The organism is Burkholderia sp. BCC1998, from assembly GCF_905339875.1.
In the GTDB taxonomy this organism is placed as follows: domain Bacteria; phylum Pseudomonadota; class Gammaproteobacteria; order Burkholderiales; family Burkholderiaceae; genus Burkholderia.
The window spans coordinates 1-57671 of the sequence record NZ_CAJPHE010000030.1 but is presented as its reverse complement, the minus strand read 5'-3'; the positions used below and the strand labels follow the sequence as shown (position 1 = coordinate 57671).

The window sequence follows — 57671 nt, the reverse complement described above, 5'->3', positions numbered from 1 at the left end:
TTCGACTCGTAGCCACCAAACATCAGCCCCCCCTTGTCAGGGCGAACGTACACATTGGCATCTAGCACCCGAACCGTCGGCTGTTCATTGGTAACCCCTTCTAATGGAGCCGTCACCATCAACTGATGACGTACAGGTATCGCAGGCAAGTTTGCGCCGGCGAAGGATGCCACAAGACGCAGCCACCCCCCGGCCGCATCAACAACATTCGCGGTGCGAAACTCCCCTCGCGTTGTCACTACCCGCTCAATCCTGCCTCGCTGGACAACAATTTGCTCCACCCTGGTGTCGGGGAAAAGATCTCCGCCTAACCTGTGCGTAGCGCGTGCATAACCACTTGGCAGCTGACCCGGTTCCAGATAGAGATCCGTACGCATGTAGCCGGCAGCCAGAATATCGATGGGCTTCATGAACGGCATTAGCTCGCACGCCGCGGCAACGTCGACGAGGTCAACGTCCAATCCCAGATGCCGCCCGAGCTGTACGCCCGCGCGGATCATAGAGGCGTGCTCTGGCGTTCTTGCCACCGTCAGACTACCAGCCTGGTAATAGACGAGTGGCTCTCCGGTCTCCTGGGTGAAACGGGTCAACTTCTCCACTGATCGAACGGCCAGATGCGTCATCATCTCAGTGCGGCGCACCTGGCCGGTCAAACCGGCCGCTCGCGGTGACGTTTGCGAAGCGATAGCTGCCTTATCGACCAATGCGACGCTGCGTCCTGCTTGGGCAAGGTGAAACGCGACGCTGGCCCCAAGAGCTCCAGAGCCAATTACAACGACATCGTAATGATTGGCTGCCATTTATCGCCCCTGATTTAGACACCGGACGTACGTTGGATGACTGGCAACCATTGCAAGGCAGCCGACGGATCTCCCTTAATCTTGATTTTGCCCTGCATAAAGGCCACTGGGGGATTCAACTTTCCGGCGACAAGATCTTGAAAATCCTTTTGCCCGATGGTGATGGTCGTGTCAGCGTCGGCATCTTCATTGCTCACGCCCGTCCGAGACACAACCACCAAGCCAAGATTCTTGAGATCGATCTTGAGGCTCTTTTCCGGCGTCGGGCCGTTTGCAATCGCGTCCTTAAACTTTTCGGTCACTTCGTCAAGGTATGTCATTTCTAAAACTCCAAGTGGAAATTCAGGAAGTGCAGCACCGGTCACGACCGGTAACTGGGGTCAACGCGCTCGATCTTGCGCAGAAGTGCCGGCCAGATGAACCCGCCACCAAGCCCATCTGTCTGGATGCGCGCAGCCTCTGCAATACCTGACAGAATGCGCGAATCGATGTGTATCAGTTCACCGCCCGCTTGAGCCGAGATCTGAATCTGGCATGCAGTCTCGAACACGTACATCGCGAGGAAGGCGTCGGCTATCGTTCGTCCGACTGTCAGCAATCCATGGTTACGCAGCATCAGATATGAGCCACCTCCAAGATCGTCTTGCAGCCGTGGCTTTTCATCGTCTCGTACGGCGACGCCCTCGTATTCATGGTAGCCGAGTTCTCCTAATACAAACGATGACTGCTGCGAAATCGGCAGCAGCCCACCTTGCTGGGCACTCACCGCCACACCCGCACGGGTATGCGTATGCAACACACATGAGATCTCCTCGCGCGCAGCATGTACGGCGCTGTGAATGACGAATCCCGCACGATTGACCTGAAACGGGGAATCGCTCAGTTTGCTCCCCTCGTGATCGACCAGTATCAGTGACGATGCCGTGATCTCATCGAACAGAAGCCCATATGGATTGATGAGAAAGTGCTTTTCTGGACCAGGCAGCCGCGCGCTGATGTGAGTGAAGACCAGGTCAGACCAACCGTAGGCTGCGACGAGACGATAACAAGCAGCAAGATCACAGCGCATTTGCCATTCTTGCGCGCTCACCTTGCCTTCAAGAGAAGGACCATTCATTCAAGTTCCTCGAGAATTATCGGAGTAGCCCCTTCGAGCCGCGCAACGCGAAACCAGCTTTAGGGTAAGCAGAAGATTACGTTGGGACGGCGCCCAGTGTGGAAGCAAATACGGCCAGTCAGGGGTCCGTCGTGGTCAGCTCACTCTCCCTGCCACCGCTTCAGGTGCCCCATCAGAATTCGATGTCGAATTGGCCGTAATGAACCACTACGTTGGCCGACTCAGCATTGGTGCATCGAAATTTGGATTCTTACCTTCTCGGTCAAGCGCACGCTGCTAGATAGGCTTTGAGCACAAGACAGAGCAGTGAAACTGCGCCTAACTCGTCGGTTTGTGCAACGCCGATGTCAAGCGATTAAAGTACAAGGGAGATGAAATGCTGCGGGAAATCAGCCGACGGTCGAGGTGGTGGATGGTAGTGGGAGTGGCGTCGATGACGTATTGCGGAGCGTCATGGGCGCAAAGCAGCGTTACGCTTTATGGAGTCATCGATGTGGGGCTACGCTACGAAACCCGCGGTGTGTCATATGGGGCAGACGGGTCGGTGCAGTCCACTGGAACAAAGCTCTCGATGGCTAATGGGGGCGGTCTCGCAGAAAGCTACTGGGGAATCAAGGCGCAAGAAGACCTGGGCGCCGGAAATCAGGTCGTGTTCAACATCGAAAGTCACTTTGATCCAGGAAGCGGAGGGATTACGCCAAAGGATTCGACAAACTTCTTCGAGATATCGTATGTTGGACTGCTTTCACCCACGCTTGGCCAACTGACCCTCGGCCGTCAATATAATGTCGCATTCACAGGTGTTACGCTCGCCTATGGATCCAATATGTGGACCGGCGACCAGGATCCCTATGTGAATGTCTTCAAGCCAGAAAACATCCTCTTGGGCGGCTCACGCACGAGCAGCATGATCCAGTACGCTGCGCAGATCGGGGGATTGGTTCTCCTGGCTCAATATGCCCCGGGCGGTCAGGCTGGTCATGGCGCAGCTGGCAGTCAGACCGGTGCCTCGATCGGCTGGATACCTACCGATGGGAAAGTCAAATTCAGTGCGTCGTTCCTCCGCAGCCGAGACGATAATACCAATGCCAAGTTTGATATTTATACTGCTGGCGGATCGTTCACCATCGGAAAATTTACCGTCAATGCCGGCTATATTGAAAACGCCAGGGACAATGACTTCACGTCATTTGGAAATGGTCCGTTTAGCTCAACGGACCTGACTGGACTTGGAATCATCTCCTCAGATCAGATAGCAAATCCGTCAGCTCCTGGTGGCTTTAACAAGAGAAAGATGATCCTCGCTGGACTCACCTATCGCGTCAGCGCCGCCGTCACTGTTGCAGTCAATGGATGGTGGACCCGCCAGACAGGCTACACTACTTCCTTCGACGGTCACGCACAACAGTATCAGATCGTCGCTGGCTATGCGTTATCCAAGCGTGACATGTTGTACGCAGAGCTCGATCGATCGATCTATCATGGTGGACTGATCGGCGCCCAATTGGTAGGGCTGAACGGCCTAGCCCCGACAGCTGGTGCTTCGCAGACGGGGGCAATGTTCGGCTTAAGACACTATTTTTGACAGCGTATCCTTCAATTCGACAGGCCTATGCCACGACAAGGCCTGTCGTTTTCACTGAGAGACTGTGATTTTCTGGCCAGATACACTCCTTGAAACAGCGGAGACGCACGGTCATGGAGAGAACCACTCGTTACACGACGGCCAATTTGCAGGCATACTTGCTGCGATGTCTGGCCGGTATGAGTTCGGATCTAGGCATAGACCCTGAGCGTTTGTGCCTTGGTCTCGGCTTTCAAATCGCGGATTTGTCGGATCCGGAATGTCGATTGTCTTTCAGGCAAGCTAGCGAGATGATCCGCAGGACGATGCAACTGTCATCTCGCGACGGCATAGGTTTGGAGATCGCCAATAACGAGACGATTGGTTCAATCGGAATCGTCGGATACGCAATGCTCACGAGCCCGACATTCGCAGAAGCGGTCGCTCTCGGCGTCAGCATGCAAAATTATGCCGGATCGATGCTTGAACTCGACTACCACAACAGCGATCTCGCGATGTCTATAACCGCGACCAGCCGCTTTCACGAACCAGATATCGAAGCATTTCTCGTGGAAGAGGCTTTCGGCACATTTATGAAAATTGGCCGCACTCTCATCGGAGACGGGTTCAAGCCGTCCGTGATCAGCTTTTCTTATCCAAGGCCCAATTATTCTGCCGAATACGAGCGAACTTTTTCATGTCCTTTGAGGTTTGGACAAAAGGACAATGTATTCTCATGTGATGCCTCATGGGGCGAACGGCGCATTATTACCTACGACCCGCTGAGCCATCGGCAAGCGCTTGGCTTACTGGAAACTGTGAAAGTTCAGGAAAGCGAAGACACCGATCTTATCGAGTCAGTTGAGCGCATCATCCGACGAGATTTGCGTAATGCTCCAACACTTCAGACAGTTGCTGCACAGCTTTGTATGAGTGAGCGCACACTGAGGCGGAAACTAGCCCACTACGGATTGCCATATCAAAGTATCCTTGACAGCGTTCGCGAGCGCCGTGCATTGACACTTCTCCAAAACTCCCGTCTTTCAATCGAAGAAGTTTCGTACGAGGTGGGTTTCAGTGATTCGCACAACTTTAGACGAGCGTTTAAACGATGGACAGGCCATGGACCGCGCACATCCGCGTAATCCTCAATGAGCTTATCGGCGCCAACGCACCGGCGAGTTCGCGTCCGTTTGAATTACCGCACTGTGTTTCACCAGAATCGATGGCACTCAAGATCTAGATCATGCACTGCATTCGTGCATACTGACGCCATACTTTATCGGATACATACGATTTGATGAATTCCTGCCCCTCCTTTCTTCTCGGAAACCGGTACAAGGGAGCAAAAAATGCCTAATCGGCCGGCAGTCTGATGCGCATAACTGTCCCGCCACCATCGCGACGGATAGCGGATAGTGAACCGTTGTGAGCGGAGCAAATGGCGAGCGCAATAGATAATCCAAGGCCGCTTCCTCCCGAATCTCGTGCACGAGAAGTTTCCGCCCGCCAGAATCGATCGAACATTCGTTCGAGATCCCCAGGCTCAACACCTGGCCCGCGATCGGCAAAATCGATCGTAAGCCAACCGTTTCGGGAAATGGCATAAATGTCTAATGCACCACCCTCATACGCATAACGGACGGCGTTCTCGATCAAGATCGAGAAAACCTGCCCCAGTCGATTGCGATCCGCACAGACGGGGAGATTGCGTTCGATTTCACGGTACACCCTGATCGCACGCGAGTCGAGGCGGGCCGTCACCCACGAAAGGCGCTCTGTTATCAGATCCTCCACTAGAAAGCACGCGCGCTCAAGCCCTAGATGGCCAGCGCGTGCCAGAGATAGTAGATGTAGCCCGTCAACCAGTTGATTAAGCAATCCGAGTCGATGCATCACCATCTGCAGTTGTTCGGGCTCGGGAGGAAATACCCCGTCGATCACTCCTTGCAGGCGCCCCATCGCCGCGTTAAGCGGTGTTCGAAGCTCATGAGCAAGTACTGCGCTAGATGCCTGAATCTCCTGTTCGTAGCGCTGCAGTCGGTGAGTCATCTCATTGAAATCGAGTGCCAATCCCCTTAGCTCGTCAGGGGCGGACTGGACGACATCGGCTCGCGTCGAGAAATCTCCCTGCGCGACCTGCCTTGCGCTAGTCGCTACATACTGGAATTGGCGTGTCGCCGATCGAGAGATCCACCATCCGGAAACTGCGATCAATGGTGCGGCTGCTAACAAAAGTGCTCCCAGTGTTATCCAGTCGTCGTTTGCGATCTCCGGATAAACATAGTCCAAACCGTAATATCGGTAAATCAGATAAACCAATTTTTCAGGATCTGGGTTCGGGTCAGTTCTGAGATGAATGAACTCACGACGATCAGGCTCGGCCATACCACGCATGACGGACGCGTTCCAGATGAAGAATCTCAGCCACATGCAAAACGCCACTGCGATCGCCGCTCCAAGCGCGAGCGCGATCACGCGTATGCTTACCCAACGCCACAGAGGCGAGCGTGAAGAAAATTGCATCAAGTCACCTAACTGAAGCGATAACCGACAGCGCGAACTGTCACCAGCACACCGGATATTCCGCACTTTTCTAGCTTGCGGCGCAAATTGTGGATGTGTGTATCAATGACACGTTCAAGCGCGTTGCTACCTGGTTGGCACGCCTCCAGGAGTTCCGCACGCGTGAACGCCTTGAATGGCGTGCGCAGCAGACTCGCCAACAGATTGAACTCGGCGGGAGTCAAATCCAGGAGGATGCTGCCCAGCTGATTGTCGTCAACGCGCGCGACAAATGCTTCAAGATCGACGCACAGGCATTCGTATCGCAGTTGTTTCGGCGTAACAAAGCGAGATGTGGACCGCCGTAAGACTGCATGGACGCGGGCGACAACCTCCTTGGGGCTGCACGGCTTGACCACGTAGTCGTCTGCACCATAGCGTAGCGCTCCAATCTTGTCCGGCTCATCGCCGACGGCTGTTAGCATAATGACAGCCGTGTCACTTGTTCGCCTTATTTCTCCCAGCACGTCGATACCCGAAAGACCTGGCAGCATAACGTCCAGCAACACCAGATGGGGTTTCCACTGAGCATGCATTTCGACCGCCGTTTTGCCGTTCGCTGCAACGATAACCTGGAAACCGTCACGAATTAGATACGCTTCGAGCACACTCGCACTATCGACGTCGTCTTCAACGACAAGTACTCGTTTAGCTGGCATTTTCCTATCCTTAACAAATTATTGAAATTCTACTGATGGGATCTTGAGACTTGCCGGGCATGATGCGGTCCGTCACGTCCTTGGCAATCCTCTCTCTAGATGCATCGGTGCGGAAACATTCCGATGACCGCCACTCTGAGGCACGACTTCGAGTTGCACTGGAGTGCCGACAGTATTTTCCACTACCGATGTGGCACGCAACAGTGCATGTTGCCGCAAGACACGCCGGCTTTCGAATGATTCGCTCATGGACGTAACTATCGGTAGAGAACGACTGTCTGCACGAAACGGAATATCGGATGCATCAACTCTCAGAACGCGGCAAGCTGGTTGCAATCTTCATTCGGACTACCCTATGCACCGGAACCCGTCTATTCATGCCACTGGTCCAGGCCGATGAGCGGGACAGCGCCGCTGGGCAACAGCGAACCGTCGATGAACTCCTGCGAAATCGGACGGATTTTAGCGTCGGCATCGCCGTCGGTGTCGAGCAACGCTATACGGGTGCCACTACGGTGGATCTGAAGAACGGCAAACTCGGTGACGGTCAATTCGACCAGACCTACTTTGGCGTTTCTCCCATGCAGAGCGCAAGATCGGGGTTCAAGAGATATGCGCCCGGGCCCGGCATCGATGCCTATGCATTGACCGTGTCTTGGGAGCACATACTCAATCGACATCGGACGACAGATATTGCTTTCGGCGGTACACGGTACACGGACAATGTATCGATCACGCCGGTCGGTCAACGTTCGTTTGGTGTTTCTCTTTTCATCATGGCCAAGTAGACGTTCTGACCGACTATCGCCATGGTGTCAGCCAAGGGTGCCCGCATGAAAAGCGATCAACGGGCTACCTGTTGACGCCTTCCAACCCTTTCAAATCCCTGGAAAAAAGTGATCGTAAAGAGTTCCGGCTTTCACGCCGTCATCTGCCTCTGCACCAGCGTGCTGTTCGCAGCGTGTCACTCCGAAAATCAGCCGCCGTCACAAACGAGACCAGTTATAGCTGAGGCGGCACATCCTGATAGCGAGACACCCTCAATCTTACTGCCAGGCGACATCGAGGCACGATATAGAACCCCGCTTTCTTTTCGTATCGCGGGCAAGATAATTGAGCGTAAGGTCCAACTTGGAGAGACGGTCAGGAAAGGTCAGCTTGTCGCCGTGCTCGACAGTTCCGACCCGGCGAAGAATCTCGCGAGTGCCCGAGCACAGCTGGAAGCTGCCACGCATAGCTTGACGTACGCGTGGCAGCAGGTCGTACGCGATCGGCAGCAGCATACCCAAAATTTGATCTCGACAGCACAGCTCGAACAGACCCAAAACGCATATGCCTCAGCACTCGCACAGCAACAGCAGATGGATGAGCAGTTCAAACTGGCGAGGAACCAGTTGCAGTACACCAGACTTGTGGCTGATCACACGGGATACATCACGGCCGAACTGGCTGATACCGGCCAGAATGTGTCAGCTGGACAAACGGTGTATCAGTTAGCCTGGTCGGACAGTGTTGATGCCATAGTTGACGCGCCGGAAAGCGTTTTGAAAGTCATTGCGCCTGACCAGCCTGCAACTGTGAGGCTGCCGTCCCTGCCGGACCATATCTACACGGCCCGCGTACGCGAAGTCGCCCCGGCCGCCGACCCGCAAAGCAGAACGTATCGCGTCAAACTTTCACTTCTGCACCCCGACGCCCACGTGCATCTAGGGATGACTGCAGAGATCGCCTTCGAGAGGCCCTCTGACGCAGTGGGTGATACGGCGCTTTACACGTTGCCCGCGACTGCACTTTTCCATGAGGGTGACTCGCCAGCGGTTTGGGTCGTAACCAATCCGGGAAACGCGCTCCAGCTACGTCGCGTGAGCGTGGCACGCTATGACGAGCACACGATAACTGTCTCCAGTGGCCTTAGAAGTGGCGAGCTTGTGGTGATGCAGGGCGTCCATACGGTCAGCGCCGGCGAGAAGGTACGCGTAATCGCACCTCTACACAGTGAGAGCGTCACGCCATGAGTGATATTCACGAAGAAGGACGCTTCAACTTGTCAGCCTGGGCCTTGCGCCATCAGGCACTTGTCGTTTACATCATCGCGCTCGCAACGCTAGCTGGGATCCTCGCTTACACTCGCCTCGCTCAATCAGAGGATCCCCCCTTCACATTCCGCGTCATGGTGGTTCGCACGCTGTGGCCGGGAGCAACCGCACGTCAAGTGCAGGAACAGGTGACCGACCATATCGGACGCAAGCTGCAGGAAACACCAACACTCGATTTCCTACGCAGTTATTCGCGCCCAGGCGAATCGCTGTTGTTCTTCACAATGAGGGATTCCGCACCGACATCCGACGTACCACAAGCCTGGTACCAAGTCCGCAAAAAAGTCAGCGACATTGCAACGACCTTGCCGCAAGGAGTGCAAGGTCCTTTCTTCAACGACGAGTTCGGCGACGTATATACCAACGTTTACACCCTGGAAGGGGATGGTTTCTCCTCGTCCCAGCTGCGCGATTACGCCGATCAGTTACGCACAGCGCTGCTTCGCGTGCCCGGAGTGGGTAAGGTAAGTTACTTTGGTGATCCAGACCAGCACATTTATATCGAGATCAGCAATACACAGCTCACGCACCTCGGAATCTCGCCTGCGCAGTTGGCTCGAGCGATTGATGCGCAAAATAGTGTTGCGTCGTCCGGCACACTCACAACTGCCACCGACCGCGTGTTCATTCGTCCAAGCGGACAGTTCGACAGCGTCTCCGATATTGCCAACACCATGGTGCGCATCAATGGGCGAACATTGCGCATTGGCGATATAGCCATCGTGAAACGCGGCAACGACGAACCGGCCGTTAGCGAAATGCGCATGAACGGGCACGCAGTGCTTGGCATCGGCGTCACCATGCAGGCTGGGGGAGATGTCATCCGCCTGGGTCATTCGTTAGACGCGCAGACGGCGCGATTGCGATCTGAACTGCCAATTGGCCTGCGGTTGACGCAAGTATCAAGTATGCCGAATGCCGTGTCGAAGTCTGTTGCAGACTTCCTTGAGGCGGTGGGTGAAGCGGTGGCAATCGTGCTTGTTGTCAGCCTCGTGTCTCTCGGAGTGCGCACGGGCATGGTCGTAGCCGTCTCAATTCCGGTCGTACTTTCCGTTACCGCACTTGGCATGTACCTGTGCGACATCGGACTCGACAAAGTTTCCCTTGGCACGCTCATCCTCGCTCTTGGCCTACTTGTGGACGACGCAATCATAGCCGTGGAGATGATGGCAGTTAAGCTAGAGCAGGGTTACAGCCGCGCGCGCGCTGCAGCGTTCGCCTACACAAGCACTGCATTCCCGATGCTCACAGGCACACTGGTGACTGTCTCGGGCTTCCTCCCGATCGCGCTTGCGAAATCGAGCACAGGCGAATACACACGTTCGATATTTGAGGTGTCGACCATTGCGCTGATTGCGTCCTGGTTTGCTGCGGTTATCCTGATCCCCCTTCTGGGTTTTCACTGGCTGCCCGATAGCAAAGCCGATTCGCGTACTAGCGACAATCGACATACTACGAAGAACACTGATTTAGAAGACATTTACAACAGTCGTTTTTACCAGCGATTGCAGCAATGGATCGGTTGGTGTATCGAAAAGCGCTTCGCCGTGCTGACGGTAACGGGCGCGTTGTTCGCACTTGCAATCGCCGGCTTTGCGCTCGTGCCGCAGCAATTCTTTCCGAGTTCCGATCGACCCGAGCTTCTGATTGATTTGCGGTTGCCCGAGGGTGCATCGTTCAGCGCAACGCTACGCGAAGCCCAGCGGCTCGAGAAAATGCTTGCCGGGCGCAATGAAGTCGACCATTCGGTGGACTTTGTTGGAACAGGGGCACCGCGTTTTTATCTACCGCTTGACGAGCAACTTGAACAACCGAACTTCGCCCAGTTTGTCGTAACTGCGAAGTCCACCGAGGAACGCGAGGCGCTGGCAAGTTGGCTCGAGTCAAGCTTAAAAGAGCAATTCACCACCGTGCGCTGGCGCATCTCCCGCCTAGAAATGGGACCGCCAGTTGGGTACCCCGTACAGTTTCGGGTAAGCGGCGACGACGTTGCGATGGTGCGAGAAATCGCCCAGAAAGTCGCTACAACAATGCGCAAGGATTCTCGAACGGTCAATGTTCAGTTCGATTGGGATGAGCCGGCAGAACGCTCGGTACGATTTGAATTAGATCAGCAGAAGGCTCGCGAGCTCAACGTAACATCTCAGGATGTATCCAGCTTCCTTCTGATGACGCTATCCGGCTATTCCGCGACCCAGTATCGTGAGCGGGACAAACTGATCGCCGTTGACCTCCGGGCACCCGAAGCTGAGCGCGTCGACCCATCACGCCTGCTTACACTTGCGATTCCGACACCGAACGGCCCGGTACCGCTCGGCTCGCTCGGGCGCTTCTGCAACACGGTTGAATATGGCGTGATCTGGGAGCGCGACCGGCAACCGACGATCACCGTACAGTCTGATGTGCGCGCGGGAACGCAGGGTATTGACGTTACCCACACGATCGACCGCTCGCTCGAGGCGTTGCGAACACAGTTGCCGATTGGCTATCGAATCGAGATAGGCGGATCTGTCGAGGAAAGTGGAAAAGGCCAAGCATCGATCTATGCTCAGTTGCCGTTGACGATCGTGACGATCTTCACGCTGTTAATGATCCAGTTGCAGAGCTTCTCCCGTGTGCTGATGGTAGTGATGACGGCACCACTCGGCCTTATCGGTGTGGTGGGCGCGCTACTTCTCTTTGGTCAGCCATTCGGATTTGTTGCGATGCTTGGCGTGATCGCGATGTTCGGCATCATCATGCGCAATAGTGTCATTCTCGTCGACCAGATCGAGCAGGACGTTGCCTCAGGATGCAAGCCCCTCGATGCGATCGTCGGCGCAACGGTACGGCGCTTTAGGCCCATAGTGCTGACGGCTGCCGCAGCAGTGCTCGCGCTGATTCCACTGCTGCGATCGAACTTCTTCGGCCCGATGGGTACCGCCCTGATGGGTGGAATCACAAGCGCTACGGCATTGACTCTCTTTTATCTTCCGGCGCTTTATGCAACGTGGTTTCGGGTGAAAGCGGGCGAAGACGATACCGCTGCAGTATCCTCGACCAAGGGGAAGAAATGACAAAATGCGTTTCCGTCGACCGCGACACGTGGGTGGCAAACTTGGTCAGACACATTGTTGCACTGTGCTGCAGCACCACTCTCGCAGGTTGTTCACTGTTCGCTCCTAATGGCGATCCACCGGCAATGCGACTGCCCACCCACTATGGAGCAGCACCAATAGACGCGACATCAGTCGTAGCTAGTGGTGTGGCCCAACGCTTCCAGGCACGTAAAGTACCCACTTCCGATTGGTGGAAGCTGTACTGCTCGAGCTCTCTCAACTCTCTTGTTGACGAAGGAGTTCGGCAGAGCCCGACGCTTGGTGCAATTGAGAAAAATTTGATGGCTGCCCGCGAACAACTTCGCGCACAAATCGGCAGCACCATGCTGCCGGAGATCGATGCCGGCAGTCAGACTACACGTGCGAGATCGCTGCCCCCCATTCCTCAGTTAGAAGCGGAGAATTCTCCTTACAACACTTTCGCAGGTCAACTGCAGGCGAGTTACACGGTTGACGTGTTTGGTGCAGCACGCTTTGCTAACCTGGCATTAGCTAAGCGGGTCGATGCCAGCGCATGGCAGCTCGAGGCGGCCAGGCAGGCGCTAGCACTTAATATCGTGACAGCCGTAATCACTATTGGAGACCTCCATGAACGAATCGATACAACCGAACGCCTCGTAGCTCTATCCCGTCAGCAGGCTGTCGAGGCGGCGGAACGCCATCATCTTGGAGCCATATCGCACGATGCCGTACTTCGCGCACAGCAAAACCTCGCGACACTGGAGGCCAATGTTCCCGTCCTGCGTCAGCAACTTCAAACTACACGACACGCCCTCGCAGTGATACTGGGCCGCACACCAGATCAGGCGCCGGCCGATATTCCGCTGTCGGATCTACACCTTCCCGAAGACGTGCCGGTCTTGGTTCCATCCTCCCTACTGCTCTTTCGACCTGACATCCAGGCCGCAGATGCCACATTAAAGGCATCCGCTGAGAGCGTCGGCGCGGCGACTACGCAGATGTTTCCGCAAATCTCGCTATCCGCATCAATGGGTAAGGCAGGTTACAGTTGGCCAGCATTGCTGTCCGGCGTGGGTGCCGTCTGGAGTGTCGGCGCATCTCTTACCCAGCCACTTTTTCATGGCGGGGCGCTCTACGCACAGCGAGAGGCAGCTATGGCGCACTACGATGCAGCAGTCGAAAACTATAGGGCTACCGTGCTAACCGCGTTCCAGGACGTAGCTGACATCTTGACGTCGCTTGATGCAGATGCCTCACAGTTGCGAGCATGGAACAACGTCACGGCCGCCGCCCTCGTTTCGCGAAACGAGGCAATGGAACGGGCGCGACTCGGCGCTTTGCCGCTGTCAGCCGCGCGTTCCACCGACGAGGAGTATCAAAGTGCGCGGTTGAACGAGATCCGCTCATCCGCGGGGCGTCTCGCAGATACTGCCCGGCTGTTCCATGCGATGGGGGCGTTGGCTATGAATACCCGAACGGAGCATGAAGAACCAAACCACAAGGAAGTGGTTTTTGACGACAATGCCAAGTACCCTATGAGGAAGGACTTTGACGTTCGCCGCTAACGTACTAATTCCTATTCGAGCCTGCTGTGTCAGGAACATGGGTCGACATCTACTTTAGAGTCTAAGAACATGGGACATGAGCGCCTGACGCGTGAACAAAGCAACGAGCAGACATGCGAGCGTATGCTGGAAGCAGCGCACGAAATATTCCTGAAGAAGGGTTATGCCGCAGCAAGCATTCAAGAAATCGCGGAAACCGCCGGCTATTCCCGCGGGGCCTTCTACGCGAATTTTCGTGACAGAAGCGAATTGCTGATTGAGTTGCTGAGACGCGATCATGACCGAAGAAGTCGGGCGTACCAGTCAATGACCAATGCCAATGATGTCAGCAAGCAGCTTACAGCGATGGTATACGCATATCACTTTAATGCATCTCAGGCCAAACCTATGCAGCCTCTTTGGGTCGAGGCAAAACTGCTCGCCATCCGAGACGTCGACTTTCGTGTGCACTACAACGCATTACTTCGAGCTGAGTGGGAGCGCCTGACATCTTTACTCAGCAGGTTGGCCAACGAGGCGGCCATTTCGCTGTCGGTCCCTGCCGAAATGATCGCTTTGGGATTGATTAGCTTGTGCGACGGACTGTACCCGTACGCGATGCTCAATCCAACACTAACACGTTCCGGAATCATCGAGTCGATCCTGAGATTTGCTATGGAAAGCGTGGCACCTGGTGGTACGTAGTCAATGCCTCAGCCTTTTCCTGCTCCGTGACGTCACCGATAGTCGCTGAAGCAATCGCTCGTCAGCAAGCCTTATCAGCTATCTAAGAAGGTGCGGACGTGTTAGCCGGCACAGCTAGAATCTGCATCATGAGTCGATATCAACGCGGCTCGGAAGGAGGCAACGCCGACGAGCTATCTGGAACAGTTCGGATATCCGGCCCGATCATCTCCGGTAATAGCTGATTAGTGAAATATCTTTGCTCACCCATATTCGCTCACCTAGGTAATCTGATGGTCAATGGGTATTCCGAAGCTGCTTGGGCTCACGGTGTCCGCGACGAAAGCCTGCTCGCTAACGCCCGGGTAAAAACGCATTGCCAACTGTTTTTTGTATCCGCAATGTGGCCGCACCCCGTTCCCAACTGCCCGGCCACCATGCAGCAGAACCCATTGTCGGACACGCAGCCTATCGCCAATGCGTCGGCCTCGCTGCCGTTCAGCCGGCGCTTCGCCTGCAATGACGTCGACAGCCTCGCCGAATGCACGCACGGCTGGTCGATCTGCCTCGATCAGCTCTCACCCGGACCTTTCCACGGAACGCTGCACGAGATTCGCTTCGACGGCATGCAGCTGTTGCGCGAACGCGTGAATCGTTCGCTGCTCAAGCGTGGGCATCAGCGCGCCGGCGGCACGTCGTTCAGCATCCCGCTGGAAACCGCGGGCTCCGGATACTGCGGCGGCACGCCGCTGCGCGACAAGGCATTGCTCGTCTCCGGCAGTACATTGCTGCCCGAATTGCGCACACCTGACCATCAGGATGTCGTGTTGCTCACGGTACCGACCGACGCGTTACGCAAGTTGGCATGGATCGGCGATCACGGCGGCGACGACGCAATGCTGTCGAGTGACACCCGCATCGCACGCGTGCCGACTGCGCGCTATGAAGCGTTGAAATCCTTGCTGGTCACCGGTTTTGCCGCCGCCGATACGTGTGAGCGGCCCCTCGCGCATCGACAGGCGCGCAAGGCGCTGCGCGACGCCATTCTGGTCGAACTCGCGGACGCGCTGCAAGCGGCCGGCCCGTCCGTTCGCCTCACGCCGTCCGCGCGGCGTCGCGTCGTCGACCGCGTACGCGACCTCGTGGTCTCGCAGCCCGGCGTTCCACTGACCGTGCTCGACGTGTGCCACGCAGTAGGCGCCAGCCGGCGCAAGTTGCAGTATTGCTTCGAGGAAATCCTCGGCACGCATCCGGCCTGGTACTTGCGCGTGGTGCGGCTCAATGCCGTGCGCCGCGAACTGCGCGAGCAGTCTCCCGCCAGCGCGTCGGTCAGTGACGTCGCATGCCGCTGGGGCTTCTGGCACCTCAGCCGATTCGCGACGCACTACCGGGAACTGTTCGGAGAACTGCCATCCGACACCCTCAAACGTCCACCGCGATAATTACCAAAAGCGGATAACGCGCCGGATTTTGACGTTCCTAGACTCCGTACACCTTTCAACTGTACGGGGAACGGCACGATGAAAATCCTGAGATGTGCGCACGGCGCCCGGCGCCGCCGCACACGCACGACCACCGTTGCGATCGGCGCATTGGCGGCCACGCTCGCATGCAATACCGCCCGGGCGCTCGAAAACGACGGCCCCATCACGCCGTTCGGCGTGTTCGATTTCGGCGCGGGCATGACGCCGCCGCCCACGCCGAACGGCACGCTCGCCACACGCTTCGCGTACTACTCGACGCACACGATCCGCAATGGCGGCAACGCCGACTTCTCGCTGACGGTCGCGTCGTGGAGCCTCGCGTACATCCGGATGACGAACGCGAAGCTGTTCGGCGCGAACGTCGGCTTCGGCGCGATCGTGCCGTTCCTGAACCTGAACGGACACGTGAACGTGCCGACGCCCGCGGGAACGCTCGCGATGTCGGCCAATCCGACCAACATCGGCGATGCGGACTTCCAACCGCTGATCCTCGCGTGGACGCTGCCCAATCTGTTCGTCAACGTCGCGCTGCAGGTGCAGGCGCCAACGGGCGCCTATCGCGCCACGCGGCTCTTCAATCCCGGCGTCAACCACTGGACCTTCTCGCCGATCATCGGCGCGACATACATCACCGACAGCGGATTCGAAATCTCGACCAGCATCGAGATCGATCAGAACACGACCAACCGCGCGACGAACTATCGCAGCGGCACGGGGTTCCGCCAGGAATTCGCGGTCGGCCAGCACATTGGCCCGTTCACGGCGGGCCTGGGCGGTTACATCGAGCGCCAACTGAGCAACGACCACGGCCCCAATGTCGACGGCAATCGCGCACGCGTGAACGCGCTGGGCCCGGCGATCAGCTACGCCGAGCCGGGCAAGCCCGCGGTATGGCTGCACGCCTACAAGGAATTCGGTGCGCAAAATCGCGCGCAGGGTTACCAGATCGCGCTGCGTGCGGCGCTGTCGTTCTGATGTTCCGATCCGGGAGCTATCGATGAATCCGCTTTCTTCAACGCACGCCGCGCCGTATACACCGGCCGTCAGGCAAGCCGGTGCAAGCCAGGGTGCCGTGCTGCTGCTCGGCAGCAGCCTCACCGTCATGGGCGCGGTCATGATCGCGCCGATCCTGCCGAAACTCGCGGCCGAGTTCGTGCCGGCCGACCCGCGGCTGGCCGCGCTCGTGCCGCTCGTCGCGACGGGCCCCGCGCTCGCGATCGCACTGTGCGCGCCGCTCGCCGGCTGGCTTGCCGATCGCGTCGGACGCAAGATGCTGCTGTTGCTCGCGACGCTCGTGTACGGGCTGGTCGGCGCTGCGCCGGCATGGCTCGACAATCTCACCGCGATCCTCGTCTGCCGGCTCGCGCTCGGGGCCGCCGAAGCGTGCGTGATGACGTGCTGCACGACACTGATCGGCGACTACTGGCGGGGCGAACAACGGGTGCGTTACGTGAACCGGCAGGTCGTCACGATCGGCATCGTCGGTACGGTGTTTTTCGTGCTTGGCGGCGCAGCCGGCGAGCATTCATGGCGCTATCCGTTCTATCTCTATCTGCTGCCGATCCTGCTCGTGCCGGCGATCGCCGCCGTGTTGTGGGAGCCGCTGCGCGACGGTCAGCCCGCCGAACACGGCGACGGCGGCACACCGCTGTCCGGCGGCAAGCTCGTGCCGATGCTCGCGGTCGGCTATGCGCTGATTTGCGTCGGGATGGTCAGCTCATTCGTGGTCCCGGTACAGATGCCTCAGCTGATGGTCGACATCGGGCAGCACTCGTCGACGATGATCGGCGCGGTAGCCGGTATCGGCTTGCTGTCGACGCTGGCCGGCTCGATCGCGTGGCCATGGTTGCGCGACGCGCTCGGCCGGCGCTTCGTCAACGTCACGCTCCTTGCACTGCTGGCGGCGGGCCTGTCTCTGCTGGCGCGTGCCCATACGGTACCGGCCATCGTCGTGGCGGTCGTGATTCACGGCTTTGGCGGCGGCATGCTGGTTCCCAACGCAATCCTGCCGCTGATGCGCAGGCTGCCGCTCGCGATGCGCGGTCGCGGTCTGGGCGGTTTCACGGCTGCGCTCTATCTCGGCCAGTTCGTCAGCCCGCTGGTCGTGCTCGTGTGCGCACAGACGTTCGGCGGGCTGCGTGCCGCCGTCGTCGCCATCGCATGCGGTACGGCCGTCACGGCACTGCTGTGGTTGCTGCCCGCGCTTCGAAGCCGCCGCGACGACTGATCCTATTACCTCTCCTCGTCCTCGAACCATAGACCCATGAAAGACTTCCAGAACCTCATCGCCACGCACGACGGCATCGCACTCGCGGCGCTCGTTCGCGCGAAAGAAGTGACTTCGACGGAATTGCTGGATGCCGTGCTCGCCAGCCTCGACACGGTCGACCCTGCGCTGAATGCCGTCGCCGAGCGACTCGACGACACGGCAAGACAGGCGGCATCGTCCGTCACCGGGCGCGAGAGCGTACTCGCCGGCGTACCGACGTTGATCAAGGACCTGTTCATGCCGGTGCGCGGCGCGCGCATGGCGAACGGATCGTTTCTGTTCGGCGACTACCGGCCCGACTTCGATGGCGAACTGGTGGCACGCCTGCGACGCGCGGGCATACCGATCGCGGGAACCTCGTTGTCGCCGGAGCTGGGCACGTCGTATTGCACGTCGTCGGCGCGTTTCGGCGTCACGCGCAACCCGTGGAATCCGAACGTGAGCGCCGGCGGGTCAAGCGGAGCGGCGGCGGCGCTCGTCGCAGCCCGCGTGCTGCCGTTCGCGCACGGCAACGACGGCGGCGGCTCGCTGCGCGTGCCCGCGTCCTGCTGCGGCGTGTTCGGCCTGAAACCCACGCGCGGGCGAACGCCGAATGGCCCGATGATCGGTGAAGGATGGGCCGGCATGGGCATCAACCACGCGATCACGCGCTCGGTTCGCGACAGTGCCGCTCTCCTCGACCTGACCGCGGGTGCCGATACCGGCGCGCCCTATGCGGCGCCGTGCCAAACGGAAAGCTTTCTCGCGGCCACGCAGCGCGATCCGCAGCCGCTGAAAATCGCCGTGATCGAGCAAGCGCCGCCGTGGCCGCTTCATCCGTCATGCCGAGCCGCGCTCGAACATACCGTCGAGTTGCTGCGCTCGCTCGGACACCACGTCGAGCCGCTGGAATGCCCAGTCGATTCGGAAGCGTTCTATGACCGCGTATTCACGATCATCGGCTCGCAAACCCGCGCACTGATGGAGATGATCGGCAACGAGCGAGGCAATCCGGTACGCGACGACGAAGTCGAGGCGCGCACCCGCACCATCCTGCGCGAAAAGGGCAACGCGAGCGGCGCCGAATACGCGGGTGCCGTCGACTGGATCCATGCGTTAGGCCGGACATTCGGCCGATTGATGGAGCGCTACGACGTGCTGCTGACACCCACGCTCGCGATGCCGCCGCTCGCGCCAGCCGAACTGACCACGACCGACGATACGCAGTCCTTACGCGAACTCGTCGAACGGTCGCATCGCTTTTCTCCGTTTACCGCATGGTTCAACGCGACCGGCCAGCCGGCGATGTCGGTGCCGCTTTACTGGGACGAACAAGGCCTGCCGGTCGGCAGCCATTTTGCGGGTGCGTTCGGTGCGGAGTCGCTGCTGTTTTCGCTCGCTGCGCAGCTCGAGCACGCCGCTCCCTGGGGCGACCGCACCCCACCGATCCGGGGCGGCCGACCGACATCGTGAGCGCGCCGATACGTGTGCGTGTTACGCAAGGCGCCAAATGAGACGGCTTCCCTTAAGATGCGCTCAGTCGCACCGAGTGCCGGACGATGCATTGAAAACCGAAAGCGCGCTTTGAGCAATGATCACGCCGAGGCATCTACAACATCGCAGCGGTTCTAACGCAACGACGCAGGCGACGAACGGTTCGGCTATTCGTCGCCTCGTCCTGTAGCAAACCTGCGACTATGCCGCGGCCTGAACTCGCGATGATTTCGATTGGGGCAAAATCGGACGGCGAGTCATTGTCAATACTATGAAGGCTCCAACGACAAGCAGGGCACCGGCGATGACGAATGCATAGTCGTAGCTGCCAGTCGCATCGATGACATAGCCGGTGGCGATAGGAGCAATCATGCCGAAGATGTTTCCGCCCACAACTACGAATGCCATCGCCTTTGCAACATCCTTTGAGCTTGGGAGCAAGTCATTCAACAATGCGAAATTCAGCGATGTCGTCGAAGCGATACCAGTAAGCGTCACCGAGAATACGAGCAGCAGCGCAGCGAGGTTGGTCGTGAACGGTACGCACAGGATGGCAGAACCGGTAAGCATTGCGAGCGCAACTGCATTACGACGACGGCCAGTCCCCACACCGCTCTTCTTGAGGTAATGGTCACTGACACGTCCGACTGCGACGCAAAGAATGACCGCTGCCGCATAGGGAACAGCCGAAAATACGCCTGTCTTGGAGATACTCAGGTGACGGCTTGCCTGCAGATAGCTCGGCAGCCACGTCAAAAACAGATACTGGGTGTACACATTGCAACCCTGTGTAAGAGCAAGCCCCCACAACGTCGACGAACGCAGCAGCGACGACAAACCTGACGAAGCTTGATCGACGCTCGCAGCCTCCGAGGTATAGCACGCAGCAGGTTTCGAGTCGCGCTCACGCAAAATCTTCACGCGTTCCTCATTGGACAACCACTTGGTTTTCTCCGGCGAGTTGAAGAAAAGCATCCATGCAACAAGCCAGATGAAGCCGATGGCGCCGGCGACGACGAACGAGAAACGCCATCCGTACGCGGCAACGAGGGCTCCCAAGAAAACCGAGCAAATCGCCGGACCCGCATAGGAGCCACTGTTGAACATTGACGTAACCATGCCCCGCTCGGTGGCCGGAATCCATTGACGGATGACTTTTGCGCCGACCGGATTGCTCACCGATTCACCGCCACCCATTACGAGACGGGCGACCAGGAGGCTCGCGAAATTTCCTGCGGCACCGGTCAAAGCTGTCGCGGCAGACCAGATGAAGATCCCCACCCCTGCCATGCGCTTCGCGCCAAAGCGGTCGATAAGGATGCCCATCGGGATGAGGAAAAGCGCATAGCTCCAGATGAAAGAAGAGAACAAGTAACCCATACCTACTGCCGACAGCTTGAACTCTGCGGCAATTGGCTTGGCCGCAATCGACAGCGCGATGCGGTCCATGTAGTTGATCATCGCAAGTGCAAACAAAAAAACTGCAATCCAGCCTCGTCGATACGACATGGTTGTCTCCGAAATCAGCGGGCGATCTTGACGCCCGTGGTATTTCTACAAAGTCGGTTGATAACTAATGGGCATCTATGAACTGCACCCATCGGTGCTTTGGCGGCCGTCGATCGCCGGCCTCAAAGCTTTTTGTTTACTAGAAAAACACTTTGGCAAGAATCTACCCACGCGCGCCACACGCGCACTCCTGGGGTCATCCAAGTCCGGCTCGACAATCCTTTCCGTCACCGGCGCGTCGAGACGCACAGCCGCGAACCGCAAGAGGGACCGGCCCAGCCTCGCCTCGCCGAACGTCGTTGCTTCCTGAGTAGACAGTCATCTGGAACTGACGCGAGCCATATTGCTTTTTATAATCATAGAACGCACATAGCCCCGTGTGCAACATGGCCCTGCATCCCTCGGTGAAAATACCTACGAGAACGTAATATGAGCCGGCAGTAACTTTGCCCCCGTGAAGGGCTTATAGGGACTGGAGCAAAAAACGGCGAGCGTGACTGCGACGCATCGGCCTTACCCCTTGGGCTAACGGATGACGGAGACAGGAATTCGGCGTCCACTTACGCCGGGCGTTTCGATGGATTACAGTCGCGAGATGCTGGACCGGGTCCATTTTGGGCATCGGCATTCGGCGACGGGATTCCGGCGGTCGCTGAACAGTCTCGGATGGACATCAAGCCGCGCGTTCAGAACCGGATCGTCGATCTATTTGTATCCGAAGAGAAACTCGCGAAGCGCCATACAGCACTACCGTCAAACAGAGTCGACCCGCCTAAGCGCGCTATCCAACCCTTACGCACACGAGACTTCGCAAGCCTGCGAAGGATTTGATTTCCATTCACATTCTGAGCGAACGACGCAATATAAGTTAGCCCAGCCGAGCGACGACCGTGGCCGACCTCGCCTTCGTAGCTTATCGCTGACTAAACACGATGCAGACAGGACTTCCGGTTTCGATGACCTGTCCTGTCGGCTTCAAGCCATCCGCCATCACATCGAACTCGATGATGGTATCGGTCCGCTCGTTGGCCACGAAGAGGTGTTGGTTCTCGGGATCCAATCCGATGAAGCGCGGGAACTCGCCGCAGCAGGAGGTCCAGCCAACATGCCTCGGCATTCCGGTTTCGTCCAGTGAAATTGACGCGACGGTGTTGCTGCCGCGATTAGAGACGAAGAGTTGCTTTGCATCGGCCGTAACCACGATGCCGGCAGCACTCGAATCACCATCAAACTCGAGCGGCAGCACTGAGATCGTGTCCAGGGGCGTAAGCTTTCCGGACTCTACATCGAACTTCCACACGGTCATCGTGGAATTCAGTTCGTTCGCCACGTACACAAGAGGCAAGGAGGGGTGATATGCGGCGTGGCGTGGTCCGGAGCCCGCGTCCCAATGTTGGCTTACAACTTCGCATGCTCCGTTTGACAACCACCGCACTGCGGACACGCAATCAATGCCTTTGTCCGGCACGATATGCCAATCTGAATCAGCAAAGGATGTTTGGTATCGCGAGATGTGGTGGGGGTGCGAGCCCTTCTGTTCCTTAGAGTGCGGGCCCGGAATGCCAGTGAACGCGATGATGTCATTCGACGTCCCGAGAGTCCCATCCGCATTCACCGGAATCCTGGAAACATTCCCGGTCGCGTAGTTCGCGATGTTAAGCCAGTGTTCGTCTGCGGAGAACGCCAGGTGCACGGGATTTCTGCCGTTGCACGAGACCGTGCTCACGTGGGTCAATCGGCCCGATTCAGGAGCAATTTTGAAACTGCTCACTTGCTCCCCATCTCCGTGCACCGTATACAGAAAGGTCTGAGATCGATTCAGCGCGAGAAACGAGGGGTTATCGAGCGCCGGGAAGACTTCAACGAGCGTCCACTCCGCACTACGGGGGCAGATTTGGTAAAGCGCGATGCCTTTACCGCGGGCATTACGCTCGCGGGTCGTCCGGCATCCAACATATGCGAATTTCTGGGACATGTGTCCTCAACCTCACACGGACTAAAAAAGCAAAATTCGTCTGCCCAGAGCAGCCGGGCACCGCGCCAGTGAGCAAATTTGCCCATCAGTTTCATGCATTCTATGACCATAAAATGCACACAGTAAAGACGTGACCCGTGAAAAATCTGCGTGCATCACCCTGAGGACATGGAATCTGAAAGGGAGACAGCCGTGGATGTGGCAAAATTGGTAGAGGATCCTCTGGGGCACGGAACTGCACTCGATGCCCCCGCAGAGGCACTTTCAGCTGCCGTAGCTTGCCCCCTCTTGAACGATGCCACTCACTCCACTGCAAACCCGTGTGACGCGGGAAATCATTTCCCTCGCCCGGCGGGACGACATGTCCGAGGGCGAACGCCTGGCCGAGTCGGTGCTTGCCGAGCGCATTGGTACGTCCCGCACCCCTGTCAATGTCGCTCTGAGGTACCTCGCGGACATGGGTGTTCTCATTCATGACCACAACCGCGGGTACTTTCTGGCGAAGCCGGCGCGTGAATTAAACGATATCGCCAAACAATTCTTCGAAGAGCCCGACGAACCGCTCTATCTGCAGATTGCAGAAGACCGGCTTGCGCGCCGTCTGCCCGACGTCGTATCTGAAGCGGACTTGATGCGCCAGTATGGCGTGGCCCGTAGCGTCCTTCGCAAAGTCCTGTCGCATATGCAGGAAGAAGGGTGGCTGGAGCGCCAAGTCGGGCATGGCTGGCAGTTTCTTCCCATGATTGATTCGGTTGAGGCCTACGAAGAAAGCTATTTTTTCCGTGCTGCCATCGAACCGGTCGGCGTGCTTGCGCCTTCCTTCAAGTGCAACACCGTTGAGTTGGCTCAGCTACGACGCCGCCAACAGAACATCGTTGATGGCGGCTACCTCACGATGACCTCGATCGAGCTTTTCGAAGCAAATAGTGAATTCCACGAAACGATTGCAAAGTGGTCCGGCAATCGATTCATCATGCAATCGGTGCGGCGTACGGACCGCCTCCGACGACTGGTCGAGTATCGACAGGCCAGAGCTCGGAAGCCACGACAGCAGCAAGCCATTGAGCACCTTGCAATTCTCGACGCTATCGGCGCGCAGGATTTGTTGAAGGCGGCCAGCCTTCTGCGCGAACATATCGAGGGAGCACGCCGTGCAAAAGCCAGATCTGCCGCGATATTCATGACTGATACACAGCAGGCTTGAAAATAACACTTCAGACCCTTTATTTTGGGAATTCTTACGATCAATAAGAAATGTCGCAGCGTCGTTCCTCCGGCGCTGAATTGCAGCTGATCGGGTGTCTCCGCCCTAATCGCTGATGCCTTGACTCACGGCCCCCGTCGACCGTTGCTTACCGGCTTACAGAACCATCTATAGCCCCCCGTCACGACACCGATATGTGACGGCAGTCCTCTAACGCGATCGCGTTCTCCCCTGTATTAGCACTAGACGGTTCAGCGCCTCACCCCCACTTTTAGCACCGATTGCACGACACGTGCGATCGCGCACACCGGCGGGCCACAGGTTGCAGTTGCCGTGCCCCCTGCTTGGCGCGGCCGCAACGCTAACCATAACGCGGCGTCCGATCGAACCGTTGGGCGGCAAGATGTTTTAGTCTCTAAGGGAAAACGCCAACCCTTATTGCATTATTTGCTCATAAAACGCTATACTGATTTCCATGATGTAGCCGAGAAGGCCATCACTTGTTGCTCACAGCGTCGGGCGCAGAGCGCGCGCTGTCCCCACTGATGGCTGGACCGCCATCAGGCAAACTTTGGAGGCTTCCTCATGATTCCGCGTACCCCTTCTGGCGCAGCACTTCTCCAGTCCGAAAACCTCCCGACTTACGAGCGAGGCGGCGGCGCACGGACGACTCCACTGGTGAATCGCGAAGTCGGCACCTCGAGCTTCATCACCGGCTACACGTCATTCGGCCCGGGAGCAGAAATTCCTTTTCATAGTCACAATGTGCAGGAGAGCGTCGTACTAATGGAAGGCAACGCGATTCTGGACATCGATGGCCTCGAGTACGAGCTGAAGCAGCATGACGTGACCTTCATCCCGCCGAATGTTAATCACCGCTTCCGCAACCTGTCGAAGAAGGAAGGGATGAAGATCCTGTGGATTTACGCAAATCCCGAAGCCACTCGTACGCTGACAGAAACGGGGGCAACCGCTCCTGTCTCGGCTGAACACATCGAGCGTTAAGCACTGGCGCGCGTGGCGATGGTGCGCGCGACTCAAGCACTCGAGGCCTTTTTCATTACCAAGTCGTGTCACGGTCGCTCAGTTTCCTTCGTAGCTCGATTATCAATATGCAGTCCTAAGTATGTATTTGTTTGACCAGGAGATTTCATGCCATACATCGTTCAGGCGGAAGGGTTGAGCCGATTCGGCGAAGCCGTTCTCGAATCTTTGGGCGTCCCCGCCTCCGATGCACACCTACTGGCCGATAGCCTGGTCGTAGCAGAATTGTGGGGCCATTCTTCGCACGGAATGCTTCGGTTACCATGGTACGTCGATCGCCTGCGTACCGGCGTGATGTCCGCGCAGACGAAGCCAGAACTGATCGTAGATAATGGGGCGATTGCCGTAATGGACGGTCACCATGGCATCGGTCAGGTCCTGACGGCAAAAGCAGTTGACCTCGGCGTCGCTCGAGCGAGAGAGTTCGGCGTGAGCGCAATTGGTGTGCGTAACTCGAACCACTTCGGCACCGCAGCGTATTTCACACGCAAAGCAGCGGAGCAAGGCTGTGTCGCCATTCTTGCGACGAATGCAAGCCCCGCAATGGCGCCTTGGGGCGGCCGCGAAAAAGCCGTGGGTACGAACCCATGGTCAATCGCAGCTCCCTGCGGTGATCGCGGCATCGCTGTTCTGGACATCGCGAATACTGCTGTTGCACGAGGCAAGATCTATTTGGCAGCTGAACGCAATCAGCCTATCCCGGAGGGTTGGGCGGCAGACGAAAACGGCGTGCCGACGAGCGATTCGGCCAAGGCAATTCACGGAATCATCTTACCGATGGCCGGCCACAAGGGCTACATCATTTCGTTCATGATGGATGTGCTCGCGGGTGTTCTGACCGGAAGCAATTTCGGTTCGAAGGTCGTCGGTCCATACGAGGCGGACAAAGTCTCGGGTGCCGGCCACATGCTCCTCACGATTGATGTGAAGTCAATGATGCCGGCAGACGAATTCGAGCAACGAATGAAAGATCTCATCGACGACGTCAAATCGGTGCCCACGGCTCAAGGTGTCGACGAAATCTTCTTCCCCGGCGAAATCGAAGACCGCAATACCGCCCGACTGCTCAAATCGGGCATCACACTCGCGGACAACACGTGGCACAGCATGCAGAAGCTGGCTACCGAGTCTAGCGTCGCCCTCCCAAAAAACAACGCTGTCTAATGAGGATCGACAGAATGCTTGCTTTGCATGTTTCGCTGAAAGTTCACGACGACAAACTCGAGAAGTTCCTCACCGCTATCAAGGAAAACTCGACGCGTACCTTCAACGACGAAATTGGCTGCAAATATTTCGACGTGCTGCAGGATACGAAGGATCCGCTGCACTTCCACTTTTATGAGCTGTATGACGACGAAGCTGCCATCGACGCACACCGTGCAGCGCCGCACTTTGCCAAATGGCGCGAAGCTGCTGCCGAATGCGTGGTACCCGGCAGCCAGGTGAACACCATCTCGAAGCAGCTCATGCACCACGCGTGATTCCAGGCGGCTATTCGTCAAACCACGACCGCCGCCTCCAAACACCTCAGTAACGTTTAAGTGATTGCCATGACCAACCAGATTGCCACCATTTGCCCCATCAACGGCGAACAGCTCGCGACCTACACATCGATGACCGATGCTCAAATCGAAAGCGCTGTTAGCAACGGCTATGCTGCTGCAAGGGCGTGGGGTATGCGTCCGCTCGAAGAGCGTGTCGCAGCGGTCAGAAAGCTTGCCGAAGAGCTTCGAAAGCAGGCGAACTCGTTCGCCGCACTCGTGACGTCCGAAATGGGAAAAGTGACAGCAGAAGCCGCCGGCGAAATGGAGAAGTCTGCGGTCACTGCCCTCTACTATGCAGACAACGCTGAACGCATCCTCGGCGACGAGAAGGTCTCGATTGACGGCGTTGATGCATGGGTTGCCTATGAACCCATCGGTTTGGTTCTCGCCGTGATGCCGTGGAATTTTCCGGTATGGCAAGTGATGCGCTTCGCCATTCCGTCCATCACGGCCGGCAACGGGATTCTGCTCAAGCACTCGCCGAACGTCACGGGTTGTGCGCTTGCGCTGGAACAACTTTTCAAGGACGCAGGTCTCCCCGAGAACCTCGTCACGACACTGATCGTGGCCGAGCCGGATGTTCCGAATGTCACCGAGCGACTCATTGCCGACGACCGCATCGCGGCAACGACGCTGACCGGTTCGAACCGCGCCGGCGCAGCAGTCGGCGCTGCCGCCGGCCGCGCATCGAAGAAGTCCGTCCTCGAGTTGGGTGGTTCAGACGCGTTCGTCGTTCTCGACGATGCGGACCTGCCGACGGCCGTTGCTGCGGCGGTGAAGGCGCGCTTTCACAACGCTGGCCAGAGCTGCGTCTGCGCGAAGCGTTTCATCGTTTCCGAGTCGATCGCTCAAGCCTTCACGGAGCAATTCGTTACTCTGACCAGGGCACTAATTGTCGGTGACCCGCGTGAACCTGCTACGCAGGTCGGCCCGCTCGCTCGTAGCGATCTGCGAGACGCTCTGGACCGCCAGGTCAGGCAATCGGTCGACGCTGGTGCGAAGCTACTGACTGGCGGCAAGGCCGTCGAGGGTCCCGGCTACTATTACGAACCGACCGTTCTCGGTTCGACCGGCCCCGGCATGGTTGCATTTGACGAAGAGACTTTCGGCCCTCTCGCCGCAATTGCGGTCGCGACGAACGACGAAGACGCCATTCGCCTGGCTAACGCTACGCAGTTCGGTCTCTCCATCAGCGTGTGGTCGAAGTCGAAGGAGCGCGCGCTCGCCGTTGCACGTGGTGTCACGACCGGTGCTGCATTCGTGAACGCTATTACGGCTTCAGATGCTCGAATTCCGTTCGGCGGCACGAAGAGATCCGGCTACGGCCGTGAACTCTCTGCAGCAGGCATTCGTGAATTCACGAACGCACGCACCTATTGGACGATCGAACAAAAGGCGTAAACCGCCTAAAAATCCGGCAGTTTCGAGAGGATCTAGGCGGTCCTCTCGAAATGACTTTCCGGAACGGATGATGTTTCCTAGCAGTAAGTATCTCGGCACTCACCACCTCTCCCTTTGCCTTCTCGGCCTGTAGAACTTCTGACTGCCGCTGACGCTTCACCTTGTTGGGGGAAGCCCAAAACATCTGGTTGGAATGGGGACGCTACGTCATCAGTAGGGCGAACACCTGCGCATCCGTCTGCCTTGTCCAGTGCGAACTACGCAGAGACGCGCCCGATTGTATCTCTAGGTCAGTGAACGATACGTCTCCGTAACGTCCTCTCTCGACCTAAAAGAATCGCATAAACAACAGGAGACAGCTATGAATCGTATCATTCGTACCACTACGCTTGTCGCGATTTCCATTTTCGGTTTGAACGCGGCCGATGTTGCGGCAGCAGAAAAAATAACCATCATCGTAGGCGGAATCAACAAGCTGATCTACCTGCCGCCGAAATTGGCCGAAAACTTAGGGTATTTCAAGGATGAAGGGCTAAACGTCGAACTTCAGTCACAACAGGCGGGTGTCGACGCGGAGAATGAGTTGCTCGCTGGAGCAGTACAAGCAGTCGTCGGATTCTATGACCACTCCATTGATTTGCAGGCGAAAGGCAAGGAAATAGAGAGCATCGTTATCTTCGGGCTTGTGCCGGGTAGCATGGAAATGGTACGAGCGGACGCGGTCGACCAAATCAAAAACATGGGCGACATCAAGGGAAAGACGCTTGGCGTCACCGCGCTCGGCTCATCTTCGTCCTTCCTCGGCCAGTATCTTGCTGCGAAGTATGGACTCAAGGCGTCCGACTATTCGATGCTGCCAGTCGGATCAGGAAACAGTCTCATCGCGTCAATCAAACAGAGGCGCGTCGAAGTTGCATGGACAACAGAGCCTACAACCTCGCTCTTGCGAGCGAACGGTGATGCCAAGGTGCTTGTTGATCTCAGCACCGTGGAAGGAACAAGGGCCGCTCTTGGGGGACTTTATCCCGCCTCCTCGCTGTATGTAGAAAGCAGCTGGGCTCAAACACATAAGCCGGAAGCAGAAAAGCTCGCGAGGGCGTTCGTCAAAACGTTGCACTTCATCCAAACGCACACAGCAGAACAGATCGCGGACAGGATGCCTGCGGACTACTACGGTGGCAACAAGGCACTCTATGTTCAAGCGTTGAAAGCATCGCTCCCCATGTATTCACCGGACGGGAAAATGCCGGATGGTGGGCCTGAAACAGTGCTTAGAGTGATGAGTGCCTTCAATCCGCATATCAAGGGCAAGCATATCAACTTGTCCCGAACGTACACCAACAGCTTCGTCAATCAAACAAATTAACGATATAGACAGGAGCGTCGGTATATCTATGCACCGGCTCGCCTGCGCTTTACCGGATCATCTTTTGGAGGCACGTAATGGAGCAGACGCGAAATCTGTCAGTCCCCGCGGAGGAAACACTTCGCGGTAGAAAATTCTGGCCCCATGGGTGGTGGAAAATCGTTGAAACGCGAGTCGGAATCATCCCACTACCAGTATACTTTCTGCTGCTCGGCCTCGTGGCGACATTCGTCGCTACCGGCAAGGTTCCGGGTGAGATCTCGATGGCAATAGCCGTCCTAGTTATTTGCGGCTTCACCTGTGCGGAAATCGGCAAGCGCTTGCCCGTTTTTAACAGAATCGGTTCTGCCGCTATCATCGCAACGTTCTTGCCTTCGTTTCTCGCCTTTCATCATCTTTTGCCGAAGAAATTGCTCGACATGGTGACCAACTTCACCCAGGTCAGCAACTTTATGTACCTGTTCATCTCGTCCATCATCGTCGGCAGCATCTTCAGCATGGACCGCCATGTTCTCGTCCGCGGGTTTGCCAAGATATTCTTCCCGCTAGCGGCAGGATCATTGGTCGCTGCAGCAGTTGGAACAGGAGTGGGGACGCTCTTCGGACTTGGGGCCAAACACACTCTCCTCTACGTCGTGATTCCGATTATGGCTGGTGGCGTTGGAGAAGGCGCGATTCCGTTGTCAGTCGGTTACGGCGAGATCCTGAACATTCCCCAAGGAGATGTCTTCGCTCAGGTTCTTCCCTCGGTCATGATTGGTAGCTTATGTGCGATCTTGTTTTCGGGTTTCCTAAATTGGGTCGGCGAAAAGAAGCCGCATCTCACCGGCAACGGGTCGCTGCAGCCAAAGAGTGACATGGCGGAGCAAACAACCGAGGCGGACGATATTCCGTCGACTCCCGATGTCAATACCGTCGCCGCGGCTGCAATAACCGCAATTTCTCTTTATCTGGTCGGTCTCCTTTCTCACCGACTCCTTGGCTTACCTGCGCCCGTGGCGATGCTTTTTGTTGCGGTGTTCATCAAGGTTGGGAGATTTGTCTCGCCAAACCTCCAAGGAGGTGCGCGAATCGTTTACCAGTTCTTCTCAACCGCTGTCACATATCCGCTTCTGTTTGCGATTGGCACTGCCATGACTCCTTGGGACAAGTTGGTTGCCGCAATCAATCTGCCCAACGTGGTCACAATCGCAAGTACGGTTGCAGCGCTTATGGCAACCGGATTTGTCGTAGGACGACGCTTAAATATGTATCCCATCGATACTGCGATCGTCAACGCCTGTCATAGTGGTCAAGGCGGCACCGGCGACGTTGCGATTCTCACCGCGTGTAACCGAATGAGCTTGATGCCATTCGCGCAGATCGCGACGCGAATCGGGGGCGCCCTGACCGTCACTGGCACATTGCTTGCACTCGCGCGACTGCACTGAATCGCTTACAGGGTCAGCTTGCGCGAAAAGCGAAGCCACAGCGCGGGTCGAAAAAAGGTCCGCGCGCCGCTAGAGATAGTACTGTGCCATTTAGGCTTTGAGATACACAATTGTCGCCTACTGGTTCAGAGCCGAGTTCCCCCGTCTTAATTAGGTCGACGATCATGCAAGTGGACGACTTCCGAATGTTTCTTGCAACAGTCCGAGCAGGAAGCTTTACCGGCGCGGCCGAACAACTGCTAGTTTCGAAACAGTTCGTCAGCAGACGCATGGCCGAACTGGAAAAAAAAGTCGGGGCTGCCCTGTTTGTCAGAAATTGCCGCAAGCTAAGGGTGACCGACGTGGGTCACACGCTCCACAAACACGCCATACGGATTCCCGATGAGATCGCAGCTGCGGAGCGGGCCATATCGACACATCACGTCATGTTGCAGGGCCAGCTCAAAATCAGTGTCCCGGTATCGTTCGGCACACTTTATCTTGCACCATTGTTGGCCGAGTTCACGATGCGTCACCCGGCCGTCAAGCTCCACGTCGAGGCAAGCGATCAGCACGCAAATCTCACAGACGGTGATTTCGATATGGCGTTCAGAATCGGCCGGCTTCCTGATTCAACACTGATTGCCCGCAAAATCGGTGAATTAAAACTCGTCGTATGCTGTAGCCCGACGTATGTCCAACGCAAGGGTATGCCGACAGTACCGAATGAGCTATGCGGTCACGATTGCCTACTGTACGGTCTCGAAATGCATACGGGGTGGGAGTTCTGGATTGACAGTGTTCTCTGCAAGATCGAGGTTCAGGGGACGATGCAGACGAACAACGGGGAATTTATCCTGGATGCGGCAATCGCCGGTAGAGGCATTGCACGACTACCGGAATTCATTGCAAATACCGCTTTACAGGAAGGTTTACTTGTCCCCGCTCTTACGTCATACGAAATACCGCACTTGCAGGCCAACGTGGTCTACCCTCGGCATCGTCATGGCTTAAAGGTGGTTGAAGAACTCACCGCCTTTCTGGCTCAACACCTTCGCAACGTGTCGCGCTCACCTCTTGCTTTCCCCTGAAAACATTCTGCTGCATGAGGTGGATAAATCAGAGCGGCCAGATTTCGAAAACATTTCCTAGCCGCCCTAGCTATCGTTTTTATCACGGATCGAGCTTTTCCTGCTGGCCTGCTACCAATGGTTTGATTCTGAGTTCTTCTGTATTCCGTCCCTTCATCCAAGCTGGACGTCTACCGCGTCCTGACCACGTTTCTCCAGTTTCTGGATCCCGAAAAAGTGGTTCAACAGGTCGCTGTATTGGAGTCGAGGCATCGCGACTTTGGAGTATCAATTCGAGTTCTTCCGCATTGATTTTTAACTTCTCCGGATCTCGTCCCTTCATCCATCGCGGCAGCTTGCCGCGCCCCGCCCAAGTCGCACCGGTATCGGGATCCCGATACCTAGGTATCAGCACACGTGCACGCTGCTGCGGCGTAGCTCCTTTACCAGGCAACAGCGGTTCGAGGTCCCGAAGCGAAATCCCATACTCCTGCATCAACTTCGCGATCTGCTTCACGATGTCGATACGGTGGGTCGCACGATGTGCTGCAATCTCGGCATCCAAATGCGCCCGCCGCGCGAGCAGATCCTTCATGGATTCCCCTGACATTCCCTTCCCCCCTCCTCCATTTCCTTACTTAAAAATGCCCAACCGAATATAAACATGCACATGCGAATATATGAAATCGCCCATCCCAAACAAAGATGGAATGGCCTGTATAAGCGAACCTCGAACCGTGCTCTCCGCCAAGACAGAGTCGACGACTAATGGTTACATCGTCGGCCACCTCGCCGGTTTATCACGAAGGCATTTCTTGCATCAGTCCATTTTCCATTAATTAACTTACTGGTTAAATCAGTGGACCAAATATCATCGTGCTTTATAAAGCATACTCAATCAATTGTAGAAGGCAACCTTCAACGTCACCCCGTCATCCGGACCGCGGAATCATCTCGCAATGCATGAATGCATCGAGCAAAAAATACATATTTTGAGCTACGGACCATCCGTCAACAAGCGCTCGAGTAGGTAACTTCCGTCTCAATTTGGTTGACGCATCGCCATCAAGCCAATCGTTCTCCGGCTTGAGGGACTCTAAATACGCTGCCGGCGCAAGCGCCTCGGGAGAGGTTTCCAACTGGCGAACTCGCTCCGGAAAACGCGCATCATACTTTGGACTCCGACGATCGAATGGCACCGTCGCCGCCTCAGATGAGAACCATCCGTTCTGCGTGCCATGTTCCCAAATGATATTAATCGGTCGCAAGACGATGATTTCATTTGCGGGCGGAACCGCATCCGGCAATGCAAGCAGCGGATCCAGCCGTCCGTTTGCGGTCCGCGTGCCGGTGCGGAGTGAGGTACTTGAGACGTCATGTCATAACCTCAACGATCTCGGAGTCGCTCAACGCATCGACCATCACATGAGGCTCTTGCATCTGGCTGGCGAACAGCCGCAGCAGCTCGGCAAAGTCGCTTGTGACATTGTGTGAAGCAAGTCAAAAAACGGAAGAAATCGGCAGAAGACAGTAATGATGCAACTCATGGCCAACACATCGAGTCTCGGATTGAGCTTGAGTTATGGGCGCGGGATAGACATCGTCCATCAGCGAGAATTTACACCATACTAGTTTCCAACCGGAGCCTACTTCGGGGTCGAGGGAGGCAGATTATCGCGCCGCCCTCGGCACCATGACGTTGCATTGTGTAGGACCCTAACAGAAAGTTGACCAATTCTTCAGGTAAGCGGTCTCCGATCGTCGGATCCTCTGCGATCAAAATCGGTGGACAATGCCTAGCTGTATCCCCCTTGCATCCGCACCGGGGTATGCGAGCGGTAGTCCCGCATTCGCCGCACCGGCCAGTGTGTACTTCGCGTGGCCTCTGTTCTGCAGGAACGACACTGCCGCATAAAGATTTGTGCGCTTCGAAATCTGGTGATTGAACAGCATGCTGAACTGTCGTGCTGCATTGCCGGCACCACTGTGATCGGTCAGTTGCGCCCAGCCCGCCGCCGCGTAATTGAATGGATCGATCTGGTAACCGACCGACAGGCCGTAGGTGTTCGCGTCAATCGCTTGATCGTCCCACTTCGCCCATGTATACGCACCATAGATGGTGAAATGCCCGATTGCGTAAGACACGCCTGACAGGATCGTACGGTCGGTCGACCGGCTGGCCGAATTGCGCAGCGCCTGTCCAGCCACGAACGCAGCGATCGGCCCCTGATCGTAGGTCACATCGAACTGGTAGCTCGCACCGGTGCCGCGCACCCCTCCCGAATCGCCAAAACCGAAATATACTCCCCCCTTGAGTCCATGATAGGTTGGCGACAGATACGATATCGTGTTGCTGGTTCGGATGCCATATGTCGTGATGTTATCGAGCCCGGATGCCTGCGTAACCGCACCGAACGCATCCATCCGACCTTCATCGATAAATAGCGGTGAGTTTTGCCGACCAGCCCGAACCTGCCCCCAGTCGCCGGATAATCCGACCCACGCCTGTCGATTGAACAGGCTGCCGGATGTCGCGAGCGCGCCGGTAGTTGGTGCAAAACCATTCTCCAGGACAAAATTGACCGCGTTTCCACCGCCGATGTCCTCTCGGCCGCGGAAGCCAATTCGGCTCGCCCACTGCCCGCTCGAACTCATGGCCGCCGTATAGCCCTTGCCCGTGTTGACCACCTGCACAAACTCGTCGACGATGCCGTACATAGTCACATTCGATTGCGCGTGCGCGGCGCATGGAGATGCGGCCAATGCTAATAATATAGTTTTCCTAAGTTTCATGATGAACTGAGCCTCCCTTCGGATGGTGGATCAAAGAAGTGTGGATTCGAGGTGAAATTGCGGCAGCCCGCCGCTCGGCCTTAGGACTTTCGCCGACCGTTGGCGAGCCGCTGTGCGGCGAGCAACGCAGCGGTAGAGAGCACGATCAGCAGTGTCGAGATCGCGGCGATCGTCGGATCCTGCTGGTCGCGGATGTTCTCGAACATCATCCGCGTTAGCGTCGAGGCATCGCCGCCCGACACGAAGAGCACGATCACGGTCTCGTCGAACGAAGTCATGAACGCGAACAGCAGTGACGAGCCGATTGCAGGCGAAATTTGCGGCAGCGTGACGTCGATACAGGCACGCAGCCGTGTGGCGCCGAGACTGCGCGCAACGCGCTCCTGCGACAGGTCACAGGTCTCCAGCGCGGCACCGACCGTCACAACAACATACGGCAGTGCAAGCAGCGTGTGTGCGAGTATCAGTCCGACGAGCGTGTTGTTCAGGACAAGGCGCGCGAAGACGAAAAACACACCTACCGCGATCAAGATGACTGGGGCGACCATTGGTAGCAGGCAAATTGCGCGCAGCGCAGCGGCGAGCCGGCCGCCCATTTGACGGATCGCGTACGCAGCGGCAGTACCGAGTCCAGTGGCGAACACCACCGTCGCTATAGCGACCTCTAGCGAGGTTCTCGCAGCACGTATCCAGTCGGGCGACTCGACGAACCCGCGATACCAGCGTAGGCTCAGCGCGCGCGGTGGAAACTGCAGGAAACGATCGACAGAGAACGACATCGGGATCACGAGCACGCAGGGAATCACAAGAAATGCAAAGACCGCTGCGCAGAGCAGGTAGAGCCAGGCACGCTGCCAGTGGGTGATCTGCGTGTCGGTCGCGAAGCGGGTTGGTGCGAGGCGCATTTCAACGGTCCTCCATGCGTGTCACTGCGCGCACCGCCGCGCGCAGCAGCGTCGATGCGACAAAAGCCAGCGCTATCAGCACCACGCCGAGCGCGCTGACCATGCCCCAGTCGCCTTCGGTCGCAAGCGTCGTCTGCATCTGCATCGCGATCACGTTCACGTTGCCGCCGCCAAGCAAGGCCGGCGTCACGTAATAGCCAAGCGACACGACGAACACGAGCACTGCGCCGGCCGCGAGTCCAGGCAGTGTGCGGGGCAGGTAGACATGCCGAAATGCGGCGGCCGGAGTCGCGCCGCAGGCCGCTGCCGCTCGCATCAGGTCAGGATCCACGGATTTCATTGCGCCATAGAGTGGAATGATCAGCACCGGCGTCATTACATGTAGCATCCCGATCACGACGCCCGTCAGATTGTTCACGAGCGCCAGTGGTACTGCGACGAAGTCGTGCGAAACGAGCCAGTCGTTGACGACTCCGTTACGCTGCAGCAGCACCATCCATGCATAGGTACGCACCAGTGTCGAGGTCCAGTACGGCAGCAGCACGCCGATCGTTAGGAGCCCGGCGATGCGACGCGGAAGTTGCGCGAGCAAATAGGCAACCGGATAACCGATCAGTATCGAACCGACCGCCACGATGGTCGACACCTCGAGCGTTGTCGCGATCGCCCGCCGATACAGCGGGTCGGTCAACGCACGATAGTTGGCGAGTGACAACGCGCCGTCGACATCGCGCAACGACTGCAGCAACAGCCACGCGAACGGAATCACCAGCAGTAGGCCGACGATCGCCACAGCCGGCGCCGCAAGGCCTGCCAGTCCTGCCCGCTCGGCCAGCTCGAGCCAGCGCAACACGGCGCGATTCGCTGGTGTTTCCGACGGCGTGAGTATCGCGCGATTCGCCAGCACCTTCATGCTGCCTCCCCGACGATCACAACCCGTTCTCGGGGCAAAGCGACCGTGACGCGACCGCCGGGCACCGGACGTGCGATACCGGTTGCCGCCGGCAGCGCGATCTTTACCTCGTGGCCACCATCGAGATCCGCATAGACGACTTCCGAATCGCCCCGATAGATACAGTTGCGGATGACGGCCTCAAAACACAGGGCATCGGATCGCGGCCCTTCGACTATCGCGAGCCACTCCGGCCGCAACGCGAGCCACACATCGCCGGGGTCGGCCTCCCCGGGCATCGCCGATTCGACCTCGACGCCACCGAGCCATGCTGCCCGCCCCTCGCGGCGCAAGGGCACCATGCAGGTATCGCCGACGAACTGCGCGACAAAGCGGCTGCGCGGCCTGCCATAGATTTCGGCCGGCGTACCGACCTGTGCGATGCGTCCGCCATTGACGATTGCGATCCGGTCAGACAGGGTCAGCGCCTCCTGCTGGTCGTGCGTGACATTGATCGTCGTGGTACCGAAATGTGCGTGCAGACGCCGGATCTCAATCTGCATCCGTTCTCGCAGTTGCTTGTCGAGCGCGGACAGCGGCTCGTCGAGCAACAAAATCTGCGGTTCGAAGATCAGCGCGCGGGCAAGCGCGACTCGCTGCCGCTGACCACCGGACAACGCGCCGATCCCGCGCGCGCCGAATTCCTCGAGCTGTACGACTTCGAGCATCGCCTCGACGCGCCGGCGCCTCGCGGCTGGATCCACGCCGCGCAGCCGCAACGGATAGCCGACATTCTCGGCGACGCTCATATGCGGAAACAGCGCATAGTTCTGGAACACGACACCGATCTCGCGGCGGTGCGGCGGCATCGTCAGCAATTCGACGCCGCCGACGTCGATCGATCCCGAGCTTGCGCGGGTGAAGCCCGCCAGCAACATCAACAACGTGGTCTTGCCGCTGCCGGATGGACCGAGCAGGGTCAGGAATTCACCGGCGCCGATGTCGAGCGACACGTCGTCGAGGACCGTCGATGCGCCGTACGATTTGCTCAGGTGGCGGATGGATACGCTCGCCTTCATCTCGCACCTCGCTCTCTGCGATTCATCGGGCGATCAGCGCCTTGTAGCGCGCCGCCGCGGTTTTCTGGTTGTTGCCGGCACCCCACCAGCGGCCGTCGATCTGGATCGAATGGGCGAGGTTCTCCGGGCTCGAATTCAACTCCGCAAGCGTATGCGCATCGAACTTTCCTACCTCGAACGCGCGTGCGTTTGCCGGGCCGTAGCCCTCGAGCGTTCGCGGAATGTTTGCCTGCAGTCCAGGGGACACCATCAACGCGATCATCTTCTGCGCTTCGGCCACATGCCGCGCACCTTTCGGGATCGCGAGACAGCCCATGCCAAGGATCGTCTCTGCCGTGGAATAGGAAACGGGGGCGTTGTCGCGCAGCACCGGCGTCAGACGGCTGCCCCAGATCATCTCCATGTCGACCTCGCCACTCTGGATCAGCTGCGCCGATTGCGCGCCGCTCGACCACCAGACTGTGATCGCAGGCTTCAGCTTCGTCATCGAGCGAATCGCGCGGTCGATATCAAGCGGATACAACCGGTCCGGCTGCACGCCATCGGCAAGCAGCGCGATCTCAAGTGATTCGATCGGCGCGTCCGACATCGCGCGCCGCCCCGGAAACTGTGCGGCGTTCCAGAAGTCGCGCCACGTCCGCGGTGGATGTTCGCCGTACTTGTCCTTGCGGTAAGCAAGCACCACGCTGTAATAGTTCGCAGCTACCCAGTCCCGCGCATGAGTGTTCGCAGCGAGTCCGGTCGCATCGATGACGTGATAATCGAGTGGCTCGAACAGCCCTTGTGCACTACCGGCCGCGCATTCATCTGCACCGAGATTCACAATATCCCAAGCCGGGCTGCCCGACTGCACCTGCACGCGCACTGCCGTGAGTCCTGGCGTCGTATTCTGTGCCAGGGACAGCCCGAGCCGCCGCGCCGCCGGCTGCGCAAGTGCATCGACGATGCCCTTCTGATAGGCGCCGCCATAACCAGCGAACGTGATCACATCGCCCGCCTGCGCGCTTGGCGCCGCCGCAATCACCAGTACGGCCACTACAGCCATCGCCATCCCGGCGATGCGGTTACCTCGTTGCTTCATTGCTTGCTCCCGTTGTATTGATTCCGTCGCCGCGCCACCGCGTACCGCGAGTCGGCACTCAATTTGATTGGTAAGACCGTAATGAATGCCATGTCAGCGGCTGTGCTCGCGTGCCCGGCCCCGCGCCGTCCGCATCAACGCCAGGCGCGGAGAAAGTGCCTCAGGTTGTCGCCAAGATCCGGCGCGAGATAGCCCCCCTCCTGAACGAGCACGGTCGGCAATTCAAGATCCGCCAGCGCAGCGCCGATCCGACCGAATCCACGCGCGCTGATCTGGAAATACGCGAATGGATCGTGTGCCGAAGCATCGAGCCCGAGCGCGACCACGAGCGCCCCGGCGCCGAACGCGCGGACCTGCTGCAGCGCGTCGTTCAGCGCAAGCAGGTACGAATCGTCGCCGGTACCCTTCGGCATCGGCACGTTCAGGTTGCAACCAATCGCACGGCCGGTGCCACACTCATGCGCCGCGCCACTGAAGAACGGGTAGGCAAGCACCGGGTCGACGTGCAGCGAAACGGTCAGCACATCCGGATCTGAGTAATACAGGCTCTGCTGACCGTTGCCGTGGTGGACGTCGACATCGACGATAACAATGCGCCCGAAGCGCGCTCGCAGCCGCTCGACAGCGACGCCGGCATTGTTCACGTAGCAAAAGCCGCCCGCGCGCTCGCGCTCCGCGTGATGACCGGGCGGACGGCATAGCGCATAGGCGACGCGCTCGCCTTCGGCGACCGACAGCGCCGCATGATGCGCAGCGTGTGCGCTGCGCAGGATCGCATGCCAGCTGCCGTCGCTGATTGGCGACGTCGTGTCGGCAACATGGAAGCCACAGCGTCCGACGATCGAGTCCGGATAGACGCCGCCCTCGCCGAACGGATGAAAGCTCGGCACCATCGGTCCCGTCACGCCAGTGGCTTGCCGCCAGGCATCGAGTCCCTCGCGCAGAAAAGCGATGTAGCGCGGCGAATGTACTGGTTCAAGCGAGGCCAACCCGAAATCGTCTGGCACGACCGACACTGCCCCCGCCTCGAGCGCAGCCGCATGCAACACCGATGCGCGCTCCGGATGCTCGGTGAAAGGGATCTCACGACCGTGCACAACGAACGAAGAGGGATTGTGCTCGCGCTGCGTGTCACAGTAGTAGACGTTCATTGTGCCTCCCTCACTACACCGCCTGACGAGGTACCGTCGGCGCCATTGCGTGGCGCGCCGTGCTGCTCCATTACGAAACGTCGCGCCGGAATCAGCAGCAGCGCAGCGATCCCGACCACCTGGATCGCGCAGAGCAACTGGAAACCGAGTGCGAAACCACCGCCGAGTGAGCGCGTGTAGCCAATCATGTAGGGGATCGCGTAGCCGCCGAGATTGCCGCCGATCGTCACCATTGCAAGCGCGGTGCCCGCCGCAGAACCGGAAAACAACGTCGCCGGCACCGACCAGAGCACGCCGGAACTCGCCTGCGCGCCAACCACCGCAAGCGTCAACCCAGCCAGTGCCCAGACGACGCTGCCTGTCGCCATGGCAGTGATGCCGAAACCGGCCACCGACAGCAGCATCGGCAGGATCGAATGCCAGCGCCGTTCGCGCACACGATCCGAATGGCGTGCGACGAGCACCATACAGGCCCCGGAGAACAGGTAAGGCACCGCCGACAACATGCCGATCTGAAGCATGCTCGCGCTGCCTGCGCTGCGCAGGACTTGCGGCAACCAGAAGCTGACACCGTAGGCACCACCAAGCAGCGCGAAGTTTGCGAGCATCATCAGCCAGACCGTCGGACTCGCAAGCGCGTCGCGCACGCGGGCCGGCTGCGCCCTCACCGCGGACGATGGCGACATACCCTGCGCAGCGTGATAGACAACCACGCGCTCATCGGGTGCCAGCCATACTGCGTCGCGCGGACCGTTCGCGAGCCAGCGGAACGTGACGATCGAAAGGCCGATCGCCGGCAGCGCCTCAAGGATGAACAACCACTGCCAGCCTCGCAGCCCCCCCCACTCCGGCGCCGACTGCAGGATCCAGCCCGATAGCGGACCGCCAAGCATGCCGCCGAACGTCAGACCGAGGAAGAAGATCGCGCAGACCTGCGAGCGCAGCCGCGGCGGGAACCAATACGTCATGTACAGCATCACGCCCGGATAGCAGCCGGCCTCGGCAACGCCGAGCAGCACGCGCATCACATAGAACTCGTGTGCATTCGTCACGAACGCCATGCCCGCCGAGATCACGCCCCAGATCAGCATAATTGCACCCAGCCAAGCGCGTGCGCCGACCCGCTGCAGGATCAGATTCGCCGGAATCTCGAATGCACAATAACCGACGAAGAACAACCCCGCGCCGGTACCGTACGCGAGGTCGCTCAAGCCGATGTCGGATGCCATCTGCAGTTTCGCGAAGCCGACGTTGACGCGGTCGACAAACGAAACGACGAGCAGCAGGATCAGATATGGAAGCAGCTTCGACGCGATCCGGTTGTACAACCGGTCGTCCCGGTCAGATTCGAAGCTGGCGCGACTCAATAGTCTCATGGTGTTCATCCAGGTTGATGGCATCGCTCGCGACGGCTGACGCCGATATCGTTTCGTTACGCGTAACATCGTTTCTTTATGCGACCCATCGTCACTGGACAAAATGAGGCTGTCAATCCGTGAATGCATGTCCCTTATCTAGTTCGCCTACGACCTCATCGAGTGCGCTCGAAACTTCCGAAAGGATCCAGGTGATCTGCTCTGTAGTGCTAATTAATGGCGGAGCAAACATTACCGAATTACCGAGCGCACGTAGCAGCAGGCCGCGCTGCTGCAGCAGGTCCGTCACGCGCTTCGGCACCTGTTTTTGCACATCAAACGGTCGGCCAGTCGCTTTGTCGGCCACCAGTTCCAGCGCCCCCATCAGCCCGATCCCGCGCGCCTCGCCGACGAGCGGATGTTCAGCAAGTGCGCGCAGGCCGTTCTGCAACACCGGCGCGGTCGCCGCGACGCGGTCGAGGACCCTGTACTCGTCGTACAGCTTCAGCGTTTCGAGGGCGACTGCAGCCGCGACCGGATGGCCGCCATATGTGTAGCCGTGACCGAAGCCGCCAAGTGCGTCGGTCTGGTCGGCAATCGTGTCGTACAGGCGTTCGCTGATCATCAGCGCCGAGATTGGCTGATATGCCGACGACAGCCCTTTCGCGCAGGTCAGCATATCCGGCTCGAGGTCAAAGGCCTGCGAACCCCAGTAGTGGCCGGTGCGACCGAATCCGCAGATTACCTCGTCAACGACGAACAGGATGTCATGGCGGCGCAAGATCGCCTGGATCCGATCGAAATAGCCCGGCGGCGGCACGATTACGCCCCCCGTGCCCATCACCGGCTCGGCGACGAACGCACCGATCGTCTCCGCGCCCTCATTTGCGATCAGCGCCTCCAGTTCAACCGCGAGCCGGTCGACGAAGGCTTCTTGCATTTCGTCGCCAAGTCGCTCGCGATAGAAGTGCGGGCAGGTCACGTGCAGCATTTCCGGCAGCGGCAAGCCCCAGCCGGTCTGCATGTTCGGCAGCCCTGTCAGGCTTGCTGCCGCAACCGTGGTGCCGTGGTAGCCGCGCCGCCGGCCGATGATGCGCCGCTTGCCGGGCTTGCCGCGTGCCGCCTGGTAGTACCAGACGAGCTTGATCGCGGTATCGACAGCTTCCGAGCCCGAACTCTGGAACATCACCTTCGACATCGGCACGGGCGCGCGGCGCAGCAGTTCGGCGGCAAGTTCGATCACCGGCACGCTGCTGCGATGCGCAAAAGTCTGCTGATATGGCAGCTTCGCCATCTGGCGATACGCGGCGTCGGCGAGCCGCCGCTCGCTGAAACCGAGCGTCGCGCACCAGAGCCCCGACATGCCTTCGAAGTACCGGTTGCCGTCGGCGTCGATCACGAACGGCCCATCGCCCGCCTCGATGACGAGCGGACCGGTTCGTTCGTGTTGCCGAAGATTCGTTTGCGGATGCAAGTGGTGAGCAATATCGAGTCGTGTGAAGTCGTTCATGGCGTTTCCCGTGTTTCGGAGATAAGCGACGCATGGCGGATCGCCTGCTGTCGTTACGCATTACGGTATCACGTTTCCCTACGCGTAACATCGATTTTCAAAATCGTCAAAGCGACGTACTGGATGCAGAAACGGCAGGCCGTGTACGGGTGGTTGTGATATATCTCCTAGGCCTTCCCGCGGACCAGCGTCGCGGGCAACGACTTGGCGTGCGTAGACGCGCCTCAACGACAGTCAGACGATGGAAAACGAAAAGACAAAAAGCGGCGTGAAGTCCGTCCAGATGACGTTTGAAATCCTGGAGCGCGTGGTTGGCGCATCCGACGAGATTGGCGTCAGCGACCTGGCCGCGCAGCTCAATACGACTAAGGCGACCGTGTTCCGCCACCTGAAGACACTGATGGAACTTGGCTACCTGAGCCAGAATCCGGCGACGTCGCGCTACCGGCCCGGCGTGAAGGCCTTTCTGCTCGGCCAATCGGCGGCGTCGCGGATCGATTTGCTCGGCGCATCTGAGGCCGCGATGCGCGATCTGCGCGAAGAGGTCGGGCTTTCCGTCGTGCTATCGAGCGTCGGCCCGCGCGGGCTCACCGTACTCGCGACGGTCGTCGGCAAAGCAGCGCTTGAGATCGGCGTGCGGCCCGGTACGAATCTCGCGTTGCACGCCAACGCGCAAGGCCACGTGGCACTCGCCTTCGGCGATCCGGCATTGCGGGCCGGCTGGAAGCGGCAGGAACTCACGCGCTTCACGCCGCATACGGTCACGGATCCGGTGGAGCTCGACGCGATCGTGCGCCGCACGCGCGAAACCGGGCATGCGGTCGCATTTGAGGTCGAAACGCTCGGCATCAGTGCGGTGGCCGCGCCGATCCTCGACAGTGCGGGACACGCGGCCGGCACGCTTGCACTGGTCGGCAGCGTGCAATACATTCCACGCGAACCAGACGCGGCGATCATTGATCCGCTCAAACGCACCGCCTTGCGGATTTCGTGGAATCTGGGCTACAAGGGCGCGGATCTGCTGGCCGGCGGCCACGCGGCGGCTGCCTGACCCGCCCCCGAGGCGAACGCGGTGCAGGACCACGTCAGGCGGACGTGTCACCGAACACCGATCCCGCGACGGCGCGCCGATGCCGCAGTTGTGGGGCGCATGCCATCGTGGCGGCGCCGATCACCGTCGCCGCCGCCAGCGCATACAGACCGCTTTCCAGATGCCCGGTGCGGTCGCGCAGGAAACCGATCAAGAAAGGGCTCGCATAGCCGCCAAGATTGCCGATCATCGCCATCAGCGCGATCGCGGCCGCTGCGGCCTGCCCCGTCAACATCACGCCCGGTAGCGCCCAGAGCACGCAGAACGCGGACAGCCCACCCGCCATCGCGATACTGATCCCGGCGAGCGACAGATACGGCTGGTCATGGAAACAGGCGCCGATTGCCAGTCCCGCTGCCGACAGCGCGGTTGCGATCGTGCCGTGCCAACGGCGCTCCTGCGTGCGGTCCGAATGCTTGCTGACAATGATCATCACGATCGCGGCGACCGCGAACGGCACCGCGGCCAGCACGCCAGTCGTCAGCAGGCTGCGGATGCCGAGGTCCTTTACGATCTGCGGCATCCAGAACGACACGCCGTAGGTGCCGCATAGCAGCGTGAAGTTCGTCACGATCAGGCACCAGATGCCGGCGTTCGAAAACGCCGCGCGGAAATCGCGCCGCGCGCCGTGCTGCTCATTTGAGGCGCGCTCGGCGGCGAGTTGTGTGGTCACAAGTGCATTGTCCTCGGCGCTCAGCCAACGGACGCTGCCCGGACAGTTGTCGAGATAGAAATAGGTAACCAGGCCAAGCAGCACCGCGGGTGTGCCCTCGAGCAGGAACAGCCATTGCCAGCCGGCCAATCCCCAAACGCCAGCGAACGACTGCATGATCAAGCCGGACAGCGGGCTGCCGATCACGCCGGCGAGCGCGATGCCGAGATTGAAGTACGCCATCGCTTGCGACCGCGCGTAGGCTGGAAACCAGTAGGTCAGATACAGCACGATGCCGGGATAGAACCCGGCCTCCGAGATCCCAAGCAGAAAACGCAGCACATAGAACATACGCGGCGAGGTGACGAACAGCATGCAGACCGAGACGATCCCCCAAACCACCATGATCCGCGCGATCCAGAATTTCGCGCCAATCCGCTGCAGCATCAGGTTGCTCGGAATCTCGCACAGACAGTAGCCGATGAAGAAAATACCGGCCCCGAAACCGAATGCGGTGTCGCTAAGGCCGATGTCAGCGGACATCTGCAACTTCGCGAACCCGACGTTGACGCGATCGAGGAACGAGATGATGTAGAGGACGAACAGAAACGGCAGGATGCGACGCGCGATCCTGTTGTACAGCACCCAGTCGCGAGCGGACTGGAATGTCGAGCGGGAAAGCAGGTTCATGATGTCTCCAGGACTGCTTGTAATCGTATGTTTCGAATGCCGGTCGCGCGGCTCTGCGTTCGCACCGGGTCCGGTCGCCCGGGTCAACCCGCCGACTCGGGCGGCACTGCTGTCGCACCGGCCGTCAGGCCGCGTGCCCCGCCTCGCCGCCTACGCGGCCGAGCATGAAATCTGCGCAGCGCTCGCCGATCATGATGGTCGGCGCATTCGTGTTTCCGCTGACGATCATCGGCATCACCGACGCGTCGGCGATCCGCAGCCCATCGATCCCGCGCACGCGCAGGTCGGGGGCAACCACCGCGAACGGATCTACGCCCATCCGGCAAGTTCCGACTGGATGGAACACCGTTTTCGCGACCGACCGCACGTAATCCTCGTATTCGCGCTGCGAAATCGCCGAATCGTCGTCAGGCAGCACCAACATCCGCTCGAGATGCCGCGCAAGCGATGGCGCGCGCATGATTCGGCGCGCGAATTTCACGCCGGCGACCATCACGCGCAGATCGTCGTCATGCGTCAGGAACCCTGCGTCAAGCGCGAAGCCCGCGTCTGGATCCGCTCCGCGCAGTCGCAGCAAACCGCGCGATTTCGGCCTCAGTACGCATGGATTCAGCGAAATTCCATGGCCGGCCGGCGGTGCGCGATCGACGTCGCCGACGAGGGTCGGCACGACATGGAACTGCACGTCGGGACGCCCTTCGCCCGTCGTATCGATGAACGCGCCGCTCTCGATCACGTTCGACGTCAACAGCCCGCGCCGCGCGGCGACATACTGCAACCCATGCGACAGCGCCTTCGCACCGCGATCATGGCCGAGCAGGCTCACCGCCTCGCGCGTCTGCGCGTACACGGAAGCTGCCAGGTGATCCTGAAAGTTGCGTCCGACTCCCGGCAGGTCATGCATGACACCAATGCCGAGCTCGCGCAGGTGCACCGCATCGCCGACGCCGGACCACATCAGGATTCGTGGGGTCGCGAGCGCGCCGGCGCTCAGCACGACTTCGTGGCGACAGGCAAGCGTGATTCGGCTGCCGTCGTCGGCGCGTGCGATCAGGCCAGTCGCGCGCCGTCCGTCAAATACGATCCGCTCGACCAGCATTCCGGTACGTACCGCCAGGTTGCGCCGGTTCCGCACGCGACCGAGATACGCCACCGCCGCGCTGCAGCGGCGTCCCGCATCGATGGTGGTCTGGTAATAGCCGACGCCTTCCTGGCTCGCGCCGTTGAAATCCTCGGTATAGCCCACGCCGGCCTCGATCGCCGCGTCGACGAACGCCCGGCTCAACGGATGCCGGTGCGAGCCGTCGCTGACCTTGAGCGGCCCGGTGGTGCCGTGCAGCGGCGCGCCAAGCCGCTGGTTACCTTCGGCGCGTCGAAACACCGGCAACACGTCGTCCCAGCCCCAGCCCGCGCACCCTGCCGCCGCCCAGTCGTCGTAGTCCTGTCGCTGGCCGCGGATATAGATCATCGCGTTGACGGAACTGCCGCCGCCGAGCGTGCGTCCCTGCGGGATATAGACCTCACGGCCGTTCACATGCGGCTGCGCGTCGGTTCGGTACATCCAGGTGCGTCGCGTGCCGAGCACACGAATGAACGTGCCTGGAATATGGATGAACGGGTGGTTGTCGCGCGGCCCTGCCTCAAGCAGCAGCACGCTGTAGCCAGCCTCGACGAGCCGCGCCGTCACAGCACATCCGCCCGAGCCGCCACCCGCGACGATGTAGTCGAACGTCTCCATCGGGGCGCCCACCCTCAGATGCCAACCTGGCTAACGAATTTCGGCTGCAGATAAGCGTCGAGCCCTTCGCTGCCGCCTTCACTGCCATAACCGCTGTCCTTGATGCCGCCGAACGGTGTCTCGGGCGCTGCTAGGCCGAAATGGTTGATCGACACCATCCCACATTCGAGATCATCGGCCAGTCGTGTCGCATTCGTGATCGAGCGCGTGAAGGCGAATGCTGCCAGCCCATACGGCAGCGCGTTCGCGCGGCCAATCACCTCGTCGAGCGTCTCGAAGCGCAGCATCGACGCAATCGGGCCGAACGGCTCCTCGCGCATCACGCGCGCGTCGTCCGGCAGATCGGCGAGTACCGTCGGCGCATAGAAGTAGCCGTCCTCACCCTCCACACGCGCACCACCGGTTCGGACCGTGGCGCCGCGCTCACGTGCGTCGGCAACGAGAGCGGCCATCGCGTCGACGCGGCGCGCATTCGCGAGCGGCCCCATTTGTGTCTCGATTGCGTCGCCGGCGCCGAGTTTCAGACCTGCCGCGCGCGCCGAGAAAGCCTCGACGAAGGCATCGTGGACACCCGCCTGCACGAAGAAACGGGTCGGCGATGCGCAGACCTGCCCCGCATTACGGAACTTCAACCCGGCTCCGAGCGCGGCGGCCGCGTCAACATCCGCGTCGTCGCAGACGATGAACGGCGCATGGCCGCCGAGTTCTAGCGTGCAACGCTTGAGGTACTGCGCAGCAAGCGCGCCAAGCTCGCGGCCGACCGGCACAGACCCGGTAAATGACACCTTGCGGATCACCTGCGAGCGGATAAGGAACGACGACACCTCAGCCGGCACGCCGAACAGCAGGTTCACGGCGCCGGCGGGCACGCCTGCGTCGTGGAATGCACGGCACAGCTCGATGCAGGCCGAGGGCGTCTCCTCCGGCCCTTTCGCGATAATCGAACAGCCAGCGGCGAGTGCACCGGCGATCTTGCGCACCAGTTGCCCGACAGGGAAATTCCACGGGCTGAATGCCGCCACTGGCCCGACCGGTTCGCGCAGCACGATCTGCCGTGCACCGCGCTGGCGCGGCGGAATCAATCGGCCATAGGCGCGGCGCCCCTCTTCCGCGTACCAGTCGACATGATCACCAGCGCCACCCGCCTCGATACGCGCCTCGGCGAGCGGCTTGCCCTGCTCGAGCGTGATCAGATGCGCGATCGACTCCGCGCGCTCGCGCAGCAGATCGGCCGCGCGCCCCAGCACCTTCGCCCGGTCATACGCCGAGGTCCTGCGCCACACCTCGTAGCCCCGCTGCGCCGCCTCCAGCGCACGCTTCATATCGGCTTCGCCGGCCAGTGTCAACTGACCGAGCGACGCGCCCGTGGCCGGATTCCGAACCGTCGCCAGCTGTGCGTGCGTGCCGGCACACCATGCGCCGTCGATCAACAAAGGGGTATCGAGTGTGTTCATTCCTGCTTCCTTTTCTGTTGGGTTCGTGGCGGCCTTACGGCCCGTTCTTCGAGAAACTTGGTTTCTCACATCAAAACAATGTTCTTTTCATCGACACATCGTAGAAGCCAGATTCTCGCGATGTCAAGCATTTATGCGCAGGTGGAAATCCTGACGCCGGTCCAGTCATCGTGTCCTTGACGAAATCGCCAGCATTGCCATAGCATTCCCCTCACCGAAATTATGTTCTTTTGTAAGAAACATTATTTCAGATGCGCAAGCGCGGCGCTGTACCGCCGCGCGCCTCTATACAGGAGACACAGGTAATGAATCCGCAGAATCTGCTGCACAACTGGAGCGAGCTCCCGCGCGAAGTGGTACGTCCCGGCGTCGAGCGCGTCGGCTTTCGCGGCGACAACGTCATGTGTGTGATGAACTGGCTGACGCCCGGCATGCAGGTGTTTCCGCACGCCCATACGTTCGAGCAACTCGTGCTGATCGTGCAGGGCCGCGTGCGCTTTCACCTCGACGACGAGATCGTCGAGGGCGGCCCCGGAACGATGATCCGGATCCCGCCGCACGTCGTGCATTACGCCGAACCGGTCGGCGACGAGGTCGTGCTGAATCTCGACGTGTTCGCCCCGCTGCGCGAGGACTACGTGCATCTCGTCGCATACCAAGCCGCCGAATTTAACGGCACGGAGACCTCGCAGTGAGCGAACCCTCATTCCGTGGCCGGTTGCTGAGCGGCACACCGATCGCCGCCTCGTTCGTGAAGACGAATCACTACCAGCAAGTCGAGCTGGCCGGCGCCGCGGGACTCGACGCGATTGTCCTCGACGCCGAGCACGCGGCATTCTCGGCCGCCGATCTCGACGCATGCCTGCTGGCGTGCAAGGCGGCCGGCGTGGCGGGCCTCGTGCGCGTTCCCGACACTCGGGCCGCGACATTGCTGCAAGTGTTCGACATGGGCGCGGACGGCGTACTGGTACCCCATGTAGCAAGCGCCGCGCAGGCGGCAGAAATCGTCGCCCTCACCCGCTACATGAACGGAACACGCGGATTTTCAAACTCGGCACGCGCGGGCCGCTATGGAAGGGCGGCGATGCGCGAGCACATCGATCAACAGGACAACGCAGCCTGTGTGATCTGCCAGATCGAGGATGAGGCAGCACTCGCCGAACTCGACGCGATCGCAGCCGTCGACGGTATCGACGCGCTGTTCGTCGGCCGTGCGGATCTCTCCGTATCGATGCGCACTTATGACGTCGACGCGCCGGCGATCGCTGCCGCAACGCGTGAAACGCTGGCCGCCGCCGATCGCGCCCGCAAGGCGGGAGGGCTTTTCGTCGGCGATGCCGGACAGATCCGGGCATGGCGTGATGCTGGCGCGTCGTTTTTCGTGATCGGCTCGGACCAGTCGACCCTGCGCGCGGGATGGCAGCGCGCCGTCAACTGCGTCCGTGCCGGCTCGTAATCCACAGGACCTACCATGACCAATCTGACTCTCAATACAGACAACACTGACATCGAGCAGGACACGCTGATCGATCGGCTAATGCAGGGGGCAATCGACCTGCATTGTCACAGCGGCCCGTCGGTGATGGCCCGCTACCTCGATCACGTCGAGGCGATCCGCGAAGCGGCCGAATCCGGTCTCAAGGCAGTGCTGCTGAAGGATCACTACTATTCCTGCACGCCCGTTTCGTATCTGCTCAACAAGCATTTCGCCGATCTCAACGTGCAGGTGCTGTCAGGTGTGCCGCTGAACAACGCAGTCGGCGGCCTGAACGTGCATGCCGTCGAGCACGGTATAAAGCTCGGCGCCAATCTCGTCTGGATGCCGACATTCTCCTCGCGGAACCATATCGCGCATCACCATCAGGACAAGCAGTTCGACCAGAAATTTCCGCAGACGACGCAGCGGATGCTGCAACCGATCCCGCTGACCGTACTCGACGACGACGGTCGGCTCAAGGACGAGGTGCTGGCAATCCTTGACCTGATCGCCGAGGCAGACGTTGTGCTCTCGGGTGGCCATCTGCATATTTCGGAGATCTTCCCGCTGTTTGAAGAGGCACGAAAGCGCGGTGTGAAACGGCTGCTCGTGAACCACCCGACCTATGTCGTCGACGCAACGATCGACCACATGCGCGCGCTCGCGCGCGAGGGCGTGTTCATGGAGCACTCGATGTGCATGTGGGTGCCCGGCTCCAAGTTCAAGTTCTACGATCCGGAATTCCTCGGCCAGGTGATCGAAGCGGGCACCGTCGATCTGACGATCCTCGGCTCCGATCTTGGCCAGAAAGGCAATCCGACGATCGCTGACGGCTTTCGCAGCGTGATCCGCACTGCGCTCGACATCGGCTACGGTGAGGCGGACATCCGTAAAATGACGTCTGGTAACGCCGCCCGGTTGATGGGACTCTGATCCTTGCCGGGCTATAACCGGAGAACAACTCTATGGCAACCAAACAGGCGCACACTCTAGACTCGAGAGAGGGCCCGGCCGTGCTGGAATCGGTCGGCATCGTCTTCAGGCTGCTAGACGAGCTGTCGTCGGCCCGAAGGCCGATGGGCGTAACGGAGCTCGCGCAAATCGTCGAGGAACCGAAGCCGCGCGTCTACAGGCATCTCGCATCGTTGCGGCAATTGGGCGTGGTCGAGCAGGATCCCGTCAGCGAAAAATACCGGCTCGGCGCACGGCTCGTAATCTACGGCGCCGCAGCGAGCGAGCAGTTCGACTTGCGCACGCTCGCCGATCCGTACTTGACTCAGATCCGCGATGCGACGGGACAGACCGCGTTGCTATCTGTGGCCACCAATGACACCGCGCTCGTCGTCGCAACAGTCGAATCGAAGGCGAACGTCTGTATTTCGGTAAAACCCGGAAACCGAGTGCAGCCGTACTGCTCCGCACAGGGCCGCATCGTCCTCGCGTTCGCCGACGAGGCAAGCCAGCAGCGCGTGATGCGCCGCAAGATGTTGCCGCTGACGCCAATGACGATGACCGATCCAGGCAAGCTCGCCGAGCGGCTCGAACTGATCCGCGCGCGACTATATGACGAGGCGGACAGCGAAGTGACGGTCGGCATCAACGCGCTGTGCTGTCCGATCTTCGGCATGAACAATGTCGTGCTGGGCACCATCGGCATCGTTGGATCGAGTGGCGAAGTGGTGTCACCGGCTGATCCCGCACAACTCAAACCGATTCAGCAGGCTGCAGCGGAACTAAGCGCACGGCTGAACGGCGATGCCTATGAGCGCACGCTCGCTGCGTATCGCAAGAAATGTAAATAGATTCCTACCATGACCAACACGAGACTGCACACGCGCATCGGTGCGCTAACGCTGAAAAATCCGGTGATCTGCGGCGCCGGGGAACACACAATGACGGCCGACGCGATCCGCGCGGCGCTACGCCAAGGCGCGGGAGCCGTCGTCGCGAAATCGACCAACGAATCGCAGGCAGCCAAGGATCAGCTCGATCGCACCGACTATGCACTGTTCGACGCGCGCTGGCAGCCCGTGGATTGGCATTGCGCGGCGGCCGACAATGCCACGCTGTTCTGCCGGTCCGGTCTCGTGCAGCGCGATTTCGATGGCTGGCTCGATGAGTTGGCCCAACTCGACCGCGAAGCCGCGGCAATCGGCAGTTTCGTGATTCCAAGCCTGATTCTGGCCGATCTCGAGCGGTGTTCCGAGCATGCGCGACGCATCGAGCAGACCGGTCTACGTGTGCTCGAAGTCAATATTGGTGCGCCGCACGGTGACGAAGCAGCGCAGGGCGCGATCCGGCTCGAGCGCGATGCAGAACGGATTCGGCGGATCGTCACGACGCTGCGTGCGGCGACTCGGCTACCGCTCTGGATCAAGCTGACCGGCCAGAGTGAGGACGTCGCCGGCCTCGCCGATGCCGCGCGTTCGGGCGGCGCTGACGCAGTGATCCTAATGGGCCGCTTCATGGGGTTCTTGCCCGATCTCGAAACCCAAGCGCCGGTACTTAGCACTAATGCGGCCATTGGCGGTGGCTGGGCGCTCCCGCTGACTGCGCGCTGGATTGCGATCTCACGCCGCCGGCTCGGCCCGGACACGCCGCTAATCGCAACCAACGGAGCGCGCAACGGGCTCGACGTCGCGCGCTTTCTATTGGCCGGCGCAGCGGCCACTGAAATGACTTCGGCTGTGTTCACGCACGGCTACGCCGTGCTCGGCGACGCGATTGCCGAACTCGACGCGTATTTGGAAACGCGCGGCCAGACTGTCACAGATGCACTCGGACTCGCCGCTGACCGCATCGAACGCTATCAGCAACAAACAAGTCGCCCGGGATACTGGGAAAATTTCGTGCCACGAACCAACTGACTCTGTTAAAGTCGGCGAGGAATATATCGTCGTAGCTTCATCGAAGCGATGTCTGAAATATGCTGCGCCCCAATGGCACGTCATGTCGCTAATCCCTAACGTTCGGTAGACTTCCCCGACTGGCGTGCCTAGCTGCGCGTGCTTCAATGCATATGCGATCTGCTCCTCAGTAAACTTGGCGTTCTGCCCAGCATACTCCCTGCCCTTTATGACGTTGTCGTCCCGGAATTTTTCATTTCCAAACGGGACAGTTTGGTTGGCTAGGATCATGCATGCGTGCGCCGGGAGCGGCACGTCGACCGAAAGCATAAAAGGACGACAGAACTTACAAAAGCGGGCCTCAAACCATTGAAAACTGCCCATAAGAGGCCCGAATTTCATCAATCTCGAAACCTGGGCCTATGCGGCATGCCGACGAAGGAAATTTGCTCGCCACCAACAGGTATTCCAGGAGCCTGCTAGTAGCTATAAATCGATAGGTCCGGAAGTTTATCTAGAGTAATTACATAGTTTGATGAGTAAACATCAGACTTATGAGTATCGCTATTGTAGTAACCACCCTCCCAGAAGTTAGTGCTACTCGTCCCTGAATTGATACTGTCATTCCAAGTCATGAACCAAGACCAATAGGCTTCGTCAGCCTGCATATTTGATGGCGAGGGAATCGTGCCGTTCTCTGTCATGGCAACCAGTCGGTATGGACTGGCTCCAGCCATTGTCACTGTCGAAAGGTAAGCACTGATCTGGGATTGATAGTCAGCTGGTGTACCGTACACGTCATAGCCGGCCACATCCACATATGAGTTTCCCGGATACCAGTCGGCATCTTGACCATTCCACACCCAGATCAGATTGGTAAGTCCTTTGGTAGTCGTCAAATAGTTATAGAGCCATTTATACAGTGCTTTATATGCAGTTGCCGCCGAAACGCCATCTGATCGAGCCGCCCCCCACCAGAACCAACCGCCCGACGCTTCATGCAAAGGACGCCACAGCACCGGCACGCCATTATTCTTGAGAATCTGAAGCTGCGTGGCAACAGTATCAACCTCTGACTGTAGAAGTGAGAAATCTGGTGACGTGGTATTTAACGTACCATCTTGATTCATCGGAATCAAAAAAGTCGTACCATCCGGGTGATGAACCGGATCATAAACACGGAAACTGTCTGTCGCATTGTCGGAGGCGCTGCCCGGTGCAAGAGGTACCCGCCAATGCCAGCAGAAAGCCACGATGCCATGCTTGCTGGAAACTGCGCTTCCAAAGCTATTGTAGTTCGATGATGTAGCTTTTCCAGAACCATTCCTTCCATTCCACCATGCGAGGGCCTCGTATGTTTGTTCGGAGCCGGCCCCTCCCCATCCCGAGGGAGCATTTAAATTGATAAAATCAAACCCCTTCAGTGCCGGGTATTTACCCGTAGATGCGTAAACTTTCCCAACCATATCCACGCTGTCGCTCCACGAGGTATCCATCTGGCCGGCAATAATACCTTTACCATATTGATCTCTTAGGTAAGCATAAAGTCGATTTGCAGTCGCATCGCCTCTCGTAAGCACTGGCGCGTCGATCGCAACGTTCAAAGGATCCAACGGCGTGAGCATGAGCCTATCAAGATAAAAATAACCTCCGCCCCTGCCGACCGATACTGCATGAGTTCCCGCCGTTAGAAAAACATTTGCTGCTGAAACGGTATGCCAGGTGCTATCGTTGTTGATCGTCACTGTTCCTGCTTGCATCGAATCCACCAAAATCGGAAATTTCTTGCTAGCCCCTACGGCAGAAGGAACCTGAGCGACTACGGAAATTGTGTACGCACCTGCGCTAGATACGGTTACAGGCCACGTTACAGACGCCGCACTGTTACTGGTTCCAAAATAGACATAGCCTGCTCCCGAATACCCCGAAGCTTTAGATTGGATTGTCGCCCCACCGCTAACCGAACCATTCTCAGCCTCTAGATTCATTACGGTTGAGACACTCTCAGCCGAGGTTCTGGATATCCCAGTTGAGTCGGCACCTGTAGTGATGGTCGAACCAGAACCTGAATCGGGGCCACCACCACCGCACGAGGCAAGCATTAAGGAAAAAACAGCGAATATCATAATAATAGCATATCGAAGCAGCCATCGCCCCCCCTCCATACCTGAAGTTGCGTCGTCTCGACGCTCAATATTATGGATAGTTTTTGGAAAATTAATCATCGTAATTTAATTAATTAATTTTTAAAAAAACATGAATATTATAAAAATAACTAGCTCATTGACCATCAAGTTAGCATGTCCGATCTTCAATTTTATGACGCGATGAAGTCAGTATTACGGCAATTCCCCTGAAATATTTAAATTTGTCTCGAGAACGTAGCGCGCCTCTATCACGACGCAATGAAGCGTTGACCTGCCTGATTCCTTAAGCCATGTCCATCTTGGAGAACGACCTCGGTTGTTTCAGTTGAACAACACCGCTGCTTGAATTCGTCGGGGTGTCAGGGAGGCCCAGCTCGAGTGCGGTCGGATGACACTGTGACCTGCACCGGAATTTTGTTGCCAGTCATGCAGTGAGTCTCGCATCGATTTGAACGGTCCCGGTTTTCAGTGCCAAAGGCAATGTTAGTCTTCGGCGTTGTGTTGGTCCGTCAGTTGGGCCTGCAGGCCCAACTGACGGACGTATTCGGCAGGCGGCCCTTCACCGAGAGCCCTGTGAGGCCGACTCTCGTTGTATTCGATCCGCCATCGTTCAATCTGCTCCCTGGCGTCGGCCAGCGATGTGAACCAATGCGCGTTCTGGCATTCATCGCGTAGCGTGCCGTTGAACGACTCCGCGAATGCGTTATCCGTTGGCTTGCCGGGCCGGCTGAAGGCAATCTCGACCTTGTGATGGTAAGCCCACAGGTCCATCACCTGACTCGTAAATTCCGAGCCGTTGTCACAAAACAGCGTGCGGGGCGCTCTGCGTTTGCTCCTCAGTTCATCCAGTGCACGCACGACATCTGAAGCGCTCAGTCGCTGGCCAACATCGATGGCTAGTGCTTCGCGCGTAAAGACGTCGATGATGGTCAGCGCGCGGAGCCTCTGGCCGTTCGAAAGCTGGTCGGCGACGAAGTCCAAACTCCACGCCTGATTTGCCGCCATCGACTTTGCACGTGCCGGGCGGCTCATCTGTGCACGTCGCTTGCGATTTGGTCTGTAGCGCAGCGACAGCCCTTCCTCACGATGCAGACCGTACAGCCGATTCTTGCTGACCTGATAGCCCTCCCATAGCAGCAGCACGCGCATCTTGCGGTAACCATAGCGCACCCGCGTCGCCGCGATTTCACACATGCGCTGCCGCAATGCAGTCTGCGGGTCGCGGTGGCTGCGATATCGGTACACCGAGCGCGATATGGCCACCAGGCGGCAGGCACGCCGCTCTGCTACTCCATAGGCGGACTTTAGATAATCCACGACGTGGCGCCTCGGCGAGGACTTCACCACTAATAGGATGGTCCGCCCCTCCCGTAATCGCGTAATCTGAGCCGACGCCTGTTTCCGTCCTCGGAGGTGTGCCATGAGCCAGCAATGCTCTATTGCGATCGCCCGCATGGGCATCGATAGCGGGAAGTCCGTGTTCCACGTCGTCGGCCTCGACGCCAAGGGCAAACCGGTGTTCCGGAACCGATTTACGCGCGAGCGACTGCTCGAGTTCCTGGCGCGTGCGTCACCAACGATCATCAGGATGGAAGCGTGCCCTGGTAGCAATTGGCTTGCTCGCAAAGCGATTGGTCAGGGACATCGGGTTCGTATCGTTCCCGCACAGTTCGTCAAACCGTTTGTTAAGTCGAACAAGACCGATATCGTCGACGCAGAGGCTATTGCCGAGGCGATTTCTCGTCCCACCATGCGCTTCACGCAGCCAAAGACAGAAGCACAACTCGATCTGCAGGCACTACATCGAGTTCGGTAAAGACTGGTTTCCGGCAAGACAGCAATCGTCTATCAGGCTCGTGCATTTTTGCTCGAGTACGGCCTGACTATCGAAGCCGGCCCCGCATACTTCGTTCGCGATATGCCAAGCATCCTCGCCGACGACGGCAACGGTCTAACGCCTGCGATGCGCGATCTGTTGCAGGAGCAGTGGCAGGAATACCGCTCCATTGAAGCACGCCTTTTGCAATTATGCCGCCAGATCGAAGCAATCGCAGGGGCAGACGACGTCGCGACGCGACTGATCTCGGTACCGGGTATCGCGCATCTGACCGCAACCGCGATTACTGCCTTCGCAGGTACCGGTACGCAGTTCAAATCCGGCCGCCATTTCGCTGCCTGGCTAGGCCTTGGTCCCGGCGAATTCTCCACCGGAGGCAAGCAGCACTTGCTCGGGATTACCAAGCGAGGCAATCCATATCTCCGCAAGCTATTGATCCACGGTGCCCGAGCGTGCATCCTGCATCTCGATCGGACCAAGGATCATCTCGGGCTCTGGATTTCGCAGATGGAGGCGAAGGGCATACACCGCAACAAGGTCATCGTCGCACTGGCCAACAAGCTCGCGCGTATCGCATGGACAATCCTCACGCGACGAGGAACGTTTTATCTTCGGCAGCCGCAAGCACAGTAGGCTGTCGATCACCCGTCAAGATTTGCAGACGTGCAATTGATGACGAAACAGCGCACCGGCGTTCGGCAAACCCGGGACAAAAAACGGCCTTCGAGGTCAGTCCACTTATTGGGAACCGAGCGCGCATATCCCATCATGGCCTTGCCACCAAAAGCGGCTGACTCGCGAGAGGCCGGATACATTTACGCAAACTGCCTCATCGGAGAGCGCCCGCTTGCAAAGCCGGGGCGGACCATATATTTTTTTCAATACGTCGGTCAGCATCGCCTTATCCAACATCAGCTCCGCGATCACCTTCTTCAGTTGGGCATTCTCGTCTTGAAGCTGCTCCGAGACTAGATGTCGCAATCACGCGGAATCCAGCATTGCCCCTCACCTCATTCTCACTTTGTCGTAACCTTAAAAGTGGTGAAAATGGATAGCAGGGAAACTGACTGTCGTAAGTAGCAGCCGCCCTGCACAAATTCGGCCCAATCAGAGCGCCTTCTTCAGCAGGCGGCCCATT

47 protein-coding genes and 1 pseudogene (1 of these 48 running past the window's edge) are annotated in these 57671 nt (G+C 58.7%); 27 read left to right on the top strand and 21 right to left on the bottom strand.

The genetic code is table 11. The features are described 5' to 3' along the window. The 3 genes in view from U5A56_RS33405 to U5A56_RS33395 are tightly spaced (at most 41 nt apart) and all read right to left on the bottom strand, a layout consistent with a single transcriptional unit that may run on beyond the window. Positions 1-800, bottom strand: partial view of an FAD-binding oxidoreductase gene (locus U5A56_RS33405; protein ID WP_321926793.1) — the 5' portion only. Its footprint begins 439 nt before the window's first position; only the first 800 of its 1239 coding nucleotides appear in the window; the start codon lies at positions 798-800; the stop codon falls past the left edge of the window. A gap of 14 nt (positions 801-814) precedes the next feature. Beyond that, positions 815-1120, bottom strand: coding sequence for an SCP2 sterol-binding domain-containing protein (locus U5A56_RS33400; protein ID WP_124522539.1), 306 nt, complete (start codon positions 1118-1120; stop codon positions 815-817). 41 nt (positions 1121-1161) lie between these two features. Beyond that, entirely contained in the window at positions 1162-1917 is a 756-nt protein-coding gene (locus tag U5A56_RS33395; RefSeq protein WP_321926790.1) for a class II aldolase/adducin family protein, read from the bottom strand. Positions 1918-2293: 376 nt separating this feature from the next. Here U5A56_RS33395 and U5A56_RS33390 point away from each other — a divergent pair, with 376 nt between their 5' ends. Both U5A56_RS33390 and U5A56_RS33385 read left to right on the top strand, forming a co-directional pair. After that, entirely contained in the window at positions 2294-3502 is a 1209-nt protein-coding gene (locus U5A56_RS33390) for a porin (protein WP_260427834.1), read from the top strand. 113 nt (positions 3503-3615) lie between these two features. After that, complete coding sequence (locus U5A56_RS33385; RefSeq protein ID WP_124522535.1) at positions 3616-4626, top strand: AraC family transcriptional regulator; 1011 nt, start codon at positions 3616-3618, stop codon at positions 4624-4626. 211 nt (positions 4627-4837) lie between these two features. Here the strand turns inward: U5A56_RS33385 and U5A56_RS33380 are convergent, their stop codons facing one another. Both U5A56_RS33380 and U5A56_RS33375 read right to left on the bottom strand, forming a co-directional pair. Continuing rightward, positions 4838-6007, bottom strand: coding sequence for an ATP-binding protein (locus tag U5A56_RS33380; RefSeq protein WP_321926786.1), 1170 nt, complete (start codon positions 6005-6007; stop codon positions 4838-4840). 8 nt (positions 6008-6015) lie between these two features. After that, positions 6016-6705, bottom strand: coding sequence for a response regulator transcription factor (locus U5A56_RS33375; protein WP_321926784.1), 690 nt, complete (start codon positions 6703-6705; stop codon positions 6016-6018). A gap of 299 nt (positions 6706-7004) precedes the next feature. Between U5A56_RS33375 and U5A56_RS33370 the strand changes: the two genes are divergently transcribed. The 9 genes and pseudogenes from U5A56_RS33370 (at position 7005) to U5A56_RS33330 (ending at position 19293) form a co-directional block, all read left to right on the top strand. Beyond that, positions 7005-7493 carry a MipA/OmpV family protein gene (locus tag U5A56_RS33370; protein ID WP_321926782.1) on the top strand — a complete coding sequence of 163 codons (489 nt, stop codon included), beginning with the start codon at positions 7005-7007 and terminating at the stop codon, positions 7491-7493. 111 nt (positions 7494-7604) lie between these two features. Then, on the top strand, positions 7605-8720 hold the full coding sequence (locus U5A56_RS33365) for an efflux RND transporter periplasmic adaptor subunit (protein ID WP_415749252.1): 1116 nt from the start codon (positions 7605-7607) through the stop codon (positions 8718-8720). After that, positions 8717-11857 (top strand): efflux RND transporter permease subunit, encoded by a 3141-nt coding sequence (locus U5A56_RS33360; RefSeq protein ID WP_321926780.1) that lies wholly within the window; start codon positions 8717-8719, stop codon positions 11855-11857. Before U5A56_RS33365 ends, U5A56_RS33360 begins: the two co-directional genes overlap by 4 nt. After that, positions 11854-13314, top strand: a pseudogene (locus U5A56_RS33355) (efflux transporter outer membrane subunit); the annotation flags it as partial. The gene U5A56_RS33360 and the pseudogene U5A56_RS33355, both read left to right, overlap by 4 nt. 180 nt (positions 13315-13494) lie before the next feature. Further along, positions 13495-14109, top strand: coding sequence for a TetR/AcrR family transcriptional regulator (locus U5A56_RS33350; RefSeq protein WP_124522522.1), 615 nt, complete (start codon positions 13495-13497; stop codon positions 14107-14109). A gap of 272 nt (positions 14110-14381) precedes the next feature. Further along, positions 14382-15530 carry a helix-turn-helix domain-containing protein gene (locus tag U5A56_RS33345; RefSeq protein WP_321926778.1) on the top strand — a complete coding sequence of 383 codons (1149 nt, stop codon included), beginning with the start codon at positions 14382-14384 and terminating at the stop codon, positions 15528-15530. A 78-nt stretch (positions 15531-15608) separates the two neighbouring features. Beyond that, positions 15609-16547, top strand: coding sequence for a transporter (locus U5A56_RS33340; protein ID WP_124522520.1), 939 nt, complete (start codon positions 15609-15611; stop codon positions 16545-16547). Positions 16548-16569: 22 nt separating this feature from the next. Beyond that, the gene (locus tag U5A56_RS33335) at positions 16570-17799 is read left to right on the top strand and encodes an MFS transporter (RefSeq protein WP_321926776.1); all 1230 of its coding nucleotides are present in this window, start codon (positions 16570-16572) and stop codon (positions 17797-17799) included. 36 nt (positions 17800-17835) lie between these two features. Next, entirely contained in the window at positions 17836-19293 is a 1458-nt protein-coding gene (locus U5A56_RS33330; protein WP_321926775.1) for an amidase, read from the top strand. Between the two features lie 222 nt (positions 19294-19515). Here the strand turns inward: U5A56_RS33330 and U5A56_RS33325 are convergent, their stop codons facing one another. After that, positions 19516-20823: an MFS transporter gene (locus U5A56_RS33325; RefSeq protein ID WP_124522517.1), complete on the bottom strand. Its 1308-nt coding sequence runs from the start codon at positions 20821-20823 to the stop codon at positions 19516-19518. 913 nt (positions 20824-21736) lie between these two features. Then, positions 21737-22798 (bottom strand): lactonase family protein, encoded by a 1062-nt coding sequence (locus U5A56_RS33320; RefSeq protein WP_124522516.1) that lies wholly within the window; start codon positions 22796-22798, stop codon positions 21737-21739. Positions 22799-23120: 322 nt separating this feature from the next. Here U5A56_RS33320 and U5A56_RS33315 point away from each other — a divergent pair, with 322 nt between their 5' ends. The 8 genes from U5A56_RS33315 (at position 23121) to U5A56_RS33280 (ending at position 31857) form a co-directional block, all read left to right on the top strand. After that, on the top strand, positions 23121-24002 hold the full coding sequence (locus U5A56_RS33315) for a GntR family transcriptional regulator (protein ID WP_321926772.1): 882 nt from the start codon (positions 23121-23123) through the stop codon (positions 24000-24002). 585 nt (positions 24003-24587) lie between these two features. Beyond that, entirely contained in the window at positions 24588-25007 is a 420-nt protein-coding gene (locus tag U5A56_RS33310) for a cupin domain-containing protein (protein ID WP_124522513.1), read from the top strand. A gap of 147 nt (positions 25008-25154) precedes the next feature. Continuing rightward, complete coding sequence (locus U5A56_RS33305; RefSeq protein WP_124522512.1) at positions 25155-26210, top strand: Ldh family oxidoreductase; 1056 nt, start codon at positions 25155-25157, stop codon at positions 26208-26210. 14 nt (positions 26211-26224) lie between these two features. Next, positions 26225-26527, top strand: a complete 303-nt coding sequence (locus U5A56_RS33300; protein WP_124522511.1) for a putative quinol monooxygenase — start codon at positions 26225-26227, stop codon at positions 26525-26527. Positions 26528-26596: 69 nt separating this feature from the next. Then, complete coding sequence (locus tag U5A56_RS33295; protein ID WP_124522510.1) at positions 26597-27991, top strand: NAD-dependent succinate-semialdehyde dehydrogenase; 1395 nt, start codon at positions 26597-26599, stop codon at positions 27989-27991. A gap of 361 nt (positions 27992-28352) precedes the next feature. Beyond that, positions 28353-29357, top strand: coding sequence for an ABC transporter substrate-binding protein (locus U5A56_RS33290; RefSeq protein WP_124522508.1), 1005 nt, complete (start codon positions 28353-28355; stop codon positions 29355-29357). A gap of 77 nt (positions 29358-29434) precedes the next feature. Beyond that, positions 29435-30787, top strand: coding sequence for a 2-hydroxycarboxylate transporter family protein (locus tag U5A56_RS33285; RefSeq protein WP_124522507.1), 1353 nt, complete (start codon positions 29435-29437; stop codon positions 30785-30787). Between the two features lie 164 nt (positions 30788-30951). Continuing rightward, positions 30952-31857, top strand: coding sequence for a LysR family transcriptional regulator (locus U5A56_RS33280; protein WP_321926768.1), 906 nt, complete (start codon positions 30952-30954; stop codon positions 31855-31857). Positions 31858-31939: 82 nt separating this feature from the next. On the opposite strand, the gene U5A56_RS33275 is transcribed toward U5A56_RS33280, so the two are convergent. From U5A56_RS33275 to U5A56_RS33235, 9 genes are all read right to left on the bottom strand, one after another. Further along, a complete protein-coding gene (locus U5A56_RS33275) occupies positions 31940-32431 on the bottom strand; it encodes an H-NS family nucleoid-associated regulatory protein (RefSeq protein WP_185641347.1) in 492 nt (163 codons plus the stop codon). A 1181-nt stretch (positions 32432-33612) separates the two neighbouring features. Next, the gene (locus U5A56_RS33270; RefSeq protein WP_321926766.1) at positions 33613-34629 is read right to left on the bottom strand and encodes a porin; all 1017 of its coding nucleotides are present in this window, start codon (positions 34627-34629) and stop codon (positions 33613-33615) included. Between the two features lie 80 nt (positions 34630-34709). Continuing rightward, positions 34710-35534 (bottom strand): ABC transporter permease, encoded by an 825-nt coding sequence (locus U5A56_RS33265; protein WP_321926764.1) that lies wholly within the window; start codon positions 35532-35534, stop codon positions 34710-34712. 1 nt (position 35535) lies between these two features. Beyond that, on the bottom strand, positions 35536-36447 hold the full coding sequence (locus U5A56_RS33260; protein ID WP_124522495.1) for an ABC transporter permease: 912 nt from the start codon (positions 36445-36447) through the stop codon (positions 35536-35538). Beyond that, a complete protein-coding gene (locus U5A56_RS33255) occupies positions 36444-37505 on the bottom strand; it encodes an ABC transporter ATP-binding protein (RefSeq protein WP_124522493.1) in 1062 nt (353 codons plus the stop codon). Before U5A56_RS33255 ends, U5A56_RS33260 begins: the two co-directional genes overlap by 4 nt. Positions 37506-37527: 22 nt before the next feature. Further along, on the bottom strand, positions 37528-38586 hold the full coding sequence (locus tag U5A56_RS33250) for an ABC transporter substrate-binding protein (protein WP_321926762.1): 1059 nt from the start codon (positions 38584-38586) through the stop codon (positions 37528-37530). Positions 38587-38720: 134 nt separating this feature from the next. Beyond that, entirely contained in the window at positions 38721-39737 is a 1017-nt protein-coding gene (locus U5A56_RS33245; RefSeq protein WP_124522489.1) for a histone deacetylase family protein, read from the bottom strand. Continuing rightward, the gene (locus U5A56_RS33240) at positions 39734-41113 is read right to left on the bottom strand and encodes an MFS transporter (protein ID WP_321926760.1); all 1380 of its coding nucleotides are present in this window, start codon (positions 41111-41113) and stop codon (positions 39734-39736) included. The genes U5A56_RS33245 and U5A56_RS33240 overlap by 4 nt, the downstream gene beginning before the upstream one ends. Positions 41114-41225: 112 nt before the next feature. After that, positions 41226-42602, bottom strand: a complete 1377-nt coding sequence (locus U5A56_RS33235) for an aminotransferase (RefSeq protein ID WP_321926759.1) — start codon at positions 42600-42602, stop codon at positions 41226-41228. Positions 42603-42885: 283 nt separating this feature from the next. Here U5A56_RS33235 and U5A56_RS33230 point away from each other — a divergent pair, with 283 nt between their 5' ends. Continuing rightward, positions 42886-43653, top strand: a complete 768-nt coding sequence (locus U5A56_RS33230) for an IclR family transcriptional regulator (protein WP_221624311.1) — start codon at positions 42886-42888, stop codon at positions 43651-43653. A gap of 34 nt (positions 43654-43687) precedes the next feature. Here the strand turns inward: U5A56_RS33230 and U5A56_RS33225 are convergent, their stop codons facing one another. From U5A56_RS33225 to U5A56_RS33215, 3 genes are all read right to left on the bottom strand, one after another. Then, positions 43688-45034, bottom strand: coding sequence for an MFS transporter (locus U5A56_RS33225; RefSeq protein WP_124522481.1), 1347 nt, complete (start codon positions 45032-45034; stop codon positions 43688-43690). A gap of 124 nt (positions 45035-45158) precedes the next feature. Next, on the bottom strand, positions 45159-46772 hold the full coding sequence (locus U5A56_RS33220) for a GMC family oxidoreductase (RefSeq protein WP_321926756.1): 1614 nt from the start codon (positions 46770-46772) through the stop codon (positions 45159-45161). 14 nt (positions 46773-46786) lie between these two features. Next, a complete protein-coding gene (locus tag U5A56_RS33215; RefSeq protein WP_124522477.1) occupies positions 46787-48226 on the bottom strand; it encodes an NAD-dependent succinate-semialdehyde dehydrogenase in 1440 nt (479 codons plus the stop codon). A gap of 305 nt (positions 48227-48531) precedes the next feature. Between U5A56_RS33215 and U5A56_RS33210 the strand changes: the two genes are divergently transcribed. Genes U5A56_RS33210 through U5A56_RS33190 form a run of 5 tightly spaced genes read left to right on the top strand, consistent with a single transcriptional unit; the run spans position 48532 to position 52570 of the window. Beyond that, the gene (locus tag U5A56_RS33210; protein WP_124522475.1) at positions 48532-48921 is read left to right on the top strand and encodes a cupin domain-containing protein; all 390 of its coding nucleotides are present in this window, start codon (positions 48532-48534) and stop codon (positions 48919-48921) included. Further along, complete coding sequence (locus tag U5A56_RS33205; RefSeq protein WP_321926752.1) at positions 48918-49682, top strand: HpcH/HpaI aldolase family protein; 765 nt, start codon at positions 48918-48920, stop codon at positions 49680-49682. The genes U5A56_RS33210 and U5A56_RS33205 overlap by 4 nt, the downstream gene beginning before the upstream one ends. A gap of 15 nt (positions 49683-49697) precedes the next feature. Next, the gene (locus U5A56_RS33200; protein WP_124522470.1) at positions 49698-50636 is read left to right on the top strand and encodes a DUF6282 family protein; all 939 of its coding nucleotides are present in this window, start codon (positions 49698-49700) and stop codon (positions 50634-50636) included. Positions 50637-50668: 32 nt separating this feature from the next. Continuing rightward, positions 50669-51505: an IclR family transcriptional regulator gene (locus U5A56_RS33195; protein WP_124522468.1), complete on the top strand. Its 837-nt coding sequence runs from the start codon at positions 50669-50671 to the stop codon at positions 51503-51505. Between the two features lie 9 nt (positions 51506-51514). Next, a complete protein-coding gene (locus tag U5A56_RS33190; protein ID WP_124522466.1) occupies positions 51515-52570 on the top strand; it encodes a dihydroorotate dehydrogenase in 1056 nt (351 codons plus the stop codon). A 458-nt stretch (positions 52571-53028) separates the two neighbouring features. Here the strand turns inward: U5A56_RS33190 and U5A56_RS33185 are convergent, their stop codons facing one another. After that, complete coding sequence (locus U5A56_RS33185; protein WP_124522464.1) at positions 53029-54774, bottom strand: glycosyl hydrolase; 1746 nt, start codon at positions 54772-54774, stop codon at positions 53029-53031. 405 nt (positions 54775-55179) lie between these two features. Further along, positions 55180-56118, bottom strand: a complete 939-nt coding sequence (locus U5A56_RS33180) for an IS3 family transposase (protein ID WP_321926750.1) — start codon at positions 56116-56118, stop codon at positions 55180-55182. Here U5A56_RS33180 and U5A56_RS33175 point away from each other — a divergent pair. Further along, the gene (locus U5A56_RS33175) at positions 56117-56512 is read left to right on the top strand and encodes an IS110 family transposase (RefSeq protein WP_321926749.1); all 396 of its coding nucleotides are present in this window, start codon (positions 56117-56119) and stop codon (positions 56510-56512) included. The two genes, U5A56_RS33180 and U5A56_RS33175, sit on opposite strands and share 2 nt — an antisense overlap. A gap of 3 nt (positions 56513-56515) precedes the next feature. Next, positions 56516-57166 (top strand): IS110 family transposase, encoded by a 651-nt coding sequence (locus U5A56_RS33170; RefSeq protein WP_124522462.1) that lies wholly within the window; start codon positions 56516-56518, stop codon positions 57164-57166. Positions 57167-57671: the final 505 nt, after the last annotated feature.

What these genes read in the sequence shown, in the direction of transcription:
- U5A56_RS33400 (WP_124522539.1), bottom strand. Translation starts at nt 1,120, where the DNA reads ATGACATACCTTGACGAAGTGACCGAAAAGTTTAAGGACGCGATTGCA.
- U5A56_RS33395 (WP_321926790.1), bottom strand. Translation starts at nt 1,917, where the DNA reads ATGAATGGTCCTTCTCTTGAAGGCAAGGTGAGCGCGCAAGAATGGCAA.
- U5A56_RS33390 (WP_260427834.1), top strand. Translation starts at nt 2,294, where the DNA reads ATGCTGCGGGAAATCAGCCGACGGTCGAGGTGGTGGATGGTAGTGGGA.
- U5A56_RS33385 (WP_124522535.1), top strand. Translation starts at nt 3,616, where the DNA reads ATGGAGAGAACCACTCGTTACACGACGGCCAATTTGCAGGCATACTTG.
- U5A56_RS33380 (WP_321926786.1), bottom strand. Translation starts at nt 6,007, where the DNA reads ATGCAATTTTCTTCACGCTCGCCTCTGTGGCGTTGGGTAAGCATACGC.
- U5A56_RS33375 (WP_321926784.1), bottom strand. Translation starts at nt 6,705, where the DNA reads ATGCCAGCTAAACGAGTACTTGTCGTTGAAGACGACGTCGATAGTGCG.
- U5A56_RS33370 (WP_321926782.1), top strand. Translation starts at nt 7,005, where the DNA reads ATGCATCAACTCTCAGAACGCGGCAAGCTGGTTGCAATCTTCATTCGG.
- U5A56_RS33360 (WP_321926780.1), top strand. Translation starts at nt 8,717, where the DNA reads ATGAGTGATATTCACGAAGAAGGACGCTTCAACTTGTCAGCCTGGGCC.
- U5A56_RS33350 (WP_124522522.1), top strand. Translation starts at nt 13,495, where the DNA reads ATGGGACATGAGCGCCTGACGCGTGAACAAAGCAACGAGCAGACATGC.
- U5A56_RS33345 (WP_321926778.1), top strand. Translation starts at nt 14,382, where the DNA reads ATGGTCAATGGGTATTCCGAAGCTGCTTGGGCTCACGGTGTCCGCGAC.
- U5A56_RS33340 (WP_124522520.1), top strand. Translation starts at nt 15,609, where the DNA reads ATGAAAATCCTGAGATGTGCGCACGGCGCCCGGCGCCGCCGCACACGC.
- U5A56_RS33335 (WP_321926776.1), top strand. Translation starts at nt 16,570, where the DNA reads ATGAATCCGCTTTCTTCAACGCACGCCGCGCCGTATACACCGGCCGTC.
- U5A56_RS33330 (WP_321926775.1), top strand. Translation starts at nt 17,836, where the DNA reads ATGAAAGACTTCCAGAACCTCATCGCCACGCACGACGGCATCGCACTC.
- U5A56_RS33325 (WP_124522517.1), bottom strand. Translation starts at nt 20,823, where the DNA reads ATGTCGTATCGACGAGGCTGGATTGCAGTTTTTTTGTTTGCACTTGCG.
- U5A56_RS33320 (WP_124522516.1), bottom strand. Translation starts at nt 22,798, where the DNA reads ATGTCCCAGAAATTCGCATATGTTGGATGCCGGACGACCCGCGAGCGT.
- U5A56_RS33310 (WP_124522513.1), top strand. Translation starts at nt 24,588, where the DNA reads ATGATTCCGCGTACCCCTTCTGGCGCAGCACTTCTCCAGTCCGAAAAC.
- U5A56_RS33305 (WP_124522512.1), top strand. Translation starts at nt 25,155, where the DNA reads ATGCCATACATCGTTCAGGCGGAAGGGTTGAGCCGATTCGGCGAAGCC.
- U5A56_RS33300 (WP_124522511.1), top strand. Translation starts at nt 26,225, where the DNA reads ATGCTTGCTTTGCATGTTTCGCTGAAAGTTCACGACGACAAACTCGAG.
- U5A56_RS33295 (WP_124522510.1), top strand. Translation starts at nt 26,597, where the DNA reads ATGACCAACCAGATTGCCACCATTTGCCCCATCAACGGCGAACAGCTC.
- U5A56_RS33290 (WP_124522508.1), top strand. Translation starts at nt 28,353, where the DNA reads ATGAATCGTATCATTCGTACCACTACGCTTGTCGCGATTTCCATTTTC.
- U5A56_RS33285 (WP_124522507.1), top strand. Translation starts at nt 29,435, where the DNA reads ATGGAGCAGACGCGAAATCTGTCAGTCCCCGCGGAGGAAACACTTCGC.
- U5A56_RS33280 (WP_321926768.1), top strand. Translation starts at nt 30,952, where the DNA reads ATGCAAGTGGACGACTTCCGAATGTTTCTTGCAACAGTCCGAGCAGGA.
- U5A56_RS33275 (WP_185641347.1), bottom strand. Translation starts at nt 32,431, where the DNA reads ATGAAGGATCTGCTCGCGCGGCGGGCGCATTTGGATGCCGAGATTGCA.
- U5A56_RS33270 (WP_321926766.1), bottom strand. Translation starts at nt 34,629, where the DNA reads ATGAAACTTAGGAAAACTATATTATTAGCATTGGCCGCATCTCCATGC.
- U5A56_RS33265 (WP_321926764.1), bottom strand. Translation starts at nt 35,534, where the DNA reads ATGCGCCTCGCACCAACCCGCTTCGCGACCGACACGCAGATCACCCAC.
- U5A56_RS33260 (WP_124522495.1), bottom strand. Translation starts at nt 36,447, where the DNA reads ATGAAGGTGCTGGCGAATCGCGCGATACTCACGCCGTCGGAAACACCA.
- U5A56_RS33255 (WP_124522493.1), bottom strand. Translation starts at nt 37,505, where the DNA reads ATGAAGGCGAGCGTATCCATCCGCCACCTGAGCAAATCGTACGGCGCA.
- U5A56_RS33250 (WP_321926762.1), bottom strand. Translation starts at nt 38,586, where the DNA reads ATGAAGCAACGAGGTAACCGCATCGCCGGGATGGCGATGGCTGTAGTG.
- U5A56_RS33245 (WP_124522489.1), bottom strand. Translation starts at nt 39,737, where the DNA reads ATGAACGTCTACTACTGTGACACGCAGCGCGAGCACAATCCCTCTTCG.
- U5A56_RS33240 (WP_321926760.1), bottom strand. Translation starts at nt 41,113, where the DNA reads ATGAGACTATTGAGTCGCGCCAGCTTCGAATCTGACCGGGACGACCGG.
- U5A56_RS33235 (WP_321926759.1), bottom strand. Translation starts at nt 42,602, where the DNA reads ATGAACGACTTCACACGACTCGATATTGCTCACCACTTGCATCCGCAA.
- U5A56_RS33230 (WP_221624311.1), top strand. Translation starts at nt 42,886, where the DNA reads ATGACGTTTGAAATCCTGGAGCGCGTGGTTGGCGCATCCGACGAGATT.
- U5A56_RS33225 (WP_124522481.1), bottom strand. Translation starts at nt 45,034, where the DNA reads ATGAACCTGCTTTCCCGCTCGACATTCCAGTCCGCTCGCGACTGGGTG.
- U5A56_RS33220 (WP_321926756.1), bottom strand. Translation starts at nt 46,772, where the DNA reads ATGGAGACGTTCGACTACATCGTCGCGGGTGGCGGCTCGGGCGGATGT.
- U5A56_RS33215 (WP_124522477.1), bottom strand. Translation starts at nt 48,226, where the DNA reads ATGAACACACTCGATACCCCTTTGTTGATCGACGGCGCATGGTGTGCC.
- U5A56_RS33210 (WP_124522475.1), top strand. Translation starts at nt 48,532, where the DNA reads ATGAATCCGCAGAATCTGCTGCACAACTGGAGCGAGCTCCCGCGCGAA.
- U5A56_RS33200 (WP_124522470.1), top strand. Translation starts at nt 49,698, where the DNA reads ATGACCAATCTGACTCTCAATACAGACAACACTGACATCGAGCAGGAC.
- U5A56_RS33195 (WP_124522468.1), top strand. Translation starts at nt 50,669, where the DNA reads ATGGCAACCAAACAGGCGCACACTCTAGACTCGAGAGAGGGCCCGGCC.
- U5A56_RS33190 (WP_124522466.1), top strand. Translation starts at nt 51,515, where the DNA reads ATGACCAACACGAGACTGCACACGCGCATCGGTGCGCTAACGCTGAAA.
- U5A56_RS33185 (WP_124522464.1), bottom strand. Translation starts at nt 54,774, where the DNA reads ATGATTAATTTTCCAAAAACTATCCATAATATTGAGCGTCGAGACGAC.
- U5A56_RS33175 (WP_321926749.1), top strand. Translation starts at nt 56,117, where the DNA reads ATGAGCCAGCAATGCTCTATTGCGATCGCCCGCATGGGCATCGATAGC.
- U5A56_RS33180 (WP_321926750.1), bottom strand. Translation starts at nt 56,118, where the DNA reads ATGGCACACCTCCGAGGACGGAAACAGGCGTCGGCTCAGATTACGCGA.